The following is a 56374-nucleotide window of genomic DNA, read 5'->3' as shown; positions in this document are numbered from 1 at the left end:
CGGACCATCCTCGACGAGAAGACCAACAACGCCGCCAAGGGCGAGCTCGACGCCATCGACAAGGTCACCGCCGAGAACGATGACACCGTCGTCTTCCGCCTGAAGTACCCCTACGCGCCCTTCGCCGAGCGGACCGTCCTGCCCGTCGTCCCCGAGCACGCGGCCAAGGGGCAGGACGTCAACACCGGCTCCTTCAACACCGCGCCCATCGGCACCGGCCCGTACGTCCTCACCGGCTGGAGCAAGGGCGAGAAGCTGACCTTCAAGGCCAACCCCGGGTACTGGGGCGGCGAGCCCGAGGTCAAGAAGCTCACCATGGCGATCATCAAGGACGACGACGTGCGCGCCACCCGGCTGCGCTCCGGCGACCTCGACGGCGCCATCCTGCCGCCGAACCTCGTCAAGGGCTTCAAGGGCGACAAGAACAAGCGCACCATCACGGCCCGGACCACCGACTTCCGCGGCGTCACCCTGCCCACCGCCAACAAGGTGACCGGCGACACGGCCGTCCGCCGCGCCCTCGACCTCGCCGTCGACCGCAAGGCCATGGTCGACAAGCTGCTGGAGGGCGCCGGCCGCGCCGGGTACGGGCCTGTGCCCACCGACAGCGAGTGGTTCACCAAGGGCACCGAGCGCCCCCACGACGTGGACAAGGCCAGGAAGCTGCTGGACGACGCGGGCTGGAAGCCCGGCGACGGCGGCGTCCGCGAGAAGGACGGACAGCGCGCCGCCTTCACCCTCTGGTTCCCCGCCGGTGACAAGCTCCGCGAGGAGCACGCCCTCGCCTTCGCCTCCGACGCCAAGAAGACCGGCATCGAGGTCAAGGTGCAGAGCGGCACCTGGGAGGTCATCGAGCCCCGCATGAAGGACGACGCGGTCCTCGCCGGCGGCGGCAACCCCGCCGACCCCGACTTCGACCTCTACAACCTCCTGCACTCCTCCCTCGCCCTCGACGGCTTCAACAACATGGCCGCCTACGCCAACCCCGACGTCGACAAGGCCCTGGAGGAGGGCCGGCGCAGCGGCGACAAGGCCGCCCGCAAGGCCGCCTACGACAAGGTCCAGCGCGGCCTCGCCGACAACCCCGGCTACGTCTTCCTCACCCACGTCGACCACCTCTACGTCATGAACGACGCGTGGCAGGACGTCACCACCCAGGTCGAGCCGCACGACCACGGCCTCGGCGCCGGCCCCTGGTGGAACGTCGAGGACTGGCAGCGCAAGAAGTGACACCGCGCACCGCCGGACTCCCTTGGGGGCCCATGGCGCGCATGGCGGGACGGCGGCTCCTGGCCGCCGTCCCGCTGCTCGCCGCCGTGACCTTCGGGGTCTTCGCCATCGCCGCCGCCTCGCCCTTCGACCCCGCGAGGGCCTACGCCGGGTCCGCCGGGCTCGGCGCCCGCCAGGACGTCCTCGACCAGCTGCGGCAGAACCTCGGCGCCGACCGGCCCTTCGTCGCCCGCTGGTGGGACTGGCTCGGCGCCGCCCTCACCGGCGACCTCGGCGACTCCGCCGCCCTGCGCCAGCCCGTCGCGGACGTCATCGGCGAGCGCGTCGGCTGGTCCCTCCTGCTGTGCGGCACCGCCTTCGCCCTCGCCGTCGTCGTGGGCACCGCGCTCGGCGTGCTCGCCGCCCGCCGCCGGGGCGGCCCGCTGGACCGGGCCGTCACCTCCCTGTCATACGCCCTCGAGGCGGCGCCGCCCTTCTGGCTCGGACTGCTCGCCATCTGGTTCTTCGCCGTCCGCCTCGGCGCGCTGCCCGCCGGCGGCCTCACCGACACGGGCACCGACGTCGCCACCGCCGGCCAGGTCCTCACCCACCTCGCCCTCCCCGCCGGCGTCCTCGCCGTCAGCCAGCTGCCGTGGTTCGTGCTGTACGTGCGCCAGGGCGTCGGCGACGCGCTCGCCGAGGACCCCGTGCGCGGCGCACGGGCCCGCGGCCTGAGCGAACGGACCGTCCTGCTCGGCCACGCCCTGCGGTCCGGGCTGCTGCCCGTCCTCACCCTCGTCGGATCCCGCGTGCCCGAGCTGATCACCGGCGCGCTGCTGGTGGAGACCGTCTTCAGCTGGCCGGGCATCGCCTCCGCCACCGTCCAGGCCGCCACCAGTGTCGACTTCCCGCTGCTGGCCGCGCTCACCGTGCTCGCCACGGCCGCCGTCCTGCTCGGCAACCTGCTCTCCGACCTGCTGTACGGGCTGGCCGACCCGAGGGTGGGCTGGGATGGCTGAACGCCGCGACCGGCGCCGGCCCCACGCGCCCACGAAGCGCCGGCTCTCCGCGCCCACGAACCGCCTGACCGTCCGCGCCCTCCTGGTCGCGGTCATCGTGCTGATCACCCTGGCCGTGCCACTGGCCGTCCCCCTCGACGAACAGGCCGTCGACCTGGGCGCCAAGCTCCGCCCCCCGTCCTGGTCCCACCCCTTCGGCACCGACGAGGTCGGCCGCGACCTGCTGCTGCGCTGCGTGTACGGGCTGCGCGTCTCACTGCTCGTCGGCGTCGTCGCCGCTCTTGCCGCGACCGTCATCGGCACGGCGGTCGGCGCGCTCGCGGGCGCCTTCGGCGGCTGGGCGGACCGCCTGCTGATGCGGCTCGTCGACCTCTTCTCCTCGGTGCCGCACCTGCTGCTCGGCATCTTCGTCGTCGCCATGTTCCGGCCCGGGATGTGGCCGGTCGTCGCCTCCGTCGCGCTCACCCACTGGCTGTCGACCGCGCGGATCGTCCGGGCCGAGGTGCTCTCGCTGCGCACCCGGCCGTACGTCGACGCCGCGATCTCGGGCGGCGCGTCCCGGTGGCGCGTCACCCTGCGGCACCTGCTGCCCGGCGTACTGCCGCAGGCGGGGCTCGCGGCGGTGCTGATGATCCCGCACGCCATCTGGCACGAGTCGGCCCTGTCGTTCCTGGGCCTGGGCCTGCCCACCCACCAGGCCAGCCTCGGGAACATGGTCAACGCCGCGCGCGGCTCCCTCCTGGCGGGCGACTGGTGGCCGACCCTCTTCCCCGGCCTGTTCATCATCGTCCCCACCCTGGCCGTCGCCGCCCTGGCCGCCGCCTGGCGCGAACGCCTCGACCCACGCCGCCGATCGGAGCTGACGCTGTGACCGTCCTGGACGTACGCGGGCTGTCGGTACGGTTCCGCATGCGCGGAGGCCGCGAGATCGCCGCCGTCACCGACGCGTCCTTCCGGCTGGAGCCCGGCGAGTGCCTCGCCCTCGTCGGCGAGAGCGGCTGCGGCAAGTCCGTGCTGGCGTCGGCGCTGCTCGGCCTGCTGCCCGCGAACGCCCGCACCGAGGGACAGGCCCTCCTCGGCGACCTGGACCTGCTCACCGCCGACGAACGCACCCTCGCCCGCACCGTACGAGGCCGCCGCGTCGGCCTCGTGCCGCAGAGCCCCGCCGCACACCTCACGCCCGTACGCACCGTGCGCGCACAGCTGGAGGAGACCGTCCGGGAGCTCACCGGAGCCCGCAAGGGCGACCTGCGGACCGCCGCCGAGGCCGCGGCGGAACGGGCGGCGTTCCCCGCGGGCCACCTCGACCGCTACCCGCACCAGCTCTCCGGCGGCCTCGCCCAGCGCGCCGCCACCGCGCTCGCGCTGGTCGGCGACGCGCCGCTGCTGCTCGCCGACGAACCCACCACCGGCCTGGACCGCGACCTCGTCGACCGCACCGTCGACGAACTGCGCCGCCACGCCGACACCGGCCGAGCCCTCCTGATGATCACGCATGACCTCGCCGCCGCCCAGCGGATCGCCGACCGCGTCGCCGTGATGTACGCGGGCCGCATCGTCGAACTCACCGGCGCCGACCGCTTCTTCGGCACGCCCGGCCCCCGCCACCCCTACGCCCGCGGGCTGCTGGACGCCCTGCCCGAACGCGCCTTCACCCCCATCCCGGGCATGCCGCCGGAGCTGGGCTCCCTGCCCGACGGGTGCGCCTTCGCCGCCCGCTGCGAGCGGGCGGGGGCCGCGTGCGAGTCCGTCCCGGCACTCGCCGACGAGGTCGCCTGCCACCACCCGTTCCAGGAGGCACCCGGTGCTTGAGCTGCGCGGCATCACCGCCGGATACGACCGGCGCGAGCCGGTCGTCCGCGACGTGTCGCTGACTGTCGGCGACGGCGAGGCCATCGGGCTGCTCGGCCCCAGCGGCTGCGGCAAGTCCACGCTCGCCCGCGTCGCCGCGCTGCTGCACCGCCCGCTGGCCGGAACCGTCGTCCTCGACGGCGAAGCGGCCCGCGGCTGGCGGCACCGCGCGCCGCGCGAGCAGCGCACCGCGTTCGGCGTGGTCTTCCAGCAGCCCCGGCAGTCCGCCGACCCGCGGCTGAGGCTCCACGACCTGATCGCCGAGCCGCTGCGCGCGGCGGGCCGGCGGGGCGAGGTGCCGGACCGGGTGGCGGAGCTGGCGGCGGCCGTCGGGCTCTCCGACGAACTGCTCGCCCGGCGCCCGCACGAGGTCAGCGACGGACAGCTGCAACGCGCCTGCCTGGCACGGGCCCTCGTGCTGCGCCCGCGTTGGCTGATCTGCGACGAGATGACCGCGATGCTGGACGCGTCGACGACGGCGGCACTCGTGGCCGTCGTCGAGGCGTACCGCCGTGAGAGCGGCGCGGGCCTGCTGGCGGTCGGCCACGACAGGGTGCTGCTGGAGCGGTGGTGCGACAGGACGGTGCGCTGGTCCTCGATCGCCCCAGGGGCGAAGCCCGGTGGTCCGCCCGAGCCGAGCGCTAGCGATGCCGCACCAGCGGAAACGGCAGCGTCTCCCGGATCGACAACCCCGTAAGGAACATCACCAGCCGGTCCACCCCGATCCCCAGCCCGCCCGTCGGCGGCATCGCGTACTCCAGGGCGCGCAGGAAGTCCTCGTCCAGCTCCATCGCCTCCGGGTCGCCGCCCGCCGCCAGCAGCGACTGCGCGGTCAGCCGGCGGCGCTGCTCGACGGGGTCGATCAGCTCCGAGTAGGCCGTGCCCAGCTCCGTGCCGAAGGCCACCAGGTCCCAGCGCTCGGCCAGCCGCGCGTCGGCCCGGTGGGGGCGGGTGAGGGGCGAGACGTCGGTGGGAAAGTCCTTGTAGAAGACCGGCAGTGTCGTCCGCTCCTCCACCAGGCGCTCGTACAGCTCCAGCACGATGTCGCCGCGCCCGTCCTGCGGCCGGTGCGGCACTCCCGCCGCGTCGCAGTGCGCGCGCAGCGCGGCGACCGTCGTGTCCGGGCCGATCTCCTGTCCCAGCGCCTCCGAGAGCGCGCCGTGGACCGTCTTCACCGGCCATGTCCCCGAGATGTCGTGCTCGACCGTCTTGCCGTCCGCGTCGAGGCGCACCGCCACCGGTGAGCCGTGGGCGGCGACGGCCGCCTGCTGGATCAGCTCGCGGGTCAGGTCCAGCATCACGCCGTAGTCGGCGAAGGCCTGGTACGCCTCCAGCATCGTGAACTCGGGGTTGTGCTTGTAGGAGACGCCCTCGTTGCGGAAGGTGCGGCCCAGCTCGAAGACCTTCTCCATGCCGCCCACGCACAGCCGCTTGAGGTAGAGCTCGGGGGCGATGCGCAGGTACAGGTCGAGGTCGTAGGCGTTGATGTGGGTGGTGAACGGGCGGGCGTTGGCACCGCCGTGGATCTGCTGGAGCATGGGCGTCTCGACCTCGAGGAAGCCGCGGTCCAGCAGGCCCTGGCGCAGAGCCTGCACCGCCGCGCTGCGGGCCCGTACGGTCCGCCGGGCTCGCGGGGAGACGGCCAGGTCGACGTAGCGCATGCGCACCCGGGTCTCGGGGTCGGCGAGGCCCCGGCGTTTGTCGGGCAGGGGGCGCAGGCACTTGGCGGTCATCCGGGCGCCGGTGACGAAGACGGTCAGCTCGCCGCGGTCGGTGGTGCCGACCTCGCCCTCGGCCTCGAGGTGGTCGCCGAGGTCGATGTGGGTGGCGAAGCGCCGCAGCAGCTCCTGGCCGGATCCGTCGCGGGTGAAGGCCAGTTGCAGGTCGCCGGACCAGTCGCGCAGCACGGCGAAGGCGATGCCGCCGTGGTTGCGGATCAGCAGGACGCGGCCGGTCACGACGACGTGCTCGCCGGTACGGGCCGAGGGGCCCAGCGCGCCGTGCGCCGCGCGGATCGCGGCCAGGGTGTGGGTGCGGCGGGCGTCGGCGGGGTAGGGGTCGACGCCCGCCGCCCGCAGCCGCTCCAGCTTCCGCCGTCGCACCCGCACCTGCTCCGGCAGCCCCGCGAGTTCGTCCGCCGCCGCTCCACCGGCGGCCGCGTCGCCGCTGACGAGGCCGAGTTCGGACAGCGAGGGCAGTCCGGCCGTGGAGGACGGACGCGCCCCGCCCCCGGCCCCGCGCCCCCGGCGCCACAGCTTGCCCAGACTGGGCACCGCGACGAAGCCCTCCGCGATACCGGCCGCGAGTCCGATCCGGGCGAGGGCGCCCGCGTCGGCGTAGCACAGGAAGCGGGGGTGCCATTCCGGGTTGTACTTGACGTTCGAGCGGTAGAGCGCCTCCAGCTGCCACCACTTGGAGAAGAACAGCAGCAGCTTGCGCCACAGCCGCAGCACCGGCCCGGCGCCGATGCGGGCGCCCTCCTCGAAGGCCGAACGGAAGACGGCGAAGTTCAGCGAGATCCGCTTGATGCCGAACCGTCCCGCCTGTGCGCACAGTCGCGTGACCATGAACTCCATCACGCCGTTGGGCGCCGCGCGGTCGCGGCGCATCACGTCCAGCGACACGCCGTCGGATCCCCAGGGGACGAACGACAGCAGCGCGATCATCGTGCCGTCCCGGTCGAACGCCTCGACCAGCAGGCAGTCGCCGTCGGCGGGATCGCCCAGGCGCCCCAGCGCCATGGAGAAGCCGCGCTCGGTCTCGGTGTCCCGCCAGGTGTCGGCACGCCGGATGACCTCGCCCATCTCCTCGTCGGAGAGCGCCGAGTGACGCCGCACGCGCACGGTGGCGCCCGTGCGCTCCACCCGGTTGACGGCCTGTCGGGTCACCCGCATCTCGCGGCCCTCCAGGTCGAAGGAGGCCACCTGCAGGACGGCCTCGTCGCCCAGTTGCAGGGCACCCAGCCCGGAGCGGGCGTAGGCGCGGGCGCCCTCCTCGCCGGCGCCCATGACGGCGGGCTGCCAGCCGTAGCGGCCGGCGAGCGCCAGCCAGGCGTCGACGGCCGGGGTCCAGGCCTCGGGGTCGCCGAGCGGGTCGCCGGAGGCCAGGCAGACGCCGGCCTCGACCCGGTAGGTGATGGCGGCCTTGCCGCTGGGGGAGAAGACCACGGCCTTGTCGCGCCGGGTGGCGAAGTAGCCGAGCGAGTCCCGGCCGCCGTAGCGGCCGAGGAGGGCGCGGATGCGCGGCTCCTCGTCGTCGTGCAGGGCGGCTTCCAGGCGTTGCGAGCGGAACAGCGCCATCGTCGCGTTGAGCAGCGCCAGGGCGCCGAACAGCCCGAGGACGAAGTACACCCAGTGCGGCGGATGCCCGGTGAAGTGCGGGCCACTGACCAGGCCGCCGCACACCTTGTTGACGACGAACAGCAGGCGGTTGCCGCTGCCGGACTCCAGCGTGCCCGGGAACAGCGACACCAGGCCCCAGCCGAGGAGGACGGCGACGGCGAGCGACGCCGCGAGGACGAGCAGGGCGCGCAGGAACGCGCCGCGCCGCGAGGCCGCGTAGAACTCCCGCCGGGCCAGGACCAGCAGCGCCATCGCGGCGGCGCTCAGCACCATCGAGGGGATCATGTCCCAGTAGCCCACCGCCGCCAGCAGCGCGTCCGCGAGCAGCAGGAGGGTCAGATAGCCCAGGACGAACCAGAGGGTCACTCGCTTGCGGGCCGCCGTCGCCGTGGCGAGCAGCAGCAGGAAGACGGCGAGGGCGAGGTTGGGGGCCGTGGGCACGGTCAGCAGGACCAGCGCGTCCGTCACCGGCGTGGCGGCGCGCCGCATCGGGGGGATCAGCGCGGTCACCGCGCAGAAGAGACCGAGCAGCGCGAAGACGATCGCGAATCCGTTGGGCACCCGGTGCAGGAAGCGCTGCCAGGCGCTCTCCCGCCCGGGGTCGGGGACCGCCGTCTCCCGCACCCCGGCCTCGGGCGCGGTCGCGGACCCGCGCTCCCGGACTGTGCGGCTCATTCCGTCAGCCTAGGCACGCCGGGGCGTCGTACGCCTGTCGTGCGTCTGTCGAACGGCGTGCGACAGCCGGGCGGCGGCTTTCCGTGCGCTCGCACACCCGGCTGTCTCCCGTTCCACGGCCGAATCGGTGATTTCCTACCCGAATGGAGTATGCCCGGCGCCCCGGTCGCTGCGGTGGGATGAGCGAGACTGGCCGTCAACCGCCGCTCCGCCGAGGAGGTCACACCATGGCCGTTTCCATCTCCGTGGTTCTGTTGCTTCTGATCCTGGCAGTGGTGTTCATGCGGAGCGCGGGGCTGCGCGTGTCGCATGCGCTGGTCTGCGTCCTGCTCGGCTTCCTGCTGGCCAGTACGAGCGTGGCGCCGACCATCTCCAACGGGATCTCCGCGACCGCCCACCTGGTCAGCGGCGTACGGCCGTGACGAGGCGGATGCGGCGGCCGCGGCCCGGCGGTCAGCGGCCGATCTCGACGTCCTCCAGGACACCGAGCGCATCCGGCACCAGGATCGCCGCCGAGTAGTAGGCGCTCACCAGGTAGGACGAGACCGCCTGCTCGCTGATGCCCATGAAGCGCACATTGAGGCTGGGCTGGTACTCGTCCGGAATACCGGTCTGGTGCAGACCGATGACGCCCTGGTTGTCCTCGCCCGTGCGCATCGCGATGATCGAGCTGGTGCCCGCCTCGCTCACCGGGATCTTGTTGCAGGGCAGCAGGGGGACGCCGCGCCAGGAGCGTACCGGCGTGCCGAGGACGTCGATGTTCTGCGGGTACAGGCCACGGCTGTTGCACTCGCGGCCGAAGGCGGCGATGGTGCGCGGGTGCGCGAGCAGGTACTGCGTCTTGCGGCGCCGGGAGAGCAGCTCGTCGAGGTCGTCGGGGGTGGGCGGGCCGCTGCGGGTGTGGATGCGCTGGCTGAGGTCGGCGTTGTGGAGGAGGCCGAACTCGCGGTTGTTGATCATCTCGTGCTCCTGGCGTTCGCGCAGGGCCTCGATGGTCAGCCGGAGCTGCTGTTCGACCTGGTTCATGGGCTCGTTGTAGAGGTCGGCGACCCGGGTGTGCACCCGCAGCACCGTCTGGGCGACGCTCAGTTCGTACTCGCGGGGGGCGAGCGCGTAGTCGACGAAGGTGCCGGTGATGGCCGGCTCGCCCGAGTGCCCCGACGTCACGGCGATGTCCGCCTCGCCGCGGTTGTTCGCCGGGGGAGTGGCCCGGCTGCCGAACTCCGCGACGTGGGTGCGCAGTGACTCGGAGCGGTCGGCCAGCTCCTGGAACGCCTGGAGGGGGAGCGTCAGCACCGTGCAGCGGGTGACGGCCCGCACGGTGAAGTTCCAGGTGCCGTCCGGCTCCAGGGGGACGCGCTCGCCGAAGTAGTCGCCGTCGGCCAGGGTGCCGAGGGAGGTCTCGTCGCCGTATTTGCCGGTGCCGGTCTTGGAGAGCTTGCCGTGGGCGATCAGGACGATCTGGTCGGCGGGCCGGCCCTTCTCCACGAGCGTGTCGCCCGCCGCGTACTCGCGCTGGACGAAGGCGTCCGCCAGCGCCTCCAGCGCGTCGCCGTCCGAGAAGCCGCGCAGCAGCGGCAGTTCGCCCAGCTCGGGCGGGATGACCCGGACCTCCGAGCCCGTCGAGACGAACTCGACGCGGCCGTCACCGACCGTGTAGGTCAGCCGCCGGTTGACCCGGTAGGTGCCGGCCGACACCTGGACCCAGGGCAGCACGCGCAGCAGCCAGCGGGAGGAGATCCCGCGCATCTGCGGTACGGACTTGGTGGTCGTCGCGAGCTGGCGTGCCGCGTCCGTGCCGAGGCTCAGCTGTGCCGGGTCCTGCTGCACGGAGCCCTCCGGCTCCACTGACGTGGTCATTGGTGGTGATCACCCATCTGTGAGAAAGCGTGCTGCGAAACCGTGCGGGGCGAAGACGTGCAGGGCGATGAAGTGCAGGGCGAAGCGGCGCGGGGCAAGGATGTGCGTGAGGTCGGCCGGAGAGCCGGGCGGCGGCTGTGCCCGGAGGACGGGCCCGCCCGGCCTTTTCCCCGTCAGTGCCCGATTTCGACGTTCTCGAGAATTCCGAGAGCGTCGGGCACAAGGACCGCGGCCGAATAGTAGGCACTCACCAGATAAGAGATGATGGCCTGTTCGCTGATTCCCATGAAACGTACCGAAAGGCTCGGCTGGTATTCATCGGCGATTCCCGTCCGGTGCAGACCGACGACGCCTTGGGACTCCTGCCCGGTGCGCATCAGCAGGATGGAGCTGACGCCGGTCTCGGTGATCGGGATCTTGTTGCAGGGAAAGAGGGGGACACCGCGCCAGGCGGGCAGCGAGTGGCCACCGACGTCCACGTGGTCGGGGTAGACGCCGCGCCGGTTGAATTCGCGCCCGATCGCCGCGATGGTGCGCGGGTGCGCCAGCAGGAAGCCGGGGTCCTTCCAGACCGTCGCCAGCAGGTCGTCGAGGTCGTCCGGGGTGGGCGGGCCGCTGCGGGTGTGGATGCGCTGCCGCAGGTCGGCGTTGTGCAGGAGGCCGAACTCGCGGTTGTTGATCATCTCGTGCTCCTGGCGTTCGCGCAGGGCCTCGATGGTCAGCCGGAGCTGCTGTTCGACCTGGTTCATGGGCTCGTTGTAGAGGTCGGCGACCCGGCTGTGCACCCGCAGCACCGTCTGGGCCACGCTGAGCCCGTACTCGCGGGGCGAGGGCTCGTAGTCGGCGAAGACCCCGGGCAGCGCGGGCTCGCCGGTGTGGCCGGAGGCCACATCGATCGCCGACTCGCCGTGTTCGTTCTGCGGCCGGGCGGACTCGGCGCGGTACGCCTCGACGTGGGCGCGCAGCCCCGGAGCGCGCTCGAGGACGTCCTGGAACTCCTGGCGCGGCAGGGTGAGCACCGTGCAGGCGGTGACCGCGCGGACGGTGAAGTCCCACTCGCCCGCCTCGGGCGCGGCCAGCGCGCGGTCGCCGAAGTAGCCGCCGTCGGCCAGTACGCCGAGCACGGCCTCGTCGCCGTACTCGCCGTCCCGCACCTTCTCGGTCTTGCCGTGGGCGATCAGCACGACCTGGTCGGCCGGCTGACCGGCCTCCACCAGCACCTCGCCGGGCCGCAGTTCACGCTGGGTGAAGCGGCCGGCCAGCGTCTCGAGCACCTCGGGGTCGGAGAAGCCGCGCAGCAGCGGCAGCTCGCCCAGCTCCGCGGGGATCACCCGCACCTCGGCGCCGGTGCTGAAGAACTCCACCCGGCCGTCGCCCAGCGTGTGCGTCAGGCGCCGGTTCACCCGGTACGTGCCACCGGAGACCTGAACCCATGGCAGCAGGCGCAGGAGCCATCGTGAGGTGATCCCCTGCATCTGCGGTACGGACTTGGTCGTGGTCGCCAGATTCCGGGCGGCCTCCGTGCCCAGACTCAGCCGGTGCGGCGGATCGTCCGTGCCGGTACCGGTCTCCACTGACGTCGTCATATCCGAATGCCCACCCATCCCAAAATACGGCTGTATTCATCGCGGACACGCCTGTCGGGCCGTGCCCGTTCACGGCATCGCCTCTCGATGGCGTCCCTCGAGAGCCCACCCGTGCGGAAGCGCCCGGGAATCCCCCGCGTGACTCCCCTGCGAAGCTAGCAGCGCAATTCGCCGGAAGCGATCACTCGAAAGGATGGGATTAGGATGTGATTGTCAGGGGCGGATAAATACGCCGATGCCATTGGCCACGGGCCGTTCGGTTCCGCCCGAGGGGTGATTGCGCACGACGGGGCGCGCGCCGGGGGCCCGGGTCACCAGCGTGGACGACCCGCCCCCGTCCAGGTTGAAGGCGTCGACGGCACCCAGCCTGCGCATCAGACGGGCCAGTTCGGCGACGGTCAGCCCGGAGCGGTACGCCGCGCGGCCGTCCAGCGCCAGCAGATACAGCCGCCGCCCCCGGGCGGCCAGGCCGGCGGCGCTGCGCACGGCCGGTGTCAGCGGATCCAGGCCGGGCAGGGGCTGCCCGCCGCGCAGGACGGGGAAGCCGCCGACGGCGAACACGAACGCTCCCTTCCGCCGGGCCCGCAGCCGCTGTTCGACCGTCACCTGGTCCCCGACCGACAGCTTGCGCAGCTCGCGCGCCCCATCCTCCCGTCCCACCAGCACCGTGCTGCCCTGGTCGATTGCCCCGCGCCCGGGTTGCTCCGCCGTGGCCGTCACCCGGCCGCGCCGCACGGTCAGTTCATAGGTCTCCTCGCTGCAGGGAGCACCCCGGTCGGTGTCCGTCCCGCAGGTGGACCGGACCCTGGAGGTCCTGCCCCACGCCGAGGTGAACGCGCCGATGCCGTCGACCGGCAGCGCGTACTGATTGAAGCCGCTCAGCGCCAGCCGGCCGGCCGCGGTGCGTACGGACCCCTCCAGGGTGAGCCGGTCCATGCGGCCCACCCGGTTCGTGCCCACCCCGAAGACGTCCTCCGTGGTGACGTCCGGAGGCATGACCGGCCCGAAGCGCTGGCCGTCGGGCACCGCCGCCTTCAGCGCCCGGCCGCCCGCGATGGCCGGGCCCACCGGCGCGCCCGTCGCCTCCACGCCCGGGTGCTGGATCTCGGTGATGTTGAAGAAGTCCCCGTTCACTGCGCCCACCGCGCCCCGCCGGCCCGCCAGTTGCGATGTGGTGGCACGGGCGCCGACCGCCCCCGGGTGGAGCAGGTCGACCGACACGCGCCGGTTGCGCAGATCGGCCGTGAGCAGATGCCCGTACGCCGGTCCGTGCGCGCCCTTCAGCGAGAAGGCCCGGTACGTCACACCGGGGGCGATCGTGGCGGGCGCCTCCAGCCGCAGCGGGAAGAACTCCTCCGTATCGGCCCACGCCGGGCCTCCGCCGACCAGCGACACCCACGTCACCAGCACCGCGGTGAACGCGCGTACACGGCGTACACGTCTACCCATTGCCACCCCAGAGATCCCGTCAACTCTGCTATGACACAAGGGCTTTATTCATGCCCCGAAAGAACGACAGACAACGCTCCGGCGTCGACCCGGTCAACTCTCGACACGTCCCTGTCAAACGGCCCGGTGGGCCCCGATACTCACAGACGTCAGCGCGCGCCTATTCGCCCACCGAGCCGGGAGGTCACCCGATGTCCCCTACGCGCCGAGCCGCTGTCGTCACCCTCGGAGCCGCGCTCGCCGGGTCCTTCGCCGCACCGGCCGCCGCCGACCGATCGGCCCCGGCCGGTGCGTCCCCCGCCGGGCGCGGCAGACCGCCCCTGATCCACGCGCACGCGCACAACGACTACGCGCACCCCCGGCCGCTCGCCGACGCGCTCTCGCACGGCTTCAACAGCGTCGAGGCCGACATCTGGCTCGTCCGGGACCGGCTGCTCGTCGCGCACGACCCCTCCGAGCTCGACCCCGCCCGCACGCTGGAGGCCCTGTATCTCGACCCCCTGCTGCGCCGGATACGGGCCAACCACGGGCGCGTGCACCGCGGCTACGACGTGACCCTGCAACTGCTCATCGACATCAAGTCCCCGGGCGAAGCCACCTACCGGGCGCTCTCGCGGCACCTGCGTCCGTATCGCGCGATCCTCAGCAACTGGTCCGGTGGGCGTGTGCGCCGGGGCGCGGTCACCGCTGTCGTCTCCGGCGACCGGGGGGCGCGGATCCCGATGGAGGCGGAGCGGGTGCGGCACGCCTTCTACGACGGCCGGCTCACCGACCTCGGGGGCGCGCCGGCCTCCTTCGCGCCGCTCGTCAGCGACAACTGGAATCAGAACTTCACATGGCAGGGATCCGGCCCGATGCCCGAGCGCGAGCGGGCCGCGCTCCGGCGGATCGTCACCACCGCGCACGCCGAAGGCCGGAAGGTGCGATTCTGGGCCACGCCCGATCTGCCCGGTCCGGCGCGGGACGCGCTCTGGCGGGAGCTGCTGGACGCGGGGGTGGACTACCTCAACACGGACGATCTGGCGGGCCTGGAGGCCTTCCTGCGCACGGCCCGCTAACCGGGTGATCTCTGCCATCATCGGGCAAATCGTACTGTTCGCGCTGGTTTACGCCGGTAGCGCCACGCGGCCCCCTTCGGTGGAATGTCGAGGTCCGGCGCGGAACAGGTAGCGGAACGGTCACCGCACGGGCACGCCGCCGCACGCACGGGGAGGCTGGCCCCATGGCCACCCCACCAGGATCGCCACCAGGTCCCCCCTACGGACCGCCCGCCGACCCGCCGACGCCGCCGACCGGCTTCGGACCGGGCGGGCCGCCCTGGCAGCCCGGTCCGCCGCCGTCCGGACGCGGCGGCGGGCGGCGCATCGTGCTGGCCGTCGCTGCCCTGCTGGTGGTCGCGGGCCTGGCGGTGGGCGCCGTGCTCGTCATGGGGAACAAGAGTGACGGCACGCGGGGGGAGGACGGCTCGCCCAAGGGGGCGTCGCCGTCCTTCGGCCTTCCGTCCGGACTGCCGACGTCACTGCCCAGCGGCCTGCCCTCGGGCTTCCCGTCCCGCCTTCCGTCGGGCTTCCCGTCCGGCTTCCCCTCGGGGCTGCCCTCAGGCCTGCCCACGAGCCTGCCCTCGGGCTTCCCGTCCGGCATCTTCGGGTTCTGACGAGGCGCTTGGCCGGCCGGTGGCGGCTGACCGGCCGGTCGCCTGTCAGTCGTCCAGGAGCGCCCCGGCCAGGGCCGCGGCCGGATCGTGGTCGCTCGGGCCGGCGGGCTGCCAGTGGCCGCCCTCCTTGCGGTACGGCCACCAGCGCCCGTCACGCCCGTAGCGCAGCTGGGTGTCCGTGCCGACCGCCGTCCAGCGGTTGCCGGTCGCCCACAGGCGCGGGGCGTCGTCGTCCTGCCAGGCGGCGGCCAGCCGGTCGACGGCACGCGCGCGTGCCTCGGTCCCCGGCGTCCAGTCGTCCTCCAGCACGCTCAGCCCCGCGGCTCCCCCGTACTCCCAGGCGCGCACGGCCCGTGCCAGCTCCGCCCGGCCGTAGCCGCACCCGGCCGCCAGGCGCGCGGTCACGTGTTCCGGCGGGCACGAAGCGGCCATGCGGACGGCATCCTGCCGGAGCGTCGGTTCCTCCGGGACGGGCGTGTGCTCATGGCCGGGTGCCAGTGCCTCGGCCAGCAGCTGCCGGGCCCGGATGGCCGCGTCCGCGATCAGGAACTCCAGTGCCGCCGCGTCGAGTCCGGGCGCGGGAGGGGTGTCACCGGTGAGCACGGGCGGGCGGCCGGGCGCGTCCACCATGGGCGGGGGCTCGGGCAGCGGCGGCAGGGCCTCGCGCGCCGCGAACGCCTCACGCGCCGGTATACCGGCGGGCGGCTCCGGGGCGCGTGCGGTGGTGCGCGCGGCGCCGCGCTCCCGCAGCTCGTCGAGCAGGTCGCGTTCACCGCGCCCGCGCAACAGCAGCAGGACGAACGGGTCCTGGTCCAGCAGCCGCGCCACCTGATGGCACAGCGCCGCCGTGTGCGCGCAGTGGTCCCAGCTGCCGCAGGCGCACTCCGCTTCCAGGTCGCCGATGCCGGGCAGCAGGTCGACGCCCGCCGCGGCCGCGTCCTCCACCAGGTGCGGCGGCATGTCGCGGTCCAACAGCGCGGCGATGTGACCGGCGCGCTCGGCCACCAGGCCGAGGAAGCGGTCCCACTGCGCCTCGGACAACTGCTGGACCAGCACATCGGAGCGGTGGAGCGTGCCGTCACTGTCGCGCACGAGCGCGGTGAGCCGGCCGGGGCGTATGGACACCGCGCCGACCGCTCCCGCCCGCGCGTGCCTGCGTCCGGCCTTCACCTGCCGGCCGTCCAGCGCGCTGTCCTCCAGGGCCTTGAGCCATGCCCGGCCCCACCAGCTCCGGGCGAACGCCCGCTCGCGCACGGGCGGCAGTGCCTCGAAGACGCGTTCCGTCGAGACTTCGGTCATCGTGCGGTCCCCCTCAGTTCCACCAGTTCGGCCAGCTCGGCGTCGGTCAGCTCGGTCAGGGCGGCCTCCCCGCCGCCCAGCACCGCGTCCGCCAGCGCCTGCTTGCGGGTGAGCATCTCCGCGATCCGGTCCTCGATCGTGCCCTCGGCGATCAGACGGTGCACCTGGACGGGCTGCGTCTGGCCGATGCGGTAGGCGCGGTCCGTCGCCTGGGCCTCGACCGCCGGGTTCCACCAGCGGTCGAAGTGCACGACGTGCGCCGCCCGCGTCAGGTTCAGACCGGTACCCGCGGCCTTCAGCGACAACAGGAACACCGGCACGTCGCCCGCCTGGAAACGGCGGACCATCTCCTCGCGATGGGCGACGGACGTCCCCCCGTGCAGGAATTGGGAGGGCACGCCGCGCGCGCCCAGATGCCGTTCCAGGAGCCGTGCCATCTGCACGTACTGGGTGAAGACCAGCACGCTCGCCCCCTCGGCGAGGATGGTGTCCAGCAGCTCGTCCAGGAGCTCCACCTTGCCGGAACGCCCCGCGACACGCGGCACACCGGACCCCGCTTCGTGTTCCTTGAGGTACTGCGCCGGGTGGTTGCAGATCTGCTTCAGCCCGGTGAGCAGCTTGACGATGAGCCCGCGCCGCTCGAATCCGTCCGCTTCGGCCACCTCGGCCAGCAACTCCCGCACCACGGCCTCGTACAGCGCCGCCTGCTCCGTGGTGAGGGCGACCGCCCGGTCCGTCTCGGTCTTGGGCGGAAGCTCGGGCGCGATGCCCGGATCCGACTTGCGGCGGCGCAGCAGGAACGGGCGGACGAGCGTCGCCAGCCGCTCGGCGGCGGCCGGATCGGTGCCGCCCTCGACGGCCTGGGCGTAGCGTCGGCGGAAGCCGCTCAGGGAGCCGAGGAGGCCCGGCGTCGTCCAGTCGAGGATCGCCCACAGCTCGGAGAGGTTGTTCTCGACCGGGGTTCCGGTGAGCGCGACCCGCGCCTTGGCACGGATGGTGCGCAGTGCCTTGGCGGTGGCGGAGTAGGGGTTCTTGACGTGCTGGGCCTCGTCGGCGACGACCATCCCCCAGCCCGTCTCCGCCAGTGCCTTCGCGTCCAGCCGCATCGTGCCGTAGGTGGTGAGCACGAACTCGCCGTCATCCAGGCCGTCCAGGGAGCGCGCGGAGCCATGGAAGCGGCGCACGGGGGTGCCGGGGGCGAAACGTTCGATCTCGCGCTGCCAGTTGCCCATCAGGGAGGTGGGGCAGACCACGAGGGTCGGTCCGGCCGAGTCGGGCAGTGTCCGGCGGTGCAGGTGGAGCGCGATGAGGGTGATGGTCTTGCCCAGGCCCATGTCGTCGGCCAGGCAGCCGCCGAGGCCGAGGGAGGTCATCCGGTCGAGCCAGTTCAGGCCCCGCAGCTGGTAGTCGCGCAGGGTGGCGGCGAGCTCGGCGGGCTGGGCGACCGGCTCACGGGAGGCCTCGGGGTCGGCGACGCGGTCGCGGAGCGCCGCGAGCCAGCCGGTGGCCCGGACGTCGACGGTCTCGTCGTCCGCCCCGCCGGTCCGGGCGCGGCCGGTGAGGGCGGCGCCCAGCGCCTCGACCGGGGTGAGCGCACGGTCCCGGCGCTCACGGGCGCGGCGCACCGCCTCCGGGTCGACGAGGACCCACTGGTCGCGCAGGCGCACGGCGGGGCGGCTCGCCTCGGCGAGCCGGTCGAGCTCCTCCCTGGTCAGCTCCCGGTCGCCGATGGCGAAGCGCCAGCTGAAGGAGAGCAGGGCGTCGGCGGACATCAGGGACGGCAGGCCCGAGCGGCGGTCGCCGGCCGCGGCCTCGTCGTCGTCCGGAGGGCCGACGACCGCACGGGCGGTGAGCGTGCGGGCGAACTGCCGGGGCCAGTGCACCTCGACGCCGGCGGCGTCCAGCGCCGCCGCGGCGGCGCCGAGCAGTTCGCCGGCCTCCTCGTCGGCGAGCTCGAGGGCGTCCGGGGCGGCCTTCGACAGCAGGGGTGTGAGCGCGGGCCACGCGTGCGTGGCACGACGCAGCGCCAGCAGCGCGTTCATGCGGGCGTTGCGGCCGAGCGCCCGCCCCGCGGGGGAGGCGCCGGACCATACGTCCGCGGCGTCCGCGACGAGCGCGGGATCACTGAGGCTGTGCAGTTGCGGCACGACCCGGAAGCTCGGGCGCACGTCCTCCTCGTGGCCTTCGTCCTCGTCGGCCGTGTGCGCCGTGGCGGTCAGGCCGAGCACCTCCACCCGCAGGGACAGCCGTACGCCCGCGTCGTGGCCGGCGGCGACGTCCGCAGCCCACGCCCGCTGTTCGGGCAGCCGCTGCGGCTCTGGGGCCGCGAAGGCGGAGTGCCCGGCGGCGAGTGCGGCGGCGGGGGAGCGGGGCAGGCCGTCGGCGACGGCGTCGAGGAAGGCGCGGACGAGGGCTTCGGGTTCGGGCAGCAGCGGCGGGCCGTCGCCCGGCAGCGGTACGGCGTGGGCGGCCGGCGGCATGGCGGCGGACAGGTCGCGTACCCGGCGCAGGTCGTCGGGGGTGAGCGGGCCGACGCGCCAGGCGTCGTGGTCGGTCGCGGTCAGGCCCGGCAGCAGCTTGCCGCGGGCGGCCAGTTGCAGAGCGAGCACGGCCACGGCTCCCCAGAACGCGGCCGCCTCGTCGGCTCCGGCGGCGCGGGCGCGGGTGAGGACGGGCAGGGCCTGGCGCACGGGGAGCACGGTGGCGCGTACGGCCGCGGTGGCCACGTCCCGGCCGTCCGGGACGGCGATGGTCAGCTCTTCGACGGCGGCCGTCGTGACGGGTGCGTCGCCGTCCGGCCGCCAGAACGCGACGCGGCCCGTGCGGGCGGGGTCCGCGGGGAGGAAGACCGCCCGGCAGCGGGCGAGCAGCGAGATGTCGGAGGGTGTTGCGACAGGAGGTGTGATCACAGAGCTGCGCATTCCTCAAATTTGACTAGTGGAAGTCGGAGTCGCCGAGGGTACAGGACCGGCGAGTCCGGCGAAGCGTTTTAGCGTGTGACGTGCGCCATATACTTTGTGTGGCTGTCGGCGCTCCGCTGCGGGAGGGGCGGGGAACAGGGCACGACCGCCGGTCGTTGTGACGGGCACAGCGGCACGCGTCGCGGCAGCCGTCGCGAAGGAGGCACGGAGATGACCAACAGGGCCAAGGTCGCCGCCGGCGGTGTGGCGGTGGGAGTGATCCTGCTGTGGCTGCTGCCCTTCTGGGCGGCGCTGCTGGTGATCGTCGGCGTACCGGTCGGCGCGTATCTGCTGCTGGACTCCTCACAGCGCAAGAGGCTGCGCCGGGTCTCCCGCAAGCAGCTCGGCCGCTAGCGCATGTCCGGGGCGTGCCCTACCGTCGGCCGGTGAACGCGGGGGCGAGCGCCGCCGTCATCGCCCTGCTCGCCGTGCCGGAGCCGTCGGCCGGAACGGTCCACAGGTCGGAGCCGTAGTTGCCCGGCAGCGAGTAGACCAGGGTACGCGCGTCCCGCCAGACCGCCTGATCGTCGACGCTGCGCCGCTCGGCGGTGGCGGTCTCGCGCAGGGTGCGCAGGTCCAGGACGTACAACCGCCAGGGCGCGTCGGAGGAGGCGCCCTGGACGCGTTTCTTGTAGGCGATACGCGTTCCGTCGGGGGACAGGGACGGGCATTCGACGTTGCCGTGCAGGGTCCGCAGCGTCCGGGCCGAGCGGTCGCCGAGCGCCAGGTATGTCCTTCCGCCAGTGGCGACGGTGGCGTAGAAGCGCGTGTCGTCGGCGAAGGTCACACCCCAGACGTTGATGTCCGCGGCCTTGTGCGGGCGGCCGTCCACAACGACCCGGTAGTCCTCCAGATTGCGGTCGATCGCTCCGGAGCGGACGTCGAGAACCGAGGTGCGGGTGGAGAAGGCGGTGCCCGCGTAGGAGTCGCCGCTGACGAACACCGTCCAGGCGACGGTCTGCCCGTCGGGGGAGACGCGGGCGCGGGAGGGGATGCCCGCCAGGTCGTAGCGGCGCACCTCGCGCAGACGCGCGTCGAGGACGACGGCCCGGTAGGCCTCCCGCAGCCCGCCGCGTACCGACTGGAGGCACACGCCGGTCCCCGCGGCCGTGTGGAAGCGCAGGCAGCGGACGCCGGAGGCGGTGCGTGGCCCGGACGGGTCGCTGTCGGCGACCGAGGAGATCTCGTCGCGGTGCGGACCCCAGGCCATGTTGCGAAAGACGCTGCGGCCCGGGGCGTCCAGGGTGACCGTGCCGGAGCGCACGGGCGGTCCGTCGGACCGGGCGCGGTCCTTCTCGGTGGCCCTGCCGGCGGCGTGCAGGGTCGCGCCCACGGCCACTCCGGTCAGCAGCAGGACGGCGGCGAGCAGGATCAGCAGACGGTGCCTGCGGCCGAGGCGCATGCGGTTCAACGGGCGGACTCCGGTGTGACGTCGGTGGGTGAGGGACGCAGCAGCAGCGCGCTGAGGGCGGCGGAGACGAACAGCCCGGCCGCCGCCGCGCCCAGGGCCGTGCGCTCGCCCCAGACGGTCCAGGCGGCGCCGAAAGCGATCGAGCAGACGAAGCGGGCGGTGGCCTGGCCGGTCTGCACCACGGCCAGGCCACTGCCGCGGACGGCTCGCGGTACGGCGTCGGCGGTCGCGGCGGCGAGCACACCGTCGGTGGAGGCGTAGAAGCAGCCGTGCAGGGCGAGGACCAGGCAGGCGAGCGCGGAGGAGCCGCCGAGCGGCGCTACGAGCAGTGCGTACGCCCCCAGGAGTGCGAGGTGGCCGCAGAGGAACAGCCTGCGGCGGCCGAAGCGGTCGGCGACGGCGCCGAGCGGAACCGCCAGCAGGAGAAACGTTCCGGCGGTGCCCAGGGGCAGCAGCGGGAACCAGGACTCCGGCAGGTTCAGACGCCGTTGCAGGGTGAGGTAGAGGAAGGAGTCGCTGACGGTGGTCAGGCCGAGCAGCATCGCGCAGCAGGTCAGCCGGCGAACGCCGGGACGGCGCAGCAGTTCGCGCAGCGGCACCCGGTCCGCCGGGTGCCGCCGGTGCCTGGAGTCGGCGGAATCCGTCCGTCGGCCGGGCACGAACAGCAGGAGGACGAGCACGCCGAGCGCGGCCGCGCATCCGCTCACGACGAAGACGGCGTCATAGCCCTCCGCGGCGGCCCGCAGGACGAGGAAGGCGAGCAGCGGGCCGAGCAGGGCCCCGGCGGTGTCCATGGCGCGGTGCACGCCGAAGGCCCGGCCTCGCCCGGCCGGTTCGCAGGCCAGCGAGATCATTGCGTCGCGCGGCGCGGTGCGCAGCCCCTTGCCCGTGCGGTCGGCGGCGAGCACGGCGCCGATCAGTGGCAGGCTGTGGGCGACGAGCAGCAGGGGCTTGCACAGCGCGGAGAGGCCGTAGCCCACGGCGGCCACCGTCTTGTGACCGCCCTCGCCGCGGTCCGCGAGCCGTCCGCCGACGAGGCGCACCAGCGCGCCGACACCGTTGTAGAGGCCGTCCAGGAGGCCGAAGCCGAGGGGTGAAAGGCCCAGTCCGGCGACGAGGTAGAGCGGCAGCACCGCCGTGACCATCTCCGAGGAGACGTCGGTGATCAGGCTGACCGCACCGAGGGCGAGCACTGTGCCGGGCACGGCGGCGGCGCGTCGGCTGCGGGGGCCGCGGTTGCCGGCGGTGGTGGCCGGGGCGGTGCGGCTGTCCGCGAGGTACACGGTCAGCTGTTCCAGATGCCGGTGATGTCCTTGCCGTTCGCGGCGTTTCCGGTGTGCGGCAGGCCGTACATGGTCTCCAGGGTGCGCAGCACGTCGTAGTGGTTGTACGTGGTGTTCGAGGTGGCACCGGCCTTGACGTGCTGGCCGTGGAGGACGGTGGGGATGCGGTTGCCGCTGAGGCGGTTGTCCTCGTCGAAGGTCACCAGGAGCAGGCTGTTGTGGGTCTTGGCCCAGTCGGCGTAGCCCTTGAGGTTGTCCTTCAGCCAGGTGTCGCCGGTGCGCACGGAACAGTCGTGCATGTCGTTGCACATGTTCGGCACGACGAAGGAGACGGTGGGGAGGGTGTCGTAGTCGCTGGGGAAGGCGTCGAAGGTGTGCGCGGTGCTGGTGGGGACGTTGGCGAAGCCGAACCAGGGGTTGTGCTTCTGCCGGTACTTGCCGCTCTTGCAGACGGTGGATCCCTCGGCGGGCAGGGACTCGTTGTAGCTGGCCCAGGTTCTGCCCTCGGCGATGAGCTCGGAGGCGAGGTTGGGCTCGTCGCTGAAGCCGGGGTCGACGCAGCTGTCGTCGGTGACGCCCTGGGTGTCGCCGGAGAAGAGCGCGTAGTAGTTGGGCTGACTGGGATGGGTCTCGGCGTAGGAGGCGGTCAGGTTCGCGCCGCCGGCGGCGAGCGAGTTGATGTACGGGGCGCTGGAGCTGCCCATGACCTGGTTGTAGGCGCGGTTCTCGAAGACGACGACCACGACGTGGTCCGGGGTGGGCAGGGCCGGGGCCGCGGCGGAGTCCGCGGCCCACAGGCCGAGGGAGGTGGCGGCCAGCCCGAAGGCCGTGGTCAGGGCGATGGCGTGACGGCGGCTCGGGCGACGGGAGCGGCGGGGGCTGTCGGGGCGGGCTGCGGCGGGCACGAGATCCTCCGTGCGGGGGGGGGGAAGTCGGTGGGGGTGCGCGGCGTGCGCTGGCAGCGTAGAGCGAGCCGTATGACATGTACACGACTTCAAAGTGACGGATTCGGGAACGCCCGCCGATCGGCAGGCGGCGCCGCGCCGGTCGTCCTCAGGCCGCGGGCAGGCCGAGCAGTGTGCGGGCCACGGTCTGCGGCGACTCGTCGCGCTCGCGCGCCAGCGCTATGACGGCCCGGCAGGCAAGCTCGTTCACGCCGAAGCCGAGGGCTTCCGGTGAGACCCACCGCGCCGCTTCAGCACTCTTTTCCACGTCGTTCTCGGCGCACGCGGCGACATAAACCGCCGCCGCCTCGAAGAGATTGCGCTGCCGCGAGCGTCCCGCACCGGGACTCACGGGCGGCCGCGCGACGGGTGGTTGCCGGACCTCTTCGAGGCGCCTGCGAAGTTTGTCGAACACGCGGATCACCTGCCCCCACGAGCGGCATTTCCTGCGGTCGTTCAAGTGTGCCCGGTGGGGGTGGAGTTGAACCTCCGACAAATGACGGGGGACCGGCCGGTGCCCGGTGCCGATCGCCTTCGTGTACCGCCTTGTCGACGCGAGGCGTATCGGCGAATTCCCGCCACTCTTCTCCGCCGATTTTCCGTTCCGCGTCCGCATCCTGTGCCAACTGGCGCACAGACGCGTACCGGAGTACCGGGCGGGTTGCCGCGAGCACAGAGGTGAGCAAGGCTTGCACGGCACTTACGGGGAATTGCGGAACGGGGAGGCAAGGCATGTCAATCGGCAAGGAACTCGACTCGATGTTGGACGACCTGACCGAACGCGTCGGGGAAATACGCCACGCGCTGGTGCTGTCCAACGACGGGTTGGTGACGGGGGCCAGCGCGACCCTGGAGCGGGCGGACGCCGAACACCTGGCGGCCGTCGCATCCGGCCTGCACAGCCTGGCCAGGGGGACCGGCCGGCATTTCCGGGCGGGCCGGGTGCGTCAGACGATGATCGAATTCGACGGGGGCGTCCTGTTCGTGACGGCCGTGGGTGAGGAGAACTGCCTGTGCGTCCTCGGTGGCGCGCAGGCCGACGTCGGCCAGATCGCCTACGAGATGACGCTGCTGGTCAACCGGGTCGGAGAGGGGCCGGACGGCGGCGGGGCGGAGGAGCGGAAGGGTGGTTATCCACAGGCCTGACGCGTTGGGGCGCCGCACCGCTATCTTCGTCACTGTCAGTGACCGACTGGTAGTGGGGAGGGTGTCATGGCGGTACGACAGGACCAGGCGCGCGGCATCGGCGAAGAGACCGTCGCGTTCACGCGGGCGGCACGGGAGCTGGAGCTCGCGCCGCGCGAGTTCGAGCTGGCCGTCCAGCTGGGGGAGGTGCGGACCGTCGCCGTGGGCCCGGGAGCGCGGCGGCGGGTCGCCCGTGAGGAGATCGAACGGCACCGGTCCGCCGAGGGCTTCCCCAAGGCGCTGCGCACCCGGCTCTGGGTGGTCGGCACGGCGGAGGGCGCCGAGCTGATGGGGATCAGCCCCGCGCGGTTCGCCCGTCTCGCCCGGGGTGGCTGCTTCGCCCCCGTGCGCTTCTACGTCAACCGGTACAGGGCCGTCGTCTGGTACTACCTCGCGTCCGACCTCGTGGAATTCGCCGACGGCAATCCCGAGCTGCTGACGGGCCGCACGCCCGCCCTGCTGACGGAGGCCCTCGAGAAACACCCCGACCGCCGTGCCCGCGGCTGGCGGGCCCGCAGGCTCGACCAACTGGTGGCCCAGGCCCAGGATCCATGGGAACGGGCGGCGGTGCCTGCGGCCGTGCTGGACCCGGTCGAACTGGCCCAGGCTGTGCCCGACCCCGGCGAACGGGCCTGTCTGAGCGCCCTGCGCCCGGTCCTCGCACGGGCCCGCCCCGAGGCCACAGCGGCCCGGGAGGTGATCGGCGAACTCGTCATCGCGCAGGACCGGGACGAGATCGACTGGCACCGGCACTGCCTGACCGCCGCGCTGACCCGGGCGCGCGCCGACCGGCCGGCTCCCGCCGCGGCCCGGCTGCCCCTGGCCGTACCGCCGCCCGTCGCGTCACCGCCCGTCGTACCGCCGCCCGTCGCCGGGGAGCGTCCGGCGACGCCGTCGGCACCCGGGCCGGAACGGGCCGGGCCAAGGGGGTTGTGGGCCCGGCTGCTCGGGCGGACGTAACGTGGCGGACGCGGCGGGCGGGCCTGACGGACAGACGCGTCGGGCCGGTGGCGAGCCTCAAGCGAGCTTGCGGAAGAGCCCTTCCTGCATCACTGATGCCAGGAGCCTGCCCGCACGGTCGAAGATCAGGCCACGGGCCAGGCCCCGGGCGCCGGTGGCGATCGGTGACTCCTGCTGATAGAGGAACCACTCGTCCGCGCGGAAGGCCCGGTGGAACCACATGGCGTGATCCAGCGAGGCCAGGTCGAAGCCGCGCGGCCCCCACAGCGGCTCGACGGGCAGGCGCACCGCGTCGAGCAGGGTCATGTCGCTGGCGTAGGTGATCGCGCAGGTGTGCACGAGCGGGTCATCGCCGAGCGGCCGCACCGCGCGCATCCACACCGCGCTGCGCGGCTCGGCGCCGCGCAGCTCCGCCGGCGTCCAGCGCAGCCGGTCCACATAACGGATGTCGAAGGTCATACGGCGCTCCATGCGCTGGAGCGCCTCGGGGAGCTCGCCGAGGTGATCGCGGATCTCGTCGGCGAGCCGGGGCAGCTTCTCCGGCTCGGGCACGTCGGGCATCGGCACCTGGTGCTCGAAGCCCGGCTCGGGCTGATGGAAGGAGGCGGTGAGGTTGAAGATCGTACGGCCCTGCTGGACGGCCACCACCCGGCGGGTGGTGAAGGACCGCCCGTCGCGCACCCGCTCCACCTGGTACACGATGGGCACTCCCGGCCGGCCCGGCCGCAGGAAATACGCGTGCAGCGAGTGGACCGGGCGGTCCCCGTCCGTGGTCCGCCCGGCCGCCACCAGCGCCTGGCCGGCCACCTGCCCGCCGAAGACGCGCTGCAGCGATTCGTCCGGGCTGCGGCCCCGGAAGATGTTGAGATCGATCCTCTCGAGGTCGAGCAGACCCACCAGACGGTCGGCGGGAGACGTCATCGCCACTCCTTCACGGCCGGTGCCCGCGCCGCGGGCGGCGACTGGGAGGCTACAGCTGACCGACCTCCATCACGCGGACCACCGCGCGCCCTTCCTCATCGGACGCCGCGAGGTCCACCTCGGCGGAGATGCCCCAGTCGTGGTCGCCGTTGGGGTCGGCGAAGGTCTGCCGGACGCGCCACAGCCCGTCCTGCGGGCGCTCCTCGATCCGCAGCAGCTTGGGCCCGCGCGCGTCCGGTCCGGTGCCCAGCTCGTCGTACTCGTCCCAGTAGGCGTCCATGGCCTCGCCCCAGCGCTCCTCGTCCCAGCCGTACTCGGCGTCCATCTCGCCGAGCTCGGCGACCTTGTCGAGGGCCGCCAGCTCCACCCGGCGGAACAGCGCGTTGCGCACCAGCACGCGGAAGGCGCGGGCGTTGGCAGTGACCGGCTTGACCTGGTCGGCGCGGTCCTGGGCCTCCTCCGCCGTCTCCTCCTCGGGGTTCGCCAGCTGTTCCCACTCGTCCAGCAGGCTGGAGTCGACCTGGCGCACCATCTCGCCCAGCCAGGCGATCAGGTCCTCGAAGTCGTCGGACTTCAGGTCGTCCGGCACCGTGTGGTCCAGCGCCTTGTAGGCACTGGCCAGGTAGCGCAGCACGATGCCCTCGGTGCGGGCGAGGTCGTAGTGGGAGGTGAACTCCGTGAAGGTCATGGCGCGCTCGTACATGTCGCGGATGACCGACTTCGGCGACAGCGGGTGGTCGCCGACCCACGGGTGGCTCTTGCGGTAGACGTCGTAGGCGTGGGTCAGCAGCTCCTCCAGCGGCTTGGGGTAGCTGACGTCCATGAGCCGCTCCATGCGGTCCTCGTACTCGACGCCCTCCGCCTTCATCGCCGCGACGGCCTCGCCGCGCGCCTTGTTCTGCTGGGCGGCGAGGATCTGGCGCGGGTCGTCCAGCGTGGACTCCACGACCGAGACCAGGTCCAGGGCGTAGGAGGGCGACTCGGGGTCGAGAAGCTCGAAGGAGGCGAGGGCGAAGGTCGACAGCGGTTGGTTGAGCGCGAAGTCCGACTGCAGGTCGACCGTGAGCCGCACGATGCGGCCCTCGGCGTCCGGCTGGTCGAGCTGCTCGACCACGCCGCCGTCCAGGAGCGAGCGGTAGATGGCGATGGCCCGGCGGATGTGCCGCAGCTGGTTCCGGCGCGGCTCGTGGTTGTCCTCCAGCAGCCTGCGCATCGCATCGAAGGCGTTGCCGGGCCGCGCGATGACCGCCAGCAGCATCGCGTGGGTGACGCGGAAGCGGGAGGTGAGCTGCTCGGGCTCGGCGGCGATGAGCTTCTCGAAGGTGTTCTCGGTCCAGCCCACGAAGCCCTCGGGGGCCTTCTTGCGGACCACCTTGCGGCGCTTCTTGGGGTCGTCGCCCGCCTTCGCCAGCGCCTTCTCGTTCTCGATGACGTGGTCGGGCGCCTGGGCCACGACGAAGCCCGCCGTGTCGAAGCCGGCCCGCCCGGCCCGGCCCGCGATCTGGTGGAACTCCCGGGCGCGCAGCGTGCGCACCCGCTGGCCGTCGTACTTGGTCAGCGCGGTGAACAGCACGGTGCGGATCGGCACGTTGACGCCGACGCCGAGCGTGTCCGTTCCGCAGATGACCTTCAGCAGACCGGCCTGGGCCAGCCGTTCCACCAGCCGCCGGTACTTGGGCAGCATGCCCGCGTGGTGCACCCCGATGCCGTGGCGGACGAACCGCGAGAGGTTGCGGCCGAACTTGGTGGTGAAGCGGAAATTGCCGATCAGCTTGGCGATCTCGTCCTTCTCCTCGCGCGAGCACATGTTGATGCTCATCAGCGCCTGCGCCCGCTCGACGGCGGCCGCCTGCGTGAAGTGCACGATGTACACGGGCGCCTGGTGGGTGTGGAGAAGCTCGGTCAGGGTCTCGGTCAGCGGCGTCGCGCGGTACTCGTACGACAGCGGAACGGGCCGCGTCGCCGAGCGCACCACCGCGGTGGGCCGCCCGGTGCGCCGGGTCAGGTCCTCCTCGAAGCGGGAGACGTCGCCGAGGGTCGCGGACATCAGGATGAACTGCGCCTGCGGCAGCTCCAGCAGCGGGATCTGCCAGGCCCAGCCGCGGTCGGGCTCCGCATAGAAGTGGAACTCGTCCATCACGACCTGGCCGATGTCGGCGTCCTTGCCGTCCCGCAGGGCGATCGAGGCGAGCACCTCGGCCGTGCAGCAGATGACGGGGGCGTCGGCGTTGACCGAGGCGTCGCCGGTGAGCATGCCGACGTTCTCGGTGCCGAAGATCTTGCACAGGTCGAAGAACTTCTCCGACACCAGCGCCTTGATGGGGGCGGTGTAGAAGGTCACCTGGTCGTTGGCCAGCGCCGTGAAGTGGGCACCGGCCGCGACGAGGCTCTTGCCCGAACCGGTCGGCGTCGAAAGGATCACATTCGCGCCGGAGACCACCTCGATCAGCGCCTCCTCCTGAGCGGGGTACAGCGTGATGCCCCGCTCCTCGGCCCAGGTCGAGAAAGCTTCGAAGAGGGCATCGGGGTCGGCATGGCTCGGCATCTGATCGATAAGGGTCACACCCCCATACTGCCTGGCCCCGGCCCGGATCAGGGAACCGGCCGGTCGAACGATGATCATTCGGGCATTACGCTGAGTCGCCGACACGGCGTCAGGAAGGCGGGACGCCGGCTGACGAAGAGGTGGAACGACCATGATGGGACCGGCGCACTCGCTCTCGGGAGCGGCGGCCTGGCTGGGGGTGGGAGCGGCCGTGGCGGCCGCCGGACACCCGATGCCCTGGCCCGTGCTCGTCGTCGGCGCGCTGATCTGCGCCGGTGCGGCGCTCGCCCCCGACCTCGACCACAAGTCGGCGACGATATCGCGATCCTTCGGCCCGGTGTCGCGCATCCTGTGCGGCATCATCGACCAGCTCTCGCACACGGTGTACAAGGCGACCAGGGCCAAGGGCGACCCGCGCCGCAACGGCGGCCACCGCACCCTGACCCACACCGCGCTGTGGGCGGTGCTGATCGGGGCCGGGGCCTCGGCGCTGGCGATGACCGGCGACCGCTGGGCCGTGCTCGGCATCCTCTTCGTGCACATGGTGCTGGCCGTCGAGGGACTGCTGTGGCGGGCGGCCCGCACCTCCAGCGATGTGCTGGTCTGGCTGCTCGGGGCGACGAGCGCCTGGATACTGGCCGGGATCCTGGACGAACCGGGCAACGGCTCCTCATGGCTGTTCACCGGACCAGGCCAGGAGTACCTGTGGCTGGGCCTGCCGATCGTCCTCGGCGCGCTCGTGCACGACATCGGGGACGCCCTGACCGTCTCGGGCTGCCCGATCCTGTGGCCCATTCCCATAGGCCGCAAGCGCTGGTACCCGCTCGGCCCGCCCAAGGCCATGCGGTTCCGGGCGGGCAGCCGGGTGGAGGTGAAGGTGCTGATGCCGGCCTTCATGCTGCTCGGCGGCGTCGGCGGGCTCGGGGCCCTGGACATCATCTGACCGTCCCGGGCCCCGGTCCGCGCCGGCGGCTACTGGTGCCAGGAGCGCCAGAGCGCCGCGTACGCCCCGCCCGCCGCGACCAGTTCGTCGTGGCTGCCCAGCTCACTGACCCGGCCGTCCTCCGCCACCACGATCACGTCGGCGTCGTGCGCGGTGTGCAGCCGGTGCGCGATCGCCACGACGGTGCGTCCCTCCAGCACCTTCGCCAGCGAGCGCTCCAGATGCCGGGCAGCCCGCGGATCCAGCAGGGACGTCGCCTCGTCCAGGACCAGCGTGTGCGGATCGGCCAGGACCAGCCGCGCCAGCGCGACCTGCTGGGCCTGGGCCGGGGTGAGAGCCAGGCCGCCCGACCCGACCTCGGTGTCCAGGCCCTTCTCCAGCGCCCGCGCCCAGCCGTCCGCGTCCACCGCGCCCAGCGCCGACCACAGCTCGCCGTCGCCGGCGTCCGTCCGGGCCAGCAGCAGGTTGTCGCGCAGCGAGCCGACGAAGACGTGGTGCTCCTGGTTGACCAGCGCCACATGCCGGCGCACCCGCTCCGCCGGCATCCGGGAGAGCTCGGCACCGCCCAGGGTCACCTCGCCGGTGCGCGGCGCGTAGATCCCGGCCAGCAGCCGGCCCAGCGTCGACTTGCCGGCGCCCGACGGGCCGACCAGGGCCACCCGGCTGCCCGGCCGCACGTCGAGGGAGACCCCGTGCAGGACGTCGGTGCCGGGAAGGTAGCCGAAGCGGACATCCTCCGCCCGTACCTCCCGGCCCGCCGGGTGCAGCTTCTCGTCCGCCCCGTCGGGCTCGATCTCACGAATGCCCACCAGCCGGGCCAGGGACACCTGGGCGATCTGGAGCTCGTCGTACCAGCGCAGGATCAGCCCGAGCGGCTCCACCAGCATCTGCGCCAGCAGCGCGCCGGTCGTCAGCTGCCCCACCGACAGCCACCCCCGCAGCACGAACAGGCCACCGATGAGCAGGACGGCGCCGAGCAGCAGCACATGGGTCACATTGATGACGGGGAAGAGGACCGAGCGCAGCCACAGCGTGTAGCGCTCCCACGCGGTCCACTCCGCGATCCGCCGGTCGGAGAGCTCCACCCGGCGGCGCCCCAGCCGGTGCGCCTCGATGGTCCGGCCGGCGTCCACGGTCTCCGCCAGCGACGCGGCGACGGCCGCGTATCCGGCGGCCTCGGAACGGTAGGCGGCCGGTGCCCGCCGGAAGTACCAGCGGCAGCCGGCGATCAGCAGCGGCAGCGCGATCAGCACGCACAGCGCGAGCGGCGGCGCGGTCACCGTCAGCGCGCCCAGCAGCAGGCCGGCCCAGACGAAGCCGATCGCCAGCTGGGGCACCGCCTCGCGCATGGCCTCGGCCAGGCGGTCGATGTCCGTGGTGATCCGCGAGAGCAGATCGCCGGTCCCGGCCCGCTCCAGCACGCCCGGCGGCAGTGCCACCGACCGCACGAGGAAGTCCTCGCGCAGGTCCGCCAGCATCTGTTCGCCCAGCACCGCCCCGCGCAGCCGCACCATGCGGACGAACACGGTCTGTACGGCCAGGGCGACCGCGAAGAGCGAGACGGCGCGCCCCGCGTGGAGCTCGCCCGAGCCGGCCGACAGGTCCTCGACCAGGTCGCCCAGCAGATACGGGCCGACCATCGAGGCCGTCACCGCGATCGCGTTCACCACCACCAGCAGGACGAAGGCCGCACGGTGCCGGCGCAGCAGATCCCGCACATAGGCCCGCACCGTGGCCGATCCGCCCACCGGCAGCGTCGTCGCCGACTCCGGTGCGGCCGGGTCGTACGCCGGCGGCGCCACCCCGATCATGCCGACTCCCCGATCTGCTCGCTCTGCTCGCTCCTGTCGAACTCCGCGAGCTCCGTGTCCATGTCCTCGTCCGGGTCCTCGTCCCGGTCCTCGTCCGTCCTGCGGGTGACGACCGCGCGGTACACCGGGTCGGTGCGCACGAGCTCGCCGTGCGACCCCACCGCCGACACCTTGCCGTCCCGTACGAACACCACGCGGTCGGCCCGGTCCAGCAGCAGCGGGCTGGAGGAGAACATCACCGTCGTCCGTCCCTGCCGCAGGGCGCGTACGCCGTCCGCGATCCGGGCCTCGGTGTGCGAGTCGACGGCCGAGGTGGGCTCGTCCAGCACCAGCACCTCCGGGTCGGTCACCAGCGAGCGGGCCAGTGCCAGCCGCTGCCGCTGCCCGCCGGACAGCGAACGCCCGCGCTCGGTGATCCGGGTCCGCATTGGGTCGCCACCGGCGTCCGCCGAGGCCTGCGCCAGGGAGACCAGTACGTCGTCGCACTGTGCCGCCGCCAGGGCCGCGCCGGCGGTCACGTTCCCCGAGGACGGCACGTCCAGCAGCTCGGCGAGGGTGCCCGACAGCAGCACCGGGTCCTTGTCCTGGACGAGCACCGCCGCCCGCGCCGCCTCCAGCGGCACCTCGTCCAGCGCCACCTCGCCCAGCAGCGCCGAGGGCACGTCGCCCGTGCCGTCCGGCGCGTGGCCGCCGAGCCGGTCGGCGAGCCGGCCCGCCGCGTCGGGGTCGCCGCACACCACGGCGGTCAGCTGCCCGGCCGGGGCCAGAAGGCCGCTGGCCGGGTCGTACAGATCGCCCCGGAGCACGGCTTCGGACGCCCCCTCGTGGTCCACCGGGGTGGTGCGCTCCAGGCCCAGCACCCGGGCCGCGCGCTGCGCGGACGGCCGGGAGAAGGAGTACGCCATGGCGATCTCCTCGAACTGCCGCAAGGGGAACAGCAGGAAGGTGACCACGCCGTAGACGGTGACCAGCTCACCCACGCCGATCCGCCCGTCGCGGGCCAGCGCGACGCCGTACCAGACCACCGCGATGAGCAGCAGGCCCGGCAGCAGGACCTGTACGGCCGCGATCAGAGCCCACATCCGCGCGCTGCGCACGGCCGCCCTGCGCACCTCCTGCGAGGCGGCACGGTAGCGGGTCAGGAACAGCTCCTCGCCGCCGATGCCCCGCAGCACACGCAGGCCGGCGACGGTGTCCGAGGCCAGTTCGGTGGCCCTGCCCGCCTTCTCCCGCTGTTCGTCCGCCCGTTTGGCCGCGGGCGGCAGCAACGGCAGTACGGCGAGGGCCAGTACGGGCACCCCGATCGCCACCACCACGCCCAGCGCGGGCTGGTAGACGACAAGAGCCGCGCTCACCACGACGGTGGTGAGCGCGGCGGAGACGAAGCGGGAGAAGGCCTCCACGAACCAGCCGATTTTCTCGACGTCACCGGTCGAGACGGCGACGACCTCTCCGGCGGCCACCCGCCGGGTCAGCGCGGCACCCAACTCGGCCGTCTTGCGCGCCAGTAGCTGCTGCACCCGGGCCGCGACCGTGATCCAGTTGGTGACGGACACGCGGTGCAGCATCGTGTCCCCCAGCGCGGTGAGGGCCCCGAGCGCCAGCATCAGGCCACCCGCCGCGGCCAGCCGCGCTCCGGATCCGTCCACGACGGCCTGCACGGCCAGGCCGACGGCCAGCGGGAACAGGGCGACGGACGCCATGTGGAGGGTGCCCCAGAGCATGGCCCTCACCTGGCCGCCCAACTGGGTGCGGCCGAGCCAGAGCAGGAAGCGGAGGCCTGACCGGACGTCCGGTCGGCCCGGGTCCGGATAGGGAAGATCGCGAATTTGCATGACATCCCGGATTCGGCATGGTGTGGGCGGGGGCGCCGTGCAAGGCTCGCGCCAGGGGAGCGTCCGGTTCAACTGGTTTTTCGCGCGGGCCCGCGGATCAGGCCAGACCGCTACTGGTGTGCTGCCCGGTGAAGCGCTTCACTCCTGCCCCATGAGACGACTGCTTCTCGTGCTGTGCGCCGCCACGCTCGGCCTGCTGCTGGGCGCCGGCCCTGCCACGGCCGCGGCGCCCGCCGAATTCGGCACCGACTGGCACGACCCCATCACGGCCACCCCGCCGGTGGACAGGCCCGCCACCACCTCGTGCAAAGTGACCGTCGCCGAAACGGAGTTCCGCGACTACACGCCCTACAAGGGCACATACCTGCCGCCCAAGGGCTGCGGCGACCGCTGGAACAAGGTCGTCCTGCGGCTGGAGGGCGCGGTCGCCGGACGGCAGTACGACCGCCTCGGCTATCTGCACATAGGCGGCGTCGAGGTCCTGCGCACCTCGACTCCCGAACCCTCCCCCGAAGGCATCACCTGGAACGTGGAGAAGGACGTCACCCGCTACGCCCCCACGCTGCGCGACCGGCAGCCCGTGGAGATGCTCATCGGCAACCTCGTCAACGAGACCTACACCGGCGTCATCAAGGTCAAGGTGACGCTGACGTTCTACAAGGCCGAGGGCAGGGTGAAGCCGGCGCAGACCCCGGACAAGGTCCTCACCCTCGACGACGCGCACCACGAGGGCGCGGTGTACGAGGGCAAGCTGAGCACTCCCGCCAACAGCGAGCGGATCGTGGCGGAGGTGTACGCCACCGGATCGGGCGGCGGCTGCGAGGAGTTCTGGTACCTCACCGTGCCGGACGCCGCGCCCTACTCGTGCAAGGCGAAGGACGGCCCCTACCGCGAGGTGCGGGTCTCGGTGGACGGGCGGCTCGCCGGAATCGCGGCGCCGTTCCCGACCGTGTGGACCGGCGGCTGGTCCAACCCGTTCCTCTGGTACGTGATCCCCGGACCGCGCGCCTTCGACGTACGTCCGCTCGAGTACGACCTCACGCCCTTCGCCGGGCTGCTCAACGACGGCAAGCCGCACACCGTCGCGATATCCGTCGCGGGCGTACCGCAGGGACAGAGCGGCTGGAGCACGCCCGTGAACGTCCTGGTGTGGCAGGACGCCGAGTCGGAGCGGGTCACTGGTGCGCTCACCACGCACCGCGCGGGCACTCCGGCCAGTACCACCGCGTACGAGGCCGGCACCGAGCACCGGCTGAAGTCCGAGGGCGGCAACTCCCTGACCGTCGCCGGCTACGTCGACACCTCGCACGGGCGGGTCACCACGACCGTTTCCCGCCAGGTCGCCGCGGCCTCCACGCACCGCTGGACCGCCGGCGAGTCGACGGACGGCCTCAAGGCCCGCTGGACCGACGACGAGACGGTCACTGTCGCCGGGCGCGGCCCGGCCACCGCGACCGGCGCGCACCGCGTCTACACCATGGACGGCGAGATCACGGTCGGCGCGGGGGACCGCCTGCGCACGGTGATGACCATGGGCGACCGCGCCGACAGCGTCACCCTGCGCGCCGGTGAGCGCATCGGCTGGTCCCGCATGGACGACACCTACACGGGTGACGCCGCCTACAACCAGAACGTGCCGCGCGAGCAGCGCCACGCCACGGGCGTCTCACGCGAGCGCTACCGCCTCCTCGGCCCCGGCACCTGTTACGACCACACCCTGGCCACGGCTCAGGGCGAGCTGACGGAGGACCGGCACCGCTGCTGACCTCTCGTTGATCTCCTGCTGATCCCTTAAGACCCCCCTGATCCCATAAGACCGCCGGGCGGGTGCGCGTGAGCCGGACAGCGGCTCCGCGGCCCGCCCGGCTCGGTTCGACGGGCGGGACCGGACGAGTGGTCAGGGGCGGACCGACCGGGTCAGCAGCTCGGCCAGCAGGCCGCCGAGCACGTCGCGCTGCCCGTCGTCGAGGGGGGCGAGGACCTCCTCCACGGCCGCGCGCCGGGCCTCGCGCAGGGCGCGCAGCGTCGCCCGCCCCTCGTCGGTGAGCTCTATCCGGGTCACCCGGCGGTTGGACGGGTCCGGCACGCGGCGCACCGCGCCGTTGGCCTCCAGGGCGTCGACCAGTGTCGTGACCGCCCGGGGCACCACTTCCAGGTGCTGGGCCAGATCCGCCATCCGCGGGGGCGTCTCGTAGTGGGCGACGGTGCGCAGCAGCCGCGACTGGGCGGGGGTGATGCCGACCGGATCCAGATAGCGCTTCTGCGCGCGGTGGAGCCTGCGGGTCAGCCTCAGCAGCTGCTCGGCGAGCTGGCCGGACGTGTCGGGGGCCGTCATGATCGCAATGTTATCAGGACACCGTCCATTGTGAATATAGGTAACAGTGAGCTATGCTCTGTACAGCGCCGGAGCTCTCGGCGCGGTCAGCGTTCTTTCCCGTTCCGGCCACCGGACCGACCTCGCTGAAGGAGCCCATGCCTCACGACGAACCGAACTGGACACCACCTCCCGCGGACCCGGAGAAGCCCGCGCAGGTGCGGCGCATCCTCCGCCTCTTCCGCCCGTACCGCGGTCGGCTCGCCCTCGTCGGGCTGCTCGTGGCCGCATCGTCCCTCGTCACAGTCGCCTCGCCGTTCATGCTGCGCGAGGTCCTCGACGAGGCCATCCCGCACGGCCGCACCGGTCTGCTGAGCCTGCTCGCCCTCGGAATGATCGCCGCCGCGGTCGTCAACAGCGTCTTCGGCGTGCTGCAGACCCTGATCTCCACAACCGTCGGCCAGCGCGTCATGCACGACCTGCGCACCGCGGTCTACGGCCGCCTGCAGAGCATGCCGATCGCCTTCTTCACCCGCACCCGCACGGGCGAAGTGCAGTCCCGCATCGCCAACGACATCGGCGGCATGCAGGCCACCGTCACCTCCACCGCCACGTCGCTGGTCTCCAACCTCACCGGCGTGATCGCCACCGTCGCCGCCATGCTGGCCCTCGACTGGCGGCTGACGGCCGTCTCCCTCCTGCTGCTGCCGCTGTTCGTCTGGATCAGCCGCCGCGTCGGTGACGAGCGCAAGAGGATCACCGCCGAGCGGCAGGGTCAGATGGCGTCCATGGCCGCCATGGTCACCGAATCGCTGTCGGTGAGCGGCATTCTGCTCGGCCGCACCATGGGCCGGTCGGACTCCCTCACCAAGGCCTTCGCCACCGAATCGGAACGGCTCGTCGGCCTCGAGGTGCGCACCAGCATGGCCGGGCGGTGGCGGATGTCCACCATCAGCATCGTCATGGCCGCCATGCCCGCGCTCGTCTACTGGGCCGCCGGCCTCGCGCTGCAGACGGGCGGCCCGGACATCTCCCTCGGCACGATCGTCGCCTTCGTCTCCCTCCAGCAGAACCTCTACCGGCCCACGGTCAGCCTGCTCTCCACCGGCGTGCAGATGCAGACCTCCGTCGCGCTCTTCCAGCGGATCTTCGAATACCTCGACCTGCCGGTGGACATCACCGAGCCCGAGCACCCGGTGCGCCTGGAGAAGATCCGCGGAGAGGTCCGCTTCGAGGACGTCACCTTCTCCTACGAGCCCGCCGGCGCGGCGCTCTCCGGCATCGACCTCGAGGTCCCGGCCGGCGGCAGCCTGGCGGTCGTCGGCCCGTCGGGCGCCGGCAAGAGCACGCTGAGCCATCTCGTGCCCCGGCTCTACGACGTCACCGGCGGACGCGTCCTGCTGGACGGCGTCGACGTCCGTGACCTCGATTTCGACACCCTCGCCCGCGCGGTCGGCGTGGTCACTCAGGAGACCTACCTCTTCCACGCCTCCGTCGCCGACAACCTCCGCTTCGCCAAACCCGACGCCACGGACGAGGAGATCAGGGCCGCCGCCGAGGCCGCGCAGATCCACGACTACATAGCCGCCCTGCCCGACGGCTACGACACCGTGGTCGGCGAGCGCGGCTACCGCTTCTCCGGCGGGGAGAAGCAGCGGCTGGCCATAGCCCGCACGATCCTGCGCGACCCGCCCGTGCTCATCCTCGACGAGGCGACCAGCGCGCTCGACAACCACACCGAGCTCGCCGTGCAGCAGGCCATCGACGCGCTGTCCGCCGGTCGTACGACGATCACCATCGCGCACCGGCTCTCCACGGTCCGCCACGCCGACCAGATCGTCGTCCTCGACGGGGGCCGCATCACCGAACGCGGCACCCACCAGGAACTCCTCGCCGACAACGGGCAGTACGCCGCACTGGTGCGCCGTGACACGCACCTGACGGCCAAGGTCTGAGACGAACAGAGCGGGCCGGGCGGACCATCCGCCCGGCCCGGCGGCCACCTTCAGCCGGGTGCGGGCTCCGTGAACTCCGCGCGTATCGCCGACGTGTGCTCGCCGAGCTCCGGCACGGCCCCCATCGCCGCCTCCCTGCCCGCCACGTCCACCGGAGGCAGCAGCCCGCGCAACGGTCCCGCCGGGGAGGCGAATTCGCGCCAGCGGTCGCGTGCCGCCAGCTGGGGATGGCCGGCGAACTCGGCGACGCTCCGCAGCCGGGCGTTGGCGATGCCCGCGCCGTCCAGCAGGGCGAGGACACCGTCCGCCGTGTGCGCGGCGAAGCACTCCTCGATGACACCCGTCAGCTCCCCGTCGTGCGCGTGGCGCAGCGGGTTGTCCGCGAACCGCGGGTCACGGGTGAGCCAGGGCTGACGGAGCACGCGTTCGCACAGGGCCACCCACTCGCGGTCGCTCTGCACGCTCAGGAACACCCGGCCGCCGTCACCGCAACGGTAATGGCCGTAAGGGGAGATGGAGGGGTGCCGGGCGCCGCTGCGGGCGATGGCCTCGCCGCCGTACGCCTGGGCGAAGTAGGGGTGACCCATCCATTCGGCCAGCGCGTCGAACAGCGAGACCGACAGCGCCGAGCCCTCGCCGGTGCGCTCACGCTCGTACAGGGCGGTGAGGATGCCGGTATAGGCGTACATCCCGCCGGCGATGTCGGCGATGGAGATGCCGGGCCGGGCGGGGGCGCCGGGGCTGCCGGTGATCGAGACCAGTCCCGCCTCGCACTGCACCAGCAGGTCGTAGGCCTTCTTGTCCCGGTAGGGGCCGTCCGTGCCGTAGCCGGAGACATCGCAGGTGATCAGGCGCGGGTGGTCGGCGCGCAGGGTGGCGCCGGTGAGGCCCAGGCGCCCGGCGGCGCCGGGGCCGAGGTTCTGGACGAAGACGTCGGCGCGGGCGACGATCCGGTCGAGCAGCGCCCGGTCCCCGGCGTCCTTGAGGTCGAGGACCACGCTCTCCTTGCCCCGGTTGACCCACACGAAGTAGGCGGACAGGCCCTTGACCCGGCGGTCGTAGTCGCGGGCGAAGTCGCCGCGCCCGGGACGCTCGATCTTGATGATGCGGGCGCCGAGGTCCGCGAGCTGCCGGGTGGCGAAGGGTGCCGCGACCGCCTGTTCGAGGGCGACGACCGTGATGCCGCGCAGGGGCAGTGACCGTCCGGCCTCTGCCGGCGGCGGGGCGGTCATGGGCGTCCGGCCGCGTCGAGAAGGACCACGTCCAGGGTCCGCGGGCCGTGCACGCCCTCGACGCGGTCGAGCTCGATGTCGCTCGTCGCGGACGGGCCCGAGATCCAGGTCAGGGGCCGCCGGGGATCCAGCCGCGCCAGCGCCAACGGCACCGAGTCCACCACCTGGTCAGCGACACGCACCACGCACACGTGGTGGTCGGGCACGAGCGTGATCCGGCGGCGTCCCTGCCCGGGGCCCGCGTCGAGGACGAGCGTGCCGGTCTCGGCGATCGCCAGCGCGCACCCGGTGACGACGCTGTCGACGGCGTCCAGTTCCCGTGCCGTCAGCCCGGTGGTGTCGGGGACCAGTTCCGCACGGGCCTCCGCGAGCCAGCCGGGCGGCAGACCGGCCGGCACGACCACGCGGCGCGCTCCCCGCCGCTCGAGCAGTGCCGCCAGGAGGGCCGGCAGGCCGTCCGGGCCCGTGCGGTGGACGGACGCCCGGTAGTCGGTGAGGTTCTCGGCGAGCAGGGCGGCGGCCTCGGCGGGCGTGTGCGTGCCGTGCGAGGACAGGTAGTCGCGCGGCACGGGATGGTCCCGCGGCCGCTCGTGGCGCGGCACGTCCGCCAGCGCGCGCCGCACCCGCCCCAGGACGCGCTCCCTGCTCCGATCGGCGCTCACGTGGCCTCACCTCGGGTCCTGGCCCACCAGTCCCGGAACGACTCGGCGGGCACCTGCGGCAGTTCACGGCTGTCCGTCCACGCCCGGACCGGGCCGGGCAGCCGCCGGGGCGCGAACCGGCGGGCGCGCGCCGCCAGGCGCTGCGCCCGGCGCAGGGCCGCCGGATGGCCGAGCGTCCATGCGGCCGTGCGCGCCACCGCCCGCTCGGGCGCGCGCCGCTTCGCCGGCCGGACGACCGTCCGCACGCCCCGGACCGTCACCTCGCCGCCCTGCACCACCCGTTCGCGCAAGTGGAGCAGGACCTCCGGGATGTCGATGGCCACCGGGCACACCTCGTAGCAGGCGCCGCACAGGGTCGAGGCGAACGGCAGGGACTCCTCCAGCGGGGAGGCCGGGCCGCGCAGCTGCGGGGTGAGGATCGCGCCGATGGGGCCGGGATAGGGCGAGCCGTAGGCGTGGCCGCCGGCGCGCTCGTAGACGGGGCAGACGTTCAGGCAGGCCGAGCAGCGGATGCACCGCAGCGCCTGCCGGCCGACGCGGTCGGCGAGGGTGTCGGTGCGGCCGTTGTCGAGCAGCACCAGGTGGAAGGCGCGCGGGCCGTCCTCGTCGGTGGTGCCCGTCCACATCGAGGTGTAGGGGTTCATGCGCTCGGCGGTCGAGGAGCGGGGCAGCAGCTGGAGGAAGATCTCCAGGTCCCGCCAGGTGGGGACGACCTTCTCGATGCCGACGACGGAGATCAGGGTCTCCGGCAGCGTGAGGCACATCCGGCCGTTGCCCTCGGACTCGACGACGACCAGCGTCCCGGTCTCGGCGACCATGAAGTTGGCCCCGGAGACGCCGACCTCGGCCCGGAGGAACTTCTCGCGCAGGTGCAGCCGTGCCGCCTCGGCGAGGTCGGCGGGGCGGTCGGTGAGCCCTTCGGGGGCGGGGCGGCCCCAGTCGGCCATGTGCGCGCGGAAGATGTCGCGGATCTCGCCGCGGCCGCGGTGGATGGCCGGGACCAGGATGTGCGAGGGCAGGTCGTCGGCGAGCTGCACGATGAGTTCCGCCAGGTCGGTCTCGTACGCCCGGACGCCGGCCTGCTCGAGGGCGGCGTTCAGGCCGGTCTCCTGGGTGACCATCGACTTGACCTTGACGACCTCGCGCTCGCCCGTGGCCCGGACGAGGCCGGTCACGATGCGGTTGGCCTCGGCGGCGTCGGCCGCCCAGTGGACGGTGCCGCCCGCCCGTGTGACGCTCTCCTCCAGCCGCACCAGGTAGTGGTCGAGGTGCCGCAGCGTACGGTCCTTGACGGCGGCCGCGGCGGCGCGCAGCCGGTCCCAGTCGGCCAGTTCGGCGACCGCCCGGTCCCGCTTGGCGCGGATGGTGTGGGTGGCCCGGCGGAGGTTGGCCCGCAGCGTGGCGTCACGGGTCGCGTCCGCGGCCGCCCGGGGGAACGCCGGCATGCCTACATACGTACGGCTCATGCGAGCCTCCCGTCCGTGCTCGCCAGGATCTCCGCCAGGTGCACGGGCCGTACGTGCGATCCGTCGCGGGCCAGGGTGCCGCCGATGTGCAGCAGGCAGGAGTTGTCGACCGCGCACACGACGCGGGCGCCGGTGTCGCGGACGGCGCGCGCCTTGTCCGCGCCCATCGCGGCGGACACGGCGGGGTTCTTGACGGCGAAGGTGCCGCCGAACCCGCAGCACTCCTCGGCCCCTTCGAGCTCGCGCAGCTCGAGCCCCTTGACGTGTTCCAGCAACCGCCGCGGCCGGTCACCGAGGCCGAGCGAGCGCAACCCGTGGCAGGTGGGGTGGTAGGTGACGGTGTGCGGGAAGTACGCGCCGACGTCGACCACGCCGAGCACATCGACGAGGAACTCGGTGAGCTCGAAGGTCCTGGGCGCCAGGCTCGCGGCGGCCTCGGCCAGGGCCGCCGGGTCGGAGCCCGGCCGGTTCTCCTCGGCGGCGCGGGCCGCGATCCGGGGGTAGTGCTCGCGGATCATGGCGGCGCAGGAGGCGGAGGGCGTGACGATGTGGTCGTAGCCGCGGAAGGCGGTGGCGCAGCGCGGCAGCAGGGGCTCGGTGCGGTGGCGGTAGCCGGTGTTGTACAGCGGCTGGCCGCAGCAGCTCTGCTCCTGCGGGAAGCCGACCTCCACGCCGAGCCGTTCGAGCAGGGCGACGACCGCTCGGCCGGTGTCCGGGTGGAGCGTGTCGTTGACGCAGGTGACGAACAGCCCTACGCGCACACCCGTGACACCTCCCGGCGGGCCGGCCAGTGATCGTCCGGCGGCTCATACTGCCGTAGCGAACGCCGGTTGTGAAGGTCGCGACGACCGTGCGGCGGTCAACGCGCGGATCTCCCGTACGGCCGCCCGTCCGGCCCGGTTGGCGCCGATGGTGCTGGCCGACGGGCCGTAGCCCACCAGGTGGACGCGGGGGTCGCGCACCGCGCGCGTGCCCTCGAGGCGGATGCCGCCGCCGGGCTCCCGCAGCCCGAGCGGCGCGAGGTGGTCGATGGCGGGGCGGAAGCCGGTGGCCCACAGGATCACGTCCGCCTCGACGGCGGTGCCGTCGGCCCATGCCACGCCCGTCGGGGTGATCCGGTCGAACGCCGGCCGCGGGTCGAGGACCCCGGCGGCCCGCGCCCGCCGCATCGCCTCCGTCATGGGCAGGCCGGTCACCGACACCACGCTCTGCGGCGGCAGCCCCCGGCGCACCCGTTCCTCCACCTGTGCGACGGCGGCACGCCCGCGTGCCTCGTCGAAGGGGCCCTCGCGGAAGACCGGCGGCCGTCGTGTCACCCAGGTGGTGGCGGCCGCCACCTCGGCGATCTCCATCAGGTGCTGCACCGCCGAGGTGCCGCCGCCCACGACCACCACGCGCAGTCCGGCGAACTCCCCGGGCCCCGGATAGCCGGCGGTGTGCAGCTGCCGGCCGCGGAAGGTCTCCTGGCCGGGGTAGCGGGGCCAGAACGGGCGCTCCCAGGTGCCGGTCGCGTTGATCAGGGCCCTGGCCGACCACACGCCCTGTGACGTCTCCACGCGCAGCCTGCCGCCGTCGCCCTCGCGCACCGCGCCGATCGTGACGGGCCGGCGCACCCGCAGGTCGAAGGCGCGCTCATAGTCGGCGAAGTAGCCGCCGATGACCTCGGAGGAGGGCCGCAGGTCGTCCGCGTCCGTCAGCTCCATGCCCGGCAGGGCGTGCATGCCGTGCACCTTGCCGTACGTCAGCGTCGGCCAGCGGTACTGCCAGGCGCCGCCCGGACGCGGCGAGCCGTCGAGGACGACGAAGTCCCGGTCCGGCCGGTAGCCCGTGCGACGCAGGTAGTAGGCGCTCGACAGGCCCGCCTGCCCGGCACCAGCGACGACGACCTCGACCTCACGCACCCCGATTTCGTTCATGTTTCTACTAACTATGTGGGTGCCCGCTCTCTTCCCGGGCGGGTCCGCGTAAGAGGATGGGGTCATGAGCGACACCTTCCGCACCCACGTCCTGGACATCACCACCGGCTCCTCGGAGACGGTGTACGACCTCACGCGCGACTGCGAGGCGTTCCTGCGCGAGGCGGCCGCCGGCCGCGACGGCCTGCTCAACGTTTTCGTGCCCCACGCGACCGCCGGCGTGGCCATTCTGGAGACGGGCTCCGGCAGCGACGACGACCTGCTCGCGGCGCTGCGCGACCTGCTGCCGGCCGACGACCGCTGGCGGCACCGCCACGGCAGCCGCGGCCACGGCCGCGACCACGTACTGCCCGCCCTCGTGCCGCCGCACGCCACCCTGCCGGTCATCGGCGGACGGCTGGAACTGGGTACCTGGCAGTCGGTGTGCCTGGTCGATACGAACAGGGACAACCCCGACCGCCAGGTGCGGCTGACGTTCCTCGGCTGAGGCGTGGCCGGCCGGCCACGGTCGGCGCCGGGCGGTCGGGCCTGAGGCCGGGTCAGTCCTGCTGGGCGGACGGCGGCAACTGGCGCAGCTTCACCTTCGTCTTGGTCTTGAAGGCCCAGTCCAGCATCTTCGCGGCATCCGGGTAGCGGTTGGTGGGGTCGTTGAGGATGACGCCCACCACCGTGCGCTTGCCGCGCTGCGCCGCGAAGATCAGGCACGGGCCGGCGGTCGTGCCGGTCCCGGTCTTGATGCCTATCGCTCCCTGGTAGGAGTCCAGCAGCTTGTTGGTGTTGTACCAGGTGTAGAGACGGTTGACGTTCGCGGCCTTCTGCTTGGTGCTGGTCGCGCGCACGACCGTGCTCAGCGTCTTGCTCGCCAGGGCCTTGCGGGCCAGCTTGGCGGAGTCGCGCGGGGTGGTGTAGTTGTTCCCCGCCCGCGATATGCCGTCGAACGAGTCGTACTTGGTGTTCTTCATGCCGAGCTCGGCGGCCTTCTTGTTCATCTTGGCGATGAACGACGTGGTCCGGGCCGCCTCGGTGCTGCCGCTGCCGAAGGTGTCGGCGAGCGCGTACGCGGCGTCGCACCCGGAGGGGAGCATCAGGGCGTACATCAGCTGGCGGACGGTCAGCTGGTCGCCCGTGCGCAGGTCCGCCGTGCTCGCACCGGTGCGGGCGACGTAGTCACGGTAGGACTGCTTGATGGTGATCTTCTTGTTGAGATCGACGTTCTTGATGCCCAGGACCGTGACCGCCGTCATGATCTTGGTGGTGCTGGCCATCTGCCGCTTGGTGTCGGCGTCCTTGCTCCACAAGGTGCGGTTGGCGCCGCTGTCGAGCAGGAAGGCGCCCTTGGCGCTGATGTCCGGGCCGCCCGCGGCCTCGGCGGTCGTCGTCGGGAGTGCGACGGCCACGGCTGCGGTCGAGGCGACCACGGCGGCGCCCCACCGGCGCGTAGATCTTCTTCCGCTTCGCTCCATGTACGGACCTTTTCCTCGCGTGTTGGGATGAGCGAGCAGATAATCGCACCAGCTCATGCGCAAGGAGAAGCCGGGTCCTACCCGGAGTACCCCCGGAGCGTCCCGGACGCCCTTTCAGCTGCCTTGCCGTACCCCGCCCATGGCCCAGGCGTAGGCGCGCTCCGCGTCGAACTCCCGCTGGCCGCCCGCGAACAGCAGCTCCACTGTGGCGAACCCCGCGTCACCGGCCGGCACCGGCACATAGGGCACGGCGAGGCAGCGCATACCCGCCCGGTGAGCCGCCTCCACGCCGGGCGCGGAGTCCTCCACCACCGCACAGTCCACCGGCGGCACACCCAGCCGGCGCGCGGCCTCCAGGAAGACGTCCGGTTCCGGTTTGCCGCGGGCCACCTCCTCGGCGGAGACCAGGGTGACGAAGCGGTCGCTCAGCCCGGTGCGGGCCAGCACGGCCTCGATGGCCGGGCGCGAGGAACCGGAGGCCACCGCGAGCGGCACCCCGGCGGCGTGCAGCAGCTCCACGAACCGGCGCATCCCGGGGAACACCTCGGTGCGGGTGCGGGCCAGCTCCAGGTAGACGCGGTTCTTCGCGGCGAGCAGTTCCTCGACCGGCGCCTCGATGCCGTACTCCCGGCGCAGCGTCTCCATCGTCTCCCGGGTGCCGACGCCGATGAAGCGGGTGTGCTCCCGCCAGTCGAAGCCGGTGACGCCGTAGCGCGCGAGCACCCGGCGGCCGGCCTCGAAGTAGTTCGGCTCGCTGTCGACCAGCGTCCCGTCGAGGTCGAAGACGACCGCCCGGCCGGCGGCGGTACGCGTCACGAGGGCCGCTGGGCCGCGCGGCCCACCGCCTCCACCAGGGGCACCATCCGGTACGGCACCCGCTCCCGCAGCACCATCTCCGTACGGGTGCGCACCACGCCCGGCAGCTGCACCAGCCGCTGGATGACGTCCTCGAGGTGCGCCGCGTCCCGCGCCACGACGCGGGCCATCAGGTCGCCGCCGCCCGTTATCGAGAACGCCTCGATGATCTCCGGCACTTCGCCGAGGTCGCCCGCCACCGTGTCCAGGTGCCCCTGGGTGACCTCGATGTGGACGAAGGCCAGCACCGGATGGCCGAGAGCCGCGGGGGACAGGCGGGGCCCCGTGCCGGTGATCACACCGTCGCGCTCCAGCCGGTCGAGACGGGCCTGCAGCGTGCCGCGCGCGATGCCGAGCACGCGCGCGTACTCGCGCACGCTCGTACGCGGCTGTTCCAGCAGCAGCCGCAGGATCCTGGCGTCCAGCGCGTCCACGGCCATGGGCCATCGGCTCCTTGCGGTCGGTGTCGACGGCCTCGCACTGTACCAATGGCTCATCCGGAGGGCTGTCGCGTCACCAGTGGAGCACCGGTCCGTCCTGCCGCGGCCGCCCGTCAGACGAGCGCGGCCCAGATGATGACGGTCACGGCGAAGACGAGCACGAAGACGCCGATCAGCAGCACCGGCCCCGCCGCCCAGCCCCGCTGGTTGTAGTCCGGCTGCCGGGGACCGGCGCCCGACATGCTGCTCTCGCCGGGAGGCGTCTCGCCCGGTGGCACGCCTCCGCCCGGCTCGAGACCCGGGGTGCTGTCCGGGTCCGGATCGGGATTCGGTGCGGTGGTCATGGTCTCACCCGGCCTTTCCGCCGTGGCTCCGCGTCGGTCCGCGGCCTCACTACCTCCCATGGTGCGCCCGGTGCCGGTGGGGCCGCCCGCCGCTCTTCGCCCGGACGGGCGGTCACCGGCCGCTCCGGGCGGCGCGGATCCGCCCCTCCGCCGGCACCTGCCCGTTCGGCCGTACGGAAGTGCGCCGCGCACCGCACCGCACGAGACTCGTCCGAGGGAGGGGCACCGGATGGGGGCCGTCACCGAAGGAGTCGTCTCGATGGGGAACCCCGTTTGCGCCCTGCCCCGGCACGCGGGCCGCAAGGACCGGCCCGGCCGCCGCACGGAGGAGCCCGGACCCGCCCGGCGCCGCCCGCATCCCTCACGCCCGGACGGGCCGGGCCGGCGCGGCGGCGAGGAGGACGGCGGACACCCCGCCCGCCGGCCGGTCAGGGGCCGGCGGAGCCGGTGCGGGCCGTGCGGCACGCACGCGTGCCGCACGCCGCGCGGATGACGGGATGTCACCCCGGGGCGCCCCGCGCCGCGGGTCCGTCCCGCACAACACACCGGTGACGCACCACGCACCGCTGTCCGTGACGCGGACGGTGCCCGCATGACCGCCCCCTACGGGACCTCCGGCACCGGCGCGACTCCCCGCCTCGGCGCGGCTGCCGGCATCGGCGTGGTCATCGCCACCCGCAACCGCGCCGGACCGCTGGCCGCCACCCTGGGCCGGCTCACCACCCTGCCCGAGGCGCCGCGGATCGTGGTGGTGGACAACGCCTCCATCGACGGCACCCCCGAGATGGTGCGCGACTGCTTCCCGCGCGTCCTCGTGCTGCGCCTGCCGCGCGACAAGGGCGTGGTCGCCCGCACCGACGGCGTCCGCCGCCTGCGGACCCCCCTCATCGCCTTCAGCGACGACGACTCCTGGTGGGCCCCGGGCGCGCTGGCCCGCGCGGAAGCCCTCATGCGCGAGCACCCCCGCCTGGGCCTGCTCTCCGCCCGCGTCCTGGTCGGCGCCGACCGCCGGCCCCACCCACTCGACGACACCCCGGCCGCGTCACCCCTGGGCCGCGCCCCCGACCTGCCGGGCCCCAGCGTCCTCGGCTTCCCGCCCTGCGCCGCCGTCGTCCGCCGCGAGGCGTACCTGCAGACGGGCGGCTTCAGTCGCCTGCTGTCCTCCGGCGGCGCGGAGAGCGTGCTCGCCTACGACCTGGCCGCCCGCGGCTGGGGACTGGCCCACTGCCCGGACGTCGTCGCCCACCACTGCCCGGCCGTCCGGCCGTGCGAGGGGCACGACGCCCGCATGGCCCGCGACGCCCTGCTGACCGCCTGGCTGCGCCGCCCCCTGCCGCTCGCCCTCCGGCGGACCCTCGCCGTCGCCGTGCGCGTCGGCCACGACCGCGTCGCCCGGCACGCCCTGTGCGGCACGCTGTCCCGGCTTCCCGCGGCGCTCGCCCACCGTCGCCCGGTGCCGTCCGGGGTGGAGGCTGACATCCGCCTGCTGGAGCGTCATACCGGCGGGGACGGCCGCGGCGGATGACCGGCACCGGAGGCTCCCGCCGCCGCGCCCACCGACCCGTCGCGTCTCACGGACGCCGCCAGGAGTCGTCCCGTAGATGGGAGCCCGCGTGTGGGCCCATGCGCAGCATGCCGCCGTCGACGCTCCACGACGCGCCGGTGACGTAGCCGGCGTCCGGTCCGCTGAGGAACGCGATGACCGCCGCCACCTCGCGGGCGTCCCCCGGGCGGCCGACGGGGACACCGGGCCTGCGCACGGCGTGCACATCGATGTCCACCTGCCCGGTCATCGGCGTCGCGATCTCACCGGGCGCGACGGCGTTGACGGTGATCCCGTGCTCGGCGAGCTCCAGCGCCATCACCTGGGTGAGCAGCCCGAGCCCGCCCTTGGCCGCACAGTAGGGGGCCGTGCCCACGCGCGGCTGGTGCTCGTGGACGCTGGTGACGTTGACGATCCGCCCGCCGCCGCCCTGCCGGATCATGCGGCGGGCGGCACGCTGCCCGCACAGCAGCGGGCCGATGAGGTCGACGTCGATCACCTCGCGGACGGCGTCCAGCTCCAGATCGAGGAACGGTGTGACCGAGCCCATACCGGCGTTGTTGACGAGGACGTCGATGCGGCCCAGTTCACCGGCGAGCCGGTCGACGGCGTCGGCGGCGTCCGGCAGCCGGGTGAGGTCCATCTGCGCGAGCGCCGCCCGCCGTCCCGCGGCCCGTACCTCGGCCGCGGTGCCCTCGGCTCCTTCGAGATCGCTGTGCCAGGTGATGCCGATGTCCATGCCCTGCCGGGCCAGACGCACCGCGGTGGCGCGGCCGATTCCGGAATCCGCCCCGGTGACGACGGCGACGCGGGCAGGGGCTCCCTGTTCGTCCATGTTGGCGTGCGCATTTCCGTGCTCGTTCATACGGTTCCTCGTCTCGTGAGTGCTGCTCCTCGTCGCATGGGTCTCGTCCGCCGTCCCGCGCGGCATGTGTCCCTCACACCTCCGCTGTTCCTTGTACCTCCGCGTGGCCATTGGCACTCCCGTGGCGCACCCTTACGCGCCACGACTGGGCCAATGGCCCAGCCGTTCCGGACTCCCTTGAGCCAACAGCCGCAGTGATGGTGTGATGGTGCGGTCGATGGCGCTGCGGGATTTCCGCGGCGCCTTTTTCATGCCGGAGTGCCGAAGGGGCGGGAAGCAGTGCTGAAGAGGGCGTTCGTGGTACCGGACCCGGGCCGGCTCAGGCTGCGCACGGGCCTGCGCGCCGTGCTCGGCGTCGGTCTCGCGGTCGCCGTCGCACAGCTGGCCGGACTGCCGCTGCCCGCCGTCATCCTGGGCGGCCTCGCGGCGCTCCTCGCCCTGTTCACCGTCGGCGATCCGACCGTGCGCCGCCAGGTGGTCACCACCGCCCTGCTGCCGGCCGTCGGCTTCCCCGTGCTCGCCCTGGCGGCCGCACTGCACGGCCTGCCCCTGGTGCGCGACGGCGTCTTCCTCGCCGTCGTCTTCTGCGGCGTGTACGCGCGGCGCTGGGGAGCGCGCGGGCAGGCGCTCGGGATCTTCGGCTTCATGATGTTCTTCGCCACGCAGTTCCTGCACGCCGTCCCCGGCGAGCTGCCCGAGCTGTACGGTGCCGTGGCCATGGCGATCGTCGCGTCCGGCCTCGTCCGGTTCGGCCTGTGGTGCATCGAGCGCCGCACCCCGCCGCCCGCCGTCCCGGCCCCGGCGGCCGCCCGCGGCCTCGCCCGCCCCACCACCCGGCAGGCGTTCCAGACCACCTTCGCCTGCGGCTTCGCGCTCGCCGTCGGCCAGCTGGTCTCCGACGAGCGCTGGTACTGGGCCGTCGGCACCGCCTGGTGGATCTTCGTCAACACCGCCTCGCGCGGCGAGACCCTCGTCCGCGGCTTCCGCCGCGTCGTCGGCACGGTGATCGGCATCGCCGTCGGCCTCGTCGTCGCCGTGCCGCTGCACGGCGCGGCCGCGCCCTCCGCCGCGCTCGTGGCGGTCTGCGTCTTCGGCATCTTCTACACCGCGGCGCCCTCGTACAGCTGGATGATGTTCTTCGTCACCGTGATGGCCGGCCTGCTGTACGGGCTGCTCGGGGTGCTCCACCCCGGTCTGCTGACCCTGCGCTTCGAGCAGACCCTGGTGGGCGCGCTGGGCGCGGCCCTCGCCGTCGCCCTGGTGCTGCCCGTCACCACCCACGCCGCCACCGACGCCTGGATCCGGCGCGCGCTGCTGGCCGTACGGCACTGCACGGCCGAGTCCACTCGGCGGCTCGCCGGCGACGCGGGTGCCGACCCCGCGCCGCACGTCGCCGAGCTGGAGCCGCTGCTGACCAGGGTGCGGATCTCGCTCGCGCCGCTGCTGCACCCGCTCAGCCCGCTGCGCGCCCGCCGGGAACGCGCCCTGGAGGTCATGGCGCATCTGGACGACTGCGTCCGGCAGGCCCGCGGCCTCGCCGAGGTCGCCGCCGATCCCGACGCCTCCCACGATGCCCGGCTGACCGCCGCCTGCCAGCGGGTCGAGAGCGCGCTCCTCGCCCTCGCCGCCCCGGACGAGCCACTGCCGGCCGCCGAGCCGGACGCTGTCCCGCACCACCACCCCGGTGCCGAGAGGGCCCTCGCGCACCTGCACGACCTCGAGGCCTCGCTCGCATCACTGGCCACGCCCCTGCGCAACGGCCCGCGCGGAGTCTTCGCCGAGGCCTGACGGTCCTCCGGCGGGCCACGGAACGTCACTGTCAGTGGCGGCGTGTAGCGTCGGACGCACCGGATGGTTCGACGGGAGGGGCGGGCGATGGCAGGAACGACGGCGCGGGACGGCCGGCGGTGGGCGTACATCGGGTCGTTCACACAGGCGGGCGGCCGGGGTCTGACCGTCGCCGAGGCCGACGGCGCCACCGGCGCCCTGAAACCCGTGTACTCCACCGACGTGGTGCCCAACCCCTCCTACCTCGCCCTCTCGCCCGGCGGTGACGTGCTCTACGCGGTGAGCGAGAGCGACGAAGGGGCCGCGGCGGCGTTCTCCCTGGCCGACCCCGCGCGCCCCGAACCGCTCGGGGCACCCGTCGGCGTGCGCGGCGACGGCCCCACGCACCTCGCCGTCGCCGGAGCCCGTCTGCTCACCGCCAACTACGGCTCCGGCAGCGTCAGCGTCCTGCCGATCCGCACCGGCGGGCTGCTCGGCGAACCCTCGGCGGTGCTCCCGCACCGCGGCAGCGGCCCGGTGAGCGACCGTCAGGCCGGTCCGCACGCGCACGCCGTCGTCACCGACCCCTCGGGGCGCTGGGTGCTCGCCGTCGACCTCGGCACCGACTCCGTGTGGACGTACGCCCTCGACCCGGTGACCGGCGACCCGGTGCGGCACGGGGAGACGCGGCTGCGGCCCGGAAGCGGGCCCCGCCATCTCGTCTTCCATCCGCGCGGCGACCGCGCGTACATCCTCAACGAGCTGACGCCCACCGTCACGCTCTGCCGCTGGGACGCGGCGACGGGGACGCTGGAGCCGGCCGGCGAGGTGCGCGTGGTGCCTCCGGGCGTGGAGACGGCCTGCTATCCGTCGGCGCCCGTGGTCTCCGCCGACGGCCGGTTCCTGTGGGCGGCCGTCCGAGGGCACGACAGCATCGCCACCCTCGCCCTCGACGCCCCGGGCGACCACGCCGAGCTCCGGCACACGGCCGGCTGCGGCGGGCACTGGCCCCGTGACCTGACCGCGCATCCGGACGGCACGGTGCTCTACGCCGCCAACGAGCGCTCCGGCGACGTCACCTGGTTCACCGTCGACCCGGACACGGGCATACCCGCGCCCGCCGGTTCGATCGCGGCCCCGGCGGCGTCCTGCGTGCTCTTCGCCTGAGGACGGCCTGAGGACACAGCGGTCGCGAGACGACCGGCTGCGACGACACCGGCCCCACGAACGCCTGGAGGGGCCTCCAATGATGGAGGCCCCTCCAGAGGCGGCCGTTCACGGGCCGTACGTACGGACGTACGCGCGACCCGGCGGTGCTGTCGTGCGCGTCAGCGGGCCGACGCGCCCTGCGGAGACGGCTGGGTGGTGATGCCCAGCACGGAGGCGTACTTGGCCAGCGCGAGCTTGCCGATCGCCGGGTAGGCACCCAGCGGCTCGGACGCCGCGCAGCCCGCCTCCTTGGCGGCCATGGCGGTCAGCGTCTCGTCGACCTCGGGCCCGATGAGGCACGGGGCCAGCGCCAGGTTCCGGGAGCCGGAGCCGCGCAGCTGGTCGGCGGCGCGGGCGATGGAGCCCTCCTCGTCCAGCGCGGCGGCCAGCACGGGCACCGCCAGACGGGCGGAGAGCAGCATGCCGGTGATGCCGGCGGCCTGCACGGCCTCCTCGCCACCGACCGTCGCCAGCACGATGCCATCGGCGGCGGTTGCGACTGTGAACAGTCGTGCGCGGTCGGCGCGGGCCAGGCCGGCCTCGGACAGCCGCACGTGCAGCGCCTCGGCGAGCAGCGGGTGCGGGCCGAGCGTGTCGGTGAGCTCGCTCGCGGAGCCGCTGTTCATGACGGACTGGCGTATCCGCCGCAGGGCGGCGCTGTCCGGCCCGGCCAGCAGCGGCACGACGACGGCGTCGGGCGCCTGCGCCCAGGGGTCCTCGGCGGACTCTCCTTCGCGCGCTTCGCTCGCGCGAGCGGCGCGCTGGGCGGCGGCGTAGCCGAGCACGGCGTCCAGGGGCGGGAAGCCCTCGCTGTCGGCCTCGGCGTCCACGTAGCCGACGCGCGCGTCGAGCCCGGGAAGCTCGGAGCGGGCGATGCTCAGGGTCTCCTCGGCGAGGTGGCGCGTGGCGATGTCGGGTGTGCCGGGCACGGCGAGCACCAGCGGGGGCGCACCCGCCGGGGCGGCCACGGGCTCCGGCCGCCGGTGTCGTCCCGGCTGGCGGGGACGCGGCATTCGTACAGGCAGGCCCGGCGCGGGCCCTGTGGGGGAGCTCATGGCGCCGCATGTTAGTCGTTCATGGGGCTCGGACGTTCGGGTGGGGGTAACTGAGCAACGTCTGTCCGGTTTTATTCGATGGCTCATACGATAAGCGCAGATGTGATCAGCAAACGACCCGGAGCAGCACGTCGTCCACGGGCAGTGTCAGATCGTCGGTCGCGAGTGCGGTGGCCACGGTCACCGATCCGGCCAGTGGATCACCCTCGGGGGCGACCGTCCGAGCGTGAGGAAGTTGCAATTGCAACTCTTCGTGCAATGGCGTGAGAAGGTGGTCGCCCATCCGGAACAGCCCGCCGGTGAGCGCCACGGCCGCTGCCGAGGAGGGACAGACCGCCGCGGCGGCCCCGGCGATGTGGCGTGCCGCCGCCCGCAGGATGTCCGCCGCGACCGCGTCGTCGGCCGCGCACCGCGCCACCTCGGGGGCGAAGGAGGCCAGCACGGCGGGCCGGTCCGTACGCGGGTACAGCTTCCCGGGCAGCTCCCGCACCGGGCCGAAGACCGCCTCGGCGCGGGCCAGCAGTGCCCTCGAGCCGCCCGCGCGCCCGTCGTGGGCCCGCAGCGCGGCCTCCAGCCCCGCGCGACCGATCCAGGCGCCCCCGCCGCAGTCGCCCAGCAGATGCCCCCAGCCGTCCGCGCGCCGCCAGCCGCCCTCGCCGGAGAGGTCCGTGCCGAGCGCGACCAGTCCCGTGCCGGCCGCGACGACCGCGCCCGGCCGCTGCCCGAGGGCACCCGCGTAGGCGGTCACCGCGTCGGAGGCCAGGGCGAGACGGCGCACCCCCAGCGCCTCGCGCAGGGCCCGGGGCAGGACGGCGCGGAGGTCCTCCCCGAGCATGGCCATGCCCGCCGCGCCCACACAGGCGGCCGCGCAGCCGCGCGCCCCGGCCCGGCCGAGCAGTTCCGAAGCGGCGGGCAGCACCGCGGCGAGCAGCGCCCGCGCGTCGATGCCCCGCCGCCCGGTGCCGACCGGGACCGGGGAGGACCAGGTCGGGACCGGCCCGTCACCGTCCACCGCCGCCAGCGCGACCCGGAGGCCGGAGCCGCCCGAGTCGACTCCCAGCACATGACCGGCCGCACCGGAGGTGACCCCCACGGCGCCCGTCACCCGAGCCCGTGGGCGCGGTGCGCGCTCGTCCGCAGCGACATGACGCGCACCCTACTGCCCCGGCCGGGTTCAGGGCAGCTGCCAGTCCACCGGGACCGAACCCTGGCGCGCCAGCAGGTCGTTGGCCCGGCTGAAGGGCCGCGAGCCGAAGAAGCCGCGGTCCGCGGACATGGGGGAGGGGTGCGCGGACTCCACGCACGGCACCCCCTCCAGCAGCGGCCGCAGGTTGCGCGCGTCGCGCCCCCACAGCACGGCCACCATCGGCCGGCCCCGCGCCACCAAGGCGCGGATCGCCTGCTCGGTGACCTCTTCCCAGCCCTTGCCGCGGTGTGCCGCGGGCTTGCGCGGTGCCGTGGTCAGCGCCCTGTTGAGCAGCAGGACGCCCTGGCGGGTCCAGGGCGTCAGATCGCCGTTGGACGGCCGGGGCAGCCCCAGGTCCGTGTGCAGCTCACGGAATATGTTCTCCAGGCTGCCGGGCAGCGGGCGCACCTCGGGCGCGACGGAGAAGCTCAGGCCCACGGCGTGACCGGGCGTCGGGTAGGGGTCCTGACCCACGATCAGCACCCGCACGTCGTCGAACGGCTGCTGGAAGGCGCGCAGCACGTTCGCGCCGGAAGGCAGGTAGGTCCGGCCGGCGGCGATCTCGGCGCGCAGGAAGTCGCCCATCGCGGCGACCCGTCCGGCCACCGGCTCCAGCGCCTTGGCCCAGCCCGGTTCGACGATCTCATTCAACGGTCGTGCGGCCACGACGGCGGTCCCTCCCTGTGGGCAAACTGTTCGCCGCGCAAGTCTAGGTTCGGACGCGCCCGGGGAATTCACCTGTCCGCCCGGAGCGAGGGAGCCGCGGCCGGAGCCGGGCGGGCACGTCGTGGGTGTAACCGCCGGCGGGGCTCCGGGAGATTCAGCCGTAAGAGGTGTACCGGCGGTGCGGGCACCGCTCACACCCTCCGGCAAAGCCTTTGTACGGCAGGCATCGTAATTTGACGATCGCCGTACTACGGTGTGTATCGTACTAACGCAGTCGATCAAGCCGCTTCCGCGCGGCACAGCGAATCGGAGTTCCGACGTGAGCACCCTCTTCGAGCCCTTCACCCTGCGGTCGCTGACCATCCCCAACCGCGTCTGGATGGCGCCCATGTGCCAGTACTGCGCGGACCCGGACGGCCCCCGCGCGGGTGTGCCGCACGACTGGCACTTCGCCCACCTCGCGGCACGCGCAGTCGGCGGTGCGGGGCTCATCCTGGTGGAGGCGACGGCCGTGGTGCCCGAGGGCAGGATCTCGCCCGCCGACCTCGGGCTGTGGAACGACCGCCAGCAGGAGGCGTTCCGGCGCATCACCTCCTTCCTGGAGGCCCAGGGCACCGTCCCCGGCATCCAGCTCGGCCACGCCGGCCGGAAGGCGTCGACCGACCGGCCGTGGCGCGGCGGCAAGCCCGTCGGCCCCGAGGCGCACGGCTGGCGGCCCTCCGCCCCCTCGCCGGTGCCCTTCGCCGACGGACACCCGGTGCCCCACGAGATGACCACCGACGACATCAAGGACGTGATCCGGGCCTTCGCCGCCTCGGCGCGGCGGGCGCTCGCCGCGGGCTTCAAGGTCGTCGAGATCCACGGCGCCCACGGCTACCTCATCCACGAGTTCCTCTCCCCGCACAGCAACCACCGCACCGACGAGTACGGCGGCTCCTTCGAGAACCGCACCCGCTTCGCGCTGGAGATCGTGGACGCCGTGCGCGAGGTCTGGCCGGACGAACTGCCCCTGTTCTTCCGCGTCTCCGCCACCGACTGGCTGACGGAGAACCCGCGGGACGAGCGGGAGGGCTGGACCGCCGACGACACCGTGCGCCTCGCCAAGGAACTGCAGGCCCGCGGCGTGGACCTGCTCGACGTCTCCACCGGCGGCATCGCCCCCGGGGTCACCATCCCGGTGGGCCCGGACTACCAGGTCCCCTTCGCCGCACGCGTGCGTGAGGAGACCGGCCTGGCAGTCGCCGCGGTCGGACTGATCACCGAACCGCGCCAGGCGGAGGACATCCTCACCTCCGGCCGGGCCGACGCGGTGCTGCTCGGCCGCGAACTGCTGCGCAACCCCTCCTGGCCGGCCGACGCGGCCACCGCCCTGGGCGCCCCGGCCCGTCGCCCCGACCAGTACGGCTGGGCGGTCTGACGCCCCGTCCCCTCCACCGGCGCCGCCCGGTACGCGCCGCTCAACGCCGCCCTGGAACAATGCCGTTGCGGGTGCCGTTGACCACGTACGTACCGGGCCCGGCAGGGCGACGTCAGGAGGACATGTGACCAGCGCACAGGCGGCCGACGCGGTCGAGCACAGCTTCGTCGAGGTGAACGGGGTCAGACTGCACATCGCCGAACAGGGACAGGGGCCGCTGGTCCTGCTCCTGCACGGCTTCCCGGAGTGCTGGTACTCCTGGCGGCACCAGTTCGGGCCGCTGGCCGAGGCCGGCTACCGGGTGGTGGCGCCCGACCAGCGCGGCTACGCCCGCAGCGAGCAGCCGCGGGACATCGACGCCTACAGCCTGCTGCACCTCACCGGTGACGTGATCGGCCTGATCCACGCGCTGGGAGAGGAGAGCGCCGTCGTCGTCGGCCACGACTGGGGCGCGCCGGTCGCCTGGACGACCGCCCTGCTGCGCCCGGACGTCGTGCGGGGCGTCGCCGGGCTGAGCGTCCCGCCGGTCCCGCGCGGTCCCGTCCCGCCGCTGCCGGCGCTGCGCTCGCTGCTCGGCGACGGCTTCTACCAGATCTACTTCCAGGAGCCGGGCCTGGCCGACGCCGAACTGGCGCAGGACCCCACGGGAACGTTCCGCCGCATCCTCTTCGGCGGCTCCGGCGACAGCCCGAACACCGCCCCGCCCCGCCCGTGGGTCATCCCCGAGGGCGCCTCGCTCCTGGACACCATGCCGGAGCCGGACCGGCTGCCGTCCTGGCTGACCGAGGACGACATCCGCGCCTTCGTCCGCGAGTTCGACGAGCACGGCGAACGCGCCTTCACCGGCGGCCTGAACTGGTACCGCAACATCGACCGCAACTGGGAGCTGCTCGCCCCGTTCGCGGACCGCGGCATCGACGTCCCGGCGCTGTTCGTGGCCGGGGACCGGGACCTGGTGCGGTCCTTCCCCGGCGTCGAGGAGCTGCTGTCCTCGCTGAAGCTGCTGGCGCCGAAGCTGCACGCCAGTATCACTCTCCCCGACTGCGGCCACTGGACCCAGCAGGAGCGTCCAGAGGAGGTCAACGCCGCGCTCCTGGACTTCCTGGCCCACCTGCCGGCCCGGGGCTAGACAGGTTCCCGGCCGTGGCGCCCCCCCCCCCCGCCCGGGGGGGGGGGGGGGCGGGCCCCCGGGCGGGGGGGGGGGGGGGCGGGGGGGGGGGGGGGGGGGGGGGGGGGGGGGGGGGGGGGCGCGGGTGTCCAGGGCGGCGGATGCCGCAG

Annotated in this window: 48 protein-coding genes (1 of these 48 only partly in view); 20 read left to right on the top strand and 28 right to left on the bottom strand. The window is 73.3% G+C overall.

Going from position 1 to position 56374, the window contains the following annotated elements:
- The 5 genes in view from ACIG36_RS07265 to ACIG36_RS07245 are tightly spaced (at most 38 nt apart) and all read left to right on the top strand, a layout consistent with a single transcriptional unit that may run on beyond the window.
- On the top strand, positions 1–1230 hold the 3' portion of the coding sequence (locus ACIG36_RS07265) for an ABC transporter substrate-binding protein (protein WP_399923338.1). Its footprint begins 372 nt before the window's first position; the window shows 1230 of its 1602 coding nt (coding positions 373–1602); the start codon falls outside the window, past its left edge; it ends in the stop codon at positions 1228–1230.
- Positions 1231–1262: 32 nt separating this feature from the next.
- Complete coding sequence (locus tag ACIG36_RS07260) at positions 1263–2228, top strand: ABC transporter permease (RefSeq protein WP_399923336.1); 966 nt, start codon at positions 1263–1265, stop codon at positions 2226–2228.
- The gene (locus ACIG36_RS07255; protein WP_399923333.1) at positions 2221–3099 is read left to right on the top strand and encodes an ABC transporter permease; all 879 of its coding nucleotides are present in this window, start codon (positions 2221–2223) and stop codon (positions 3097–3099) included. The genes ACIG36_RS07260 and ACIG36_RS07255 overlap by 8 nt, the downstream gene beginning before the upstream one ends.
- A 38-nt stretch (positions 3100–3137) precedes the next feature.
- Entirely contained in the window at positions 3138–4040 is a 903-nt protein-coding gene (locus ACIG36_RS07250) for an ABC transporter ATP-binding protein (RefSeq protein ID WP_399924003.1), read from the top strand.
- Positions 4033–4776 (top strand): ABC transporter ATP-binding protein, encoded by a 744-nt coding sequence (locus ACIG36_RS07245; RefSeq protein ID WP_399923330.1) that lies wholly within the window; start codon positions 4033–4035, stop codon positions 4774–4776. The genes ACIG36_RS07250 and ACIG36_RS07245 overlap by 8 nt, the downstream gene beginning before the upstream one ends.
- Here the strand turns inward: ACIG36_RS07245 and lysX are convergent.
- Complete coding sequence (gene lysX / locus ACIG36_RS07240; RefSeq protein ID WP_399923327.1) at positions 4721–8095, bottom strand: bifunctional lysylphosphatidylglycerol synthetase/lysine--tRNA ligase LysX; 3375 nt, start codon at positions 8093–8095, stop codon at positions 4721–4723. The two genes, ACIG36_RS07245 and lysX, sit on opposite strands and share 56 nt — an antisense overlap.
- A 227-nt stretch (positions 8096–8322) precedes the next feature.
- Here lysX and ACIG36_RS07235 point away from each other — a divergent pair, with 227 nt between their 5' ends.
- Positions 8323–8517, top strand: a complete 195-nt coding sequence (locus tag ACIG36_RS07235; RefSeq protein ID WP_399923324.1) for a hypothetical protein — start codon at positions 8323–8325, stop codon at positions 8515–8517.
- Positions 8518–8548: 31 nt separating this feature from the next.
- On the opposite strand, the gene ACIG36_RS07230 is transcribed toward ACIG36_RS07235, so the two are convergent.
- From ACIG36_RS07230 to ACIG36_RS07220, 3 genes are all read right to left on the bottom strand, one after another.
- Positions 8549–9955: a family 2B encapsulin nanocompartment shell protein gene (locus ACIG36_RS07230; RefSeq protein WP_399923322.1), complete on the bottom strand. Its 1407-nt coding sequence runs from the start codon at positions 9953–9955 to the stop codon at positions 8549–8551.
- A 173-nt stretch (positions 9956–10128) separates the two neighbouring features.
- On the bottom strand, positions 10129–11541 hold the full coding sequence (locus ACIG36_RS07225) for a family 2B encapsulin nanocompartment shell protein (RefSeq protein ID WP_399923319.1): 1413 nt from the start codon (positions 11539–11541) through the stop codon (positions 10129–10131).
- Between the two features lie 213 nt (positions 11542–11754).
- Positions 11755–12990, bottom strand: a complete 1236-nt coding sequence (locus ACIG36_RS07220; RefSeq protein ID WP_399923315.1) for a phosphodiester glycosidase family protein — start codon at positions 12988–12990, stop codon at positions 11755–11757.
- A 191-nt stretch (positions 12991–13181) separates the two neighbouring features.
- On the opposite strand from ACIG36_RS07220, the gene ACIG36_RS07215 reads away from it, so the two are divergent.
- Complete coding sequence (locus ACIG36_RS07215; protein ID WP_399923312.1) at positions 13182–14048, top strand: phosphatidylinositol-specific phospholipase C/glycerophosphodiester phosphodiesterase family protein; 867 nt, start codon at positions 13182–13184, stop codon at positions 14046–14048.
- Between the two features lie 164 nt (positions 14049–14212).
- Complete coding sequence (locus ACIG36_RS07210; RefSeq protein ID WP_399923309.1) at positions 14213–14644, top strand: hypothetical protein; 432 nt, start codon at positions 14213–14215, stop codon at positions 14642–14644.
- A gap of 45 nt (positions 14645–14689) precedes the next feature.
- On the opposite strand, the gene ACIG36_RS07205 is transcribed toward ACIG36_RS07210, so the two are convergent.
- Positions 14690–15943, bottom strand: coding sequence for an SWF or SNF family helicase (locus ACIG36_RS07205; RefSeq protein ID WP_399923306.1), 1254 nt, complete (start codon positions 15941–15943; stop codon positions 14690–14692).
- Positions 15940–18864 carry a DEAD/DEAH box helicase gene (locus ACIG36_RS07200; protein ID WP_399923304.1) on the bottom strand — a complete coding sequence of 975 codons (2925 nt, stop codon included), beginning with the start codon at positions 18862–18864 and terminating at the stop codon, positions 15940–15942. The genes ACIG36_RS07205 and ACIG36_RS07200 overlap by 4 nt, the downstream gene beginning before the upstream one ends.
- Positions 18865–19074: 210 nt before the next feature.
- Here ACIG36_RS07200 and ACIG36_RS07195 point away from each other — a divergent pair, with 210 nt between their 5' ends.
- Positions 19075–19257, top strand: coding sequence for a hypothetical protein (locus ACIG36_RS07195; protein WP_399923301.1), 183 nt, complete (start codon positions 19075–19077; stop codon positions 19255–19257).
- Between the two features lie 19 nt (positions 19258–19276).
- Here the strand turns inward: ACIG36_RS07195 and ACIG36_RS07190 are convergent, their stop codons facing one another.
- From ACIG36_RS07190 to ACIG36_RS07175, 4 genes are all read right to left on the bottom strand, one after another.
- Positions 19277–20305: a TolB family protein gene (locus ACIG36_RS07190; protein ID WP_399924000.1), complete on the bottom strand. Its 1029-nt coding sequence runs from the start codon at positions 20303–20305 to the stop codon at positions 19277–19279.
- Positions 20306–20310: 5 nt separating this feature from the next.
- Entirely contained in the window at positions 20311–21597 is a 1287-nt protein-coding gene (locus tag ACIG36_RS07185; RefSeq protein ID WP_399923298.1) for an MFS transporter, read from the bottom strand.
- 2 nt (positions 21598–21599) lie between these two features.
- Positions 21600–22439 carry an alkaline phosphatase family protein gene (locus ACIG36_RS07180; protein WP_399923997.1) on the bottom strand — a complete coding sequence of 280 codons (840 nt, stop codon included), beginning with the start codon at positions 22437–22439 and terminating at the stop codon, positions 21600–21602.
- Between the two features lie 211 nt (positions 22440–22650).
- Positions 22651–23001: a hypothetical protein gene (locus ACIG36_RS07175; RefSeq protein WP_399923295.1), complete on the bottom strand. Its 351-nt coding sequence runs from the start codon at positions 22999–23001 to the stop codon at positions 22651–22653.
- Positions 23002–23273: 272 nt separating this feature from the next.
- Between ACIG36_RS07175 and ACIG36_RS07170 the strand changes: the two genes are divergently transcribed.
- Both ACIG36_RS07170 and ACIG36_RS07165 read left to right on the top strand, forming a co-directional pair.
- Positions 23274–23687, top strand: a complete 414-nt coding sequence (locus ACIG36_RS07170; protein ID WP_399923293.1) for a roadblock/LC7 domain-containing protein — start codon at positions 23274–23276, stop codon at positions 23685–23687.
- Between the two features lie 66 nt (positions 23688–23753).
- Positions 23754–24686, top strand: a complete 933-nt coding sequence (locus ACIG36_RS07165; protein WP_399923290.1) for a DUF6397 family protein — start codon at positions 23754–23756, stop codon at positions 24684–24686.
- A gap of 57 nt (positions 24687–24743) precedes the next feature.
- On the opposite strand, the gene ACIG36_RS07160 is transcribed toward ACIG36_RS07165, so the two are convergent.
- Positions 24744–25607 carry an acyl-CoA thioesterase gene (locus ACIG36_RS07160; protein WP_399923287.1) on the bottom strand — a complete coding sequence of 288 codons (864 nt, stop codon included), beginning with the start codon at positions 25605–25607 and terminating at the stop codon, positions 24744–24746.
- A gap of 49 nt (positions 25608–25656) precedes the next feature.
- Positions 25657–28170, bottom strand: a complete 2514-nt coding sequence (locus ACIG36_RS07155) for a DEAD/DEAH box helicase (protein WP_399923284.1) — start codon at positions 28168–28170, stop codon at positions 25657–25659.
- Between the two features lie 133 nt (positions 28171–28303).
- Between ACIG36_RS07155 and ACIG36_RS07150 the strand changes: the two genes are divergently transcribed.
- Entirely contained in the window at positions 28304–29095 is a 792-nt protein-coding gene (locus ACIG36_RS07150; RefSeq protein ID WP_399923281.1) for a metal-dependent hydrolase, read from the top strand.
- A 29-nt stretch (positions 29096–29124) separates the two neighbouring features.
- Here the strand turns inward: ACIG36_RS07150 and ACIG36_RS07145 are convergent, their stop codons facing one another.
- Together ACIG36_RS07145 and ACIG36_RS07140 are read right to left on the bottom strand one after the other, a co-directional pair.
- Positions 29125–30906, bottom strand: a complete 1782-nt coding sequence (locus ACIG36_RS07145) for an ABC transporter ATP-binding protein (RefSeq protein ID WP_399923278.1) — start codon at positions 30904–30906, stop codon at positions 29125–29127.
- Positions 30903–32741, bottom strand: a complete 1839-nt coding sequence (locus tag ACIG36_RS07140) for an ABC transporter transmembrane domain-containing protein (RefSeq protein ID WP_399923275.1) — start codon at positions 32739–32741, stop codon at positions 30903–30905. The genes ACIG36_RS07145 and ACIG36_RS07140 overlap by 4 nt, the downstream gene beginning before the upstream one ends.
- A gap of 151 nt (positions 32742–32892) precedes the next feature.
- Here ACIG36_RS07140 and ACIG36_RS07135 point away from each other — a divergent pair, with 151 nt between their 5' ends.
- On the top strand, positions 32893–34506 hold the full coding sequence (locus ACIG36_RS07135; RefSeq protein ID WP_399923272.1) for a peptide-N4-asparagine amidase: 1614 nt from the start codon (positions 32893–32895) through the stop codon (positions 34504–34506).
- A gap of 132 nt (positions 34507–34638) precedes the next feature.
- Here the strand turns inward: ACIG36_RS07135 and ACIG36_RS07130 are convergent, their stop codons facing one another.
- Positions 34639–35076, bottom strand: a complete 438-nt coding sequence (locus ACIG36_RS07130; protein WP_399923269.1) for a MarR family winged helix-turn-helix transcriptional regulator — start codon at positions 35074–35076, stop codon at positions 34639–34641.
- Positions 35077–35213: 137 nt separating this feature from the next.
- Between ACIG36_RS07130 and ACIG36_RS07125 the strand changes: the two genes are divergently transcribed.
- Positions 35214–37010 (top strand): ABC transporter ATP-binding protein, encoded by a 1797-nt coding sequence (locus ACIG36_RS07125; protein ID WP_399923266.1) that lies wholly within the window; start codon positions 35214–35216, stop codon positions 37008–37010.
- Positions 37011–37060: 50 nt separating this feature from the next.
- On the opposite strand, the gene ACIG36_RS07120 is transcribed toward ACIG36_RS07125, so the two are convergent.
- Genes ACIG36_RS07120 through ACIG36_RS07100 form a run of 5 tightly spaced genes read right to left on the bottom strand, consistent with a single transcriptional unit; the run spans position 37061 to position 42286 of the window.
- The gene (locus ACIG36_RS07120) at positions 37061–38242 is read right to left on the bottom strand and encodes a CaiB/BaiF CoA transferase family protein (RefSeq protein WP_399923263.1); all 1182 of its coding nucleotides are present in this window, start codon (positions 38240–38242) and stop codon (positions 37061–37063) included.
- Positions 38239–38904, bottom strand: a complete 666-nt coding sequence (locus tag ACIG36_RS07115) for a lactate utilization protein C (protein ID WP_399923261.1) — start codon at positions 38902–38904, stop codon at positions 38239–38241. The genes ACIG36_RS07120 and ACIG36_RS07115 overlap by 4 nt, the downstream gene beginning before the upstream one ends.
- Positions 38901–40370: a lactate utilization protein B gene (locus ACIG36_RS07110; protein WP_399923258.1), complete on the bottom strand. Its 1470-nt coding sequence runs from the start codon at positions 40368–40370 to the stop codon at positions 38901–38903. Before ACIG36_RS07110 ends, ACIG36_RS07115 begins: the two co-directional genes overlap by 4 nt.
- Positions 40367–41131, bottom strand: a complete 765-nt coding sequence (locus ACIG36_RS07105; protein WP_399923255.1) for a (Fe-S)-binding protein — start codon at positions 41129–41131, stop codon at positions 40367–40369. Before ACIG36_RS07105 ends, ACIG36_RS07110 begins: the two co-directional genes overlap by 4 nt.
- Positions 41132–41176: 45 nt before the next feature.
- Positions 41177–42286 (bottom strand): NAD(P)-binding domain-containing protein, encoded by a 1110-nt coding sequence (locus ACIG36_RS07100; RefSeq protein WP_399923252.1) that lies wholly within the window; start codon positions 42284–42286, stop codon positions 41177–41179.
- Between the two features lie 64 nt (positions 42287–42350).
- Here ACIG36_RS07100 and ACIG36_RS07095 point away from each other — a divergent pair, with 64 nt between their 5' ends.
- Positions 42351–42773: a secondary thiamine-phosphate synthase enzyme YjbQ gene (locus ACIG36_RS07095; protein ID WP_399923249.1), complete on the top strand. Its 423-nt coding sequence runs from the start codon at positions 42351–42353 to the stop codon at positions 42771–42773.
- A 52-nt stretch (positions 42774–42825) separates the two neighbouring features.
- Here ACIG36_RS07095 and ACIG36_RS07090 read toward each other — a convergent pair whose 3' ends face one another.
- From ACIG36_RS07090 to ACIG36_RS07075, 4 genes are all read right to left on the bottom strand, one after another.
- Positions 42826–43749 carry a D-alanyl-D-alanine carboxypeptidase family protein gene (locus ACIG36_RS07090; RefSeq protein ID WP_399923246.1) on the bottom strand — a complete coding sequence of 308 codons (924 nt, stop codon included), beginning with the start codon at positions 43747–43749 and terminating at the stop codon, positions 42826–42828.
- A 114-nt stretch (positions 43750–43863) separates the two neighbouring features.
- The gene (locus ACIG36_RS07085; protein WP_399923243.1) at positions 43864–44565 is read right to left on the bottom strand and encodes an HAD family hydrolase; all 702 of its coding nucleotides are present in this window, start codon (positions 44563–44565) and stop codon (positions 43864–43866) included.
- Positions 44562–45044 (bottom strand): Lrp/AsnC family transcriptional regulator, encoded by a 483-nt coding sequence (locus ACIG36_RS07080; RefSeq protein WP_399923240.1) that lies wholly within the window; start codon positions 45042–45044, stop codon positions 44562–44564. Before ACIG36_RS07080 ends, ACIG36_RS07085 begins: the two co-directional genes overlap by 4 nt.
- 113 nt (positions 45045–45157) lie before the next feature.
- Positions 45158–45388 (bottom strand): DUF6480 family protein, encoded by a 231-nt coding sequence (locus tag ACIG36_RS07075; RefSeq protein ID WP_399923238.1) that lies wholly within the window; start codon positions 45386–45388, stop codon positions 45158–45160.
- A 592-nt stretch (positions 45389–45980) separates the two neighbouring features.
- On the opposite strand from ACIG36_RS07075, the gene ACIG36_RS07070 reads away from it, so the two are divergent.
- Positions 45981–46913 (top strand): glycosyltransferase family 2 protein, encoded by a 933-nt coding sequence (locus ACIG36_RS07070; protein ID WP_399923235.1) that lies wholly within the window; start codon positions 45981–45983, stop codon positions 46911–46913.
- Positions 46914–46959: 46 nt separating this feature from the next.
- Here ACIG36_RS07070 and ACIG36_RS07065 read toward each other — a convergent pair whose 3' ends face one another.
- On the bottom strand, positions 46960–47796 hold the full coding sequence (locus ACIG36_RS07065; protein WP_399923232.1) for an SDR family oxidoreductase: 837 nt from the start codon (positions 47794–47796) through the stop codon (positions 46960–46962).
- Positions 47797–48078: 282 nt separating this feature from the next.
- Between ACIG36_RS07065 and ACIG36_RS07060 the strand changes: the two genes are divergently transcribed.
- Positions 48079–49584, top strand: a complete 1506-nt coding sequence (locus tag ACIG36_RS07060; protein ID WP_399923994.1) for an FUSC family protein — start codon at positions 48079–48081, stop codon at positions 49582–49584.
- A gap of 87 nt (positions 49585–49671) precedes the next feature.
- A complete protein-coding gene (locus tag ACIG36_RS07055; RefSeq protein ID WP_399923229.1) occupies positions 49672–50730 on the top strand; it encodes a lactonase family protein in 1059 nt (352 codons plus the stop codon).
- A 161-nt stretch (positions 50731–50891) separates the two neighbouring features.
- Here the strand turns inward: ACIG36_RS07055 and ACIG36_RS07050 are convergent, their stop codons facing one another.
- The 3 genes from ACIG36_RS07050 to ACIG36_RS07040 all read right to left on the bottom strand — a co-directional run bounded on the left by ACIG36_RS07050 (position 50892) and on the right by ACIG36_RS07040 (position 53679).
- Positions 50892–51827 (bottom strand): sirohydrochlorin chelatase, encoded by a 936-nt coding sequence (locus ACIG36_RS07050; protein ID WP_399923227.1) that lies wholly within the window; start codon positions 51825–51827, stop codon positions 50892–50894.
- 106 nt (positions 51828–51933) lie between these two features.
- Entirely contained in the window at positions 51934–52920 is a 987-nt protein-coding gene (locus tag ACIG36_RS07045; protein ID WP_399923223.1) for an N-acetylglucosamine kinase, read from the bottom strand.
- A gap of 81 nt (positions 52921–53001) precedes the next feature.
- Complete coding sequence (locus tag ACIG36_RS07040; RefSeq protein WP_399923220.1) at positions 53002–53679, bottom strand: uracil-DNA glycosylase; 678 nt, start codon at positions 53677–53679, stop codon at positions 53002–53004.
- A gap of 319 nt (positions 53680–53998) precedes the next feature.
- On the opposite strand from ACIG36_RS07040, the gene ACIG36_RS07035 reads away from it, so the two are divergent.
- Both ACIG36_RS07035 and ACIG36_RS07030 read left to right on the top strand, forming a co-directional pair.
- The gene (locus tag ACIG36_RS07035) at positions 53999–55096 is read left to right on the top strand and encodes an NADH:flavin oxidoreductase/NADH oxidase (protein ID WP_399923217.1); all 1098 of its coding nucleotides are present in this window, start codon (positions 53999–54001) and stop codon (positions 55094–55096) included.
- Positions 55097–55220: 124 nt separating this feature from the next.
- The gene (locus tag ACIG36_RS07030) at positions 55221–56225 is read left to right on the top strand and encodes an alpha/beta fold hydrolase (RefSeq protein ID WP_399923214.1); all 1005 of its coding nucleotides are present in this window, start codon (positions 55221–55223) and stop codon (positions 56223–56225) included.
- Positions 56226–56374: the final 149 nt, after the last annotated feature.

The organism is Streptomyces sp. NPDC053048 (assembly GCF_044547045.1).
GTDB lineage: Bacteria > Actinomycetota > Actinomycetes > Streptomycetales > Streptomycetaceae > Streptomyces.
The sequence above is the reverse complement of the archived record's forward strand: the minus strand, read 5'-3'. Positions and strand labels throughout refer to the sequence as shown.

Excerpts from the sequence above, each read along its gene's own strand:
- ACIG36_RS07260 (WP_399923336.1), top strand. The coding sequence starts at position 1,263 with ATGGCGCGCATGGCGGGACGGCGGCTCCTGGCCGCCGTCCCGCTGCTC.
- ACIG36_RS07255 (WP_399923333.1), top strand. The coding sequence starts at position 2,221 with ATGGCTGAACGCCGCGACCGGCGCCGGCCCCACGCGCCCACGAAGCGC.
- ACIG36_RS07250 (WP_399924003.1), top strand. The coding sequence starts at position 3,138 with ATGCGCGGAGGCCGCGAGATCGCCGCCGTCACCGACGCGTCCTTCCGG.
- lysX (WP_399923327.1), bottom strand. The coding sequence starts at position 8,095 with ATGAGCCGCACAGTCCGGGAGCGCGGGTCCGCGACCGCGCCCGAGGCC.
- ACIG36_RS07235 (WP_399923324.1), top strand. The coding sequence starts at position 8,323 with ATGGCCGTTTCCATCTCCGTGGTTCTGTTGCTTCTGATCCTGGCAGTG.
- ACIG36_RS07230 (WP_399923322.1), bottom strand. The coding sequence starts at position 9,955 with ATGACCACGTCAGTGGAGCCGGAGGGCTCCGTGCAGCAGGACCCGGCA.
- ACIG36_RS07225 (WP_399923319.1), bottom strand. The coding sequence starts at position 11,541 with ATGACGACGTCAGTGGAGACCGGTACCGGCACGGACGATCCGCCGCAC.
- ACIG36_RS07220 (WP_399923315.1), bottom strand. The coding sequence starts at position 12,990 with ATGGGTAGACGTGTACGCCGTGTACGCGCGTTCACCGCGGTGCTGGTG.
- ACIG36_RS07215 (WP_399923312.1), top strand. The coding sequence starts at position 13,182 with ATGTCCCCTACGCGCCGAGCCGCTGTCGTCACCCTCGGAGCCGCGCTC.
- ACIG36_RS07210 (WP_399923309.1), top strand. The coding sequence starts at position 14,213 with ATGGCCACCCCACCAGGATCGCCACCAGGTCCCCCCTACGGACCGCCC.
- ACIG36_RS07205 (WP_399923306.1), bottom strand. The coding sequence starts at position 15,943 with ATGACCGAAGTCTCGACGGAACGCGTCTTCGAGGCACTGCCGCCCGTG.
- ACIG36_RS07200 (WP_399923304.1), bottom strand. The coding sequence starts at position 18,864 with ATGCGCAGCTCTGTGATCACACCTCCTGTCGCAACACCCTCCGACATC.
- ACIG36_RS07195 (WP_399923301.1), top strand. The coding sequence starts at position 19,075 with ATGACCAACAGGGCCAAGGTCGCCGCCGGCGGTGTGGCGGTGGGAGTG.
- ACIG36_RS07190 (WP_399924000.1), bottom strand. The coding sequence starts at position 20,305 with ATGCGCCTCGGCCGCAGGCACCGTCTGCTGATCCTGCTCGCCGCCGTC.
- ACIG36_RS07170 (WP_399923293.1), top strand. The coding sequence starts at position 23,274 with ATGTCAATCGGCAAGGAACTCGACTCGATGTTGGACGACCTGACCGAA.
- ACIG36_RS07165 (WP_399923290.1), top strand. The coding sequence starts at position 23,754 with ATGGCGGTACGACAGGACCAGGCGCGCGGCATCGGCGAAGAGACCGTC.
- ACIG36_RS07160 (WP_399923287.1), bottom strand. The coding sequence starts at position 25,607 with ATGACGTCTCCCGCCGACCGTCTGGTGGGTCTGCTCGACCTCGAGAGG.
- ACIG36_RS07150 (WP_399923281.1), top strand. The coding sequence starts at position 28,304 with ATGATGGGACCGGCGCACTCGCTCTCGGGAGCGGCGGCCTGGCTGGGG.
- ACIG36_RS07145 (WP_399923278.1), bottom strand. The coding sequence starts at position 30,906 with ATGATCGGGGTGGCGCCGCCGGCGTACGACCCGGCCGCACCGGAGTCG.
- ACIG36_RS07140 (WP_399923275.1), bottom strand. The coding sequence starts at position 32,741 with ATGCAAATTCGCGATCTTCCCTATCCGGACCCGGGCCGACCGGACGTC.
- ACIG36_RS07135 (WP_399923272.1), top strand. The coding sequence starts at position 32,893 with ATGAGACGACTGCTTCTCGTGCTGTGCGCCGCCACGCTCGGCCTGCTG.
- ACIG36_RS07130 (WP_399923269.1), bottom strand. The coding sequence starts at position 35,076 with ATGACGGCCCCCGACACGTCCGGCCAGCTCGCCGAGCAGCTGCTGAGG.
- ACIG36_RS07125 (WP_399923266.1), top strand. The coding sequence starts at position 35,214 with ATGCCTCACGACGAACCGAACTGGACACCACCTCCCGCGGACCCGGAG.
- ACIG36_RS07120 (WP_399923263.1), bottom strand. The coding sequence starts at position 38,242 with ATGACCGCCCCGCCGCCGGCAGAGGCCGGACGGTCACTGCCCCTGCGC.
- ACIG36_RS07110 (WP_399923258.1), bottom strand. The coding sequence starts at position 40,370 with ATGAGCCGTACGTATGTAGGCATGCCGGCGTTCCCCCGGGCGGCCGCG.
- ACIG36_RS07100 (WP_399923252.1), bottom strand. The coding sequence starts at position 42,286 with ATGAACGAAATCGGGGTGCGTGAGGTCGAGGTCGTCGTCGCTGGTGCC.
- ACIG36_RS07095 (WP_399923249.1), top strand. The coding sequence starts at position 42,351 with ATGAGCGACACCTTCCGCACCCACGTCCTGGACATCACCACCGGCTCC.
- ACIG36_RS07090 (WP_399923246.1), bottom strand. The coding sequence starts at position 43,749 with ATGGAGCGAAGCGGAAGAAGATCTACGCGCCGGTGGGGCGCCGCCGTG.
- ACIG36_RS07080 (WP_399923240.1), bottom strand. The coding sequence starts at position 45,044 with ATGGCCGTGGACGCGCTGGACGCCAGGATCCTGCGGCTGCTGCTGGAA.
- ACIG36_RS07075 (WP_399923238.1), bottom strand. The coding sequence starts at position 45,388 with ATGACCACCGCACCGAATCCCGATCCGGACCCGGACAGCACCCCGGGT.
- ACIG36_RS07070 (WP_399923235.1), top strand. The coding sequence starts at position 45,981 with ATGACCGCCCCCTACGGGACCTCCGGCACCGGCGCGACTCCCCGCCTC.
- ACIG36_RS07065 (WP_399923232.1), bottom strand. The coding sequence starts at position 47,796 with ATGAACGAGCACGGAAATGCGCACGCCAACATGGACGAACAGGGAGCC.
- ACIG36_RS07055 (WP_399923229.1), top strand. The coding sequence starts at position 49,672 with ATGGCAGGAACGACGGCGCGGGACGGCCGGCGGTGGGCGTACATCGGG.
- ACIG36_RS07050 (WP_399923227.1), bottom strand. The coding sequence starts at position 51,827 with ATGAGCTCCCCCACAGGGCCCGCGCCGGGCCTGCCTGTACGAATGCCG.